The organism is Luminiphilus syltensis NOR5-1B (genome assembly GCF_000158175.1).
Classification (GTDB): domain Bacteria; phylum Pseudomonadota; class Gammaproteobacteria; order Pseudomonadales; family Halieaceae; genus Luminiphilus; species Luminiphilus syltensis.
This window is the reverse complement of the sequence record NZ_DS999411.1, coordinates 470,488-528,158: the sequence shown is the minus strand read 5'-3', so window position 1 is coordinate 528,158 and position 57,671 is coordinate 470,488. Positions and strand designations below refer to the sequence as shown.

Genomic DNA, 57,671 nt, shown 5'->3' with positions numbered 1-57,671 from the left:
TGCTGTGTTGTTTGCCCACCAGGAAATGCAGGCGGTCATTCACGCGATCAATGAGCTGGTTGCCGATGCCGGTAAGCCGCGTTGGGAGTGGCAAGCGCCTGCGGTGGACGAAGGCCTGCAATCAGCGGTAGAAGCTGAAGCCGGCGCCGCTCTGGGCGAGGCTTATCGCATCACCGAAAAAGCGGCGCGCTACGAGCGTGTCGGTGAAGTTCGCAATGCTGTGGTCGAGAAATTGGCGGCCGAAGACGGCCCGACCGCTGATGACATCAAAGACGTCTTCAAGGGGCTGGAAAAGCGGATTGTTCGTCAGCGAATTCTCGATGGTGAGCCGCGAATCGACGGCCGTGATGGCCGAACCGTACGTCCGATTGCCTGCGAACTCGACATCCTGTCCAAAGTTCACGGGTCGGCACTCTTCACTCGCGGAGAGACCCAGGCCATTGGTGCCATCACGCTGGGCTCTACTCGCGATGCGCAAATTATCGATGCGCTGGAAGGCGAGCGACGCGATCCATTCATGTTGCATTACAACTTCCCTCCCTATTCGGTGGGTGAAGCCGGCCGCATCGGCTTTACCAGTCGTCGTGAGATTGGCCATGGGCGGCTCGCCCGACGTGGTCTCGCTGCTGTGTTGCCGACGGAAGAAGAATTTCCCTACACCATCCGCGTTGTCTCTGAAATTACTGAATCCAACGGATCAAGCTCAATGGCGTCAGTCTGCGTGGGTTCCCTCGGTCTGATGGCCGCGGGCGTGCCTCTGAAGGCACCGGTCGCGGGTATTGCCATGGGTCTGGTCAAGGAAGGCAACAACTTTGCCGTCCTCACCGACATCTTGGGCGATGAGGATCATCTCGGCGATATGGATTTCAAGGTGGCGGGTACCGCGAGCGGCGTTACTGCATTGCAGATGGACATCAAGATTGAAGGCATCAACGAGCAAATTATGGAAATCGCGCTCGAGCAGGCACTTCAGGCTCGGTTACACATTCTCGGTCAGATGAACGCAGTCATCGATGCACCTCGCGAGATCACCTCTGAGAACGCACCGAGTATGGTTGCCCTCAAGGTCGACTCCGACAAGATTCGCGACATTATCGGTAAGGGCGGTGCCACTATCCGTCAAATCACCGAAGAGTCGGGTGCAACCGTTGACATCAATGACGACGGAACGGTGAAGGTGTTTGGTCAGACTCAGGCGGCGCGCGATGCCGCTGTCGATATGATCATGGAGATCACCGCAGAGGCAGAAGTAGGCGCTGTGTACACCGGTACGGTGGCGCGTATTGTTGACTTTGGTGCGTTCATCACCATTCTTCCCGGCAAAGATGGGTTGGTTCATATTTCCCAGATCGCCGAGGAGCGGGTTGAGAACGTATCCGACTACCTCACCGAGGGGGAAGAAGTGCGCGTCAAGGTACTCGACGTCGATCAGCGCGGCCGTATTAAGCTGTCGATCAAGGAGCTCAAGGCTGACGAAGCGGCGGATGCGCCGGCTGATGACGTTGACCAGGGCGACCCCGAACCCGAGTCGCTGACCGCTGAATAGCGTCTAAAACGTAAGACTGCGATAGCGGCCCACATTTCGTGGGCCGCTTTTTTTTGCCCTGAAAGCCTTGCTATCCCACCCTGGAAATTCTTGTCATTCTTTTATAGCGGTCGGTTAGACTCGCGATATGAAGACGGATACATTGATTATCGGCGGCAAGACCTTTCATTTTCTGGATGCCGCGCGAATGAATCTCGCCACCGATTCGGGGGCAGTGGTATCCGCGGCCAAAGGTACAGGGTGCCCACGCCCTGAGCAGTACCGACGTATCACTGCTACCGACCAAGATCAGTGGCGGCCGATAGTGATGAATACCGAGTGACTGTGAGGCGGTTTAAGCTGATGCTGCTGTTCAATACCTGCTTGGGCTTCGGGATTGGGGCGGTAGGACTATGACCCCCACAATCCTTCTGGTGCTCGCGCTGGCCTACATCGGCGCACTGTTCATTATTGCGAATTATTTCGAGTATCGAGGCGTTAGCCAGCGGCAGACGTCACCGTATGTTTATGCCCTGACGCTGGCGGTGTACTGCACGTCCTGGAGCTTTTATGGTGCTGTTGGGTCGATGGCCACAGAGCCCTGGTCACACGCCGCGATTTATATCGGACCGTTTCTGGTACTGACCCTCGGTCGCCCGATTATCGATCGTCTGGTGCAGACAGGGCATCGACAGCGGGTGACCTCTATCGCCGATTTTCTTGGCTCCCGATACGGCAAGCGCCAATCGGTTGCCGCGGGCGCTGCGTTGATTTGTCTTGCTGCAGTGTTGCCTTATCTCGCGCTGCAATTTCGCGCCCTGCAGCAGGTCTGGGCAGTGGTCAACACGGGTGACACCCTGTTGCCTGGCGCTGCCGCTGACAGTATTACCCTGCTGATTGCGCTGGGGCTGGCGACATTTGCGGTTTTGTTCGGGGTTCGGCGGCTGGATGGCAGCGAGCGTTACCGCGGTCTGATGCATGCCATGGCCGCAGAAGCGTTGGTCAAGCTGATTGCATTTATAGCCGTAGCGGGGTTGGCGGCTGTCTGGCTGTACCAGCACGGTTCGGTATCGTCGCCAACAGCACCGATAAGTACGATGCAATTTGATTCGACATTTTGGGCACAGTTGCTGATTTCTGCGGTGGCCATACTGTGCCTGCCGCGCCAGTTCCACGTGACCGTCGTGGAGGTGGACAGTATTGAGCAAACCCGCCGGGTGCGATGGTTGTTTCCTTCCTACTTGCTGCTCTTCATGCTCCTGGTGGTACCGATAGCATTGGCGGGTCAGCAGATTTTTTCCGGCGAGGGCCCCGGGGTCGCGGATACCTATGTTCAGCTTATACCCATCGCACTCGATTCCGGTGGGGTATCGGCGCTGGTATTTTTGGGCGGTATCAGCGCGGCGACCGGGATGGTGCTGGTGGCCACGGTTAGTGTATCGATTATGGTCACCAATGAGTTGGTGGTACCGCTCTTGTTCAGGGTGGCAGACCCGGCCTCACGGACCTTGCTTAATTTTGGCAGGGTACTGCGTCGCTCTCGCCAGATTACGGTTTTTGCGATTTCGATCGCCGCCTGGTTTGTGGCGTCGGGGCTCTCTGCACTGCCGGGGCTCACTCAAATTGGTTTCCTCTCGTTTCTGGGTACCGCGCAATTGGCACCCGCCTTACTCATTGGGCTGTACTGGCAGCGGGCCAACGGCACGGCAATTCTCGTGGGTATGCTGAGCGGTGCGCTGGTGTGGCTCGTCATGGGTGTACTGCCCGCGACGCTTCCTGTGGATAGCGCCTGGCATCAGTTACTACCCGACGGGCCACTCGAGGCGTTACTGACAGACTCGTCGTTTGCTTTCGTGACTTTTTTCAGTTTGGGATTGAATACGCTGATCTGTCTGGTCCTGTCTCTGGTTCTGCGAGCACGGTCGGCGGATTTGCGTCAGGCTCACCGTTTTATGAGTGGGTCCGATGAGACGGCAGCACTCGATTTCTCTCCCAGCGTTGTGCATGTCGTCCAGCTTGCCAGTCTGATTCGTCCGCTGTTATCCGATTTGGGTTTTCAGCGATTCTGGCGGGAGCTGGAGGCGTCGTATGAGCAGCGGTTGTTGCCCTCGGATCGAGCACCGCGGTTTGTGATTGCGGCCGTGGAGGCCGTTCTGGCCAATGCGGTTGGCGCGACGTCAGCGCAACAGATTGTCGCTCGTTTGGAGAAGGATTTGCAGCTCGATATTAATGACCTTACCGCGCTGGTTGGTGATGCGCAGCGTTCAGTCTCATTCAATCGAGAGGTGCTGGAAACCGCCGTCGAAAATATTGGCCATGGCGTTTCGGTGGTCGATGCCCAGTTGCGCCTGGTTGCCTGGAACGGCGAGTACGAGCGAATGTTCGATTATCCTGCGCGGTTCCTGTTTGTAGGTTGTCCTATTGATCGGGTCTATCGCTTTAATGCCGAGCGCGGCATTTTGTCAGCCTCTGAGGGAAGAACCCTGCAACAGGAGGTTGATCGTCGGCTGGAGTTTTTGCGCGACGGGTCTGAATACACCATCGAGCGCGAGATGGCTGATGGTCGGGTGCTCAAGGTCCACGGCGCACCCCTGCCCGGTGGCGGTTTTGTGACCACCTACGTGGACATCTCCGACTACAACGAGCTGGTAGTTCAGCTGGGGGAGGCAAAGATTGAGCTTGAGAGCCGACTGGTAACCGGCGAGAAGGCGCTGAGCGAGCGCAATGCGGATTTACGCCATGAAGTTCGTCTTCGATCCGAGGCCGAGGCACAATTGCGGGATGCCTACCGCAGTAAGACCCATTTTATGTCGGCGACCAGCCACGACTTACTCCAGCCTATCAATGCTGCACGATTGCTGGCGGGCGCCTTACCGCGCACTGAGGATTCAGGGGAAACAAACCTGCGCCGACAATTGTTGAATTCGCTGGATCGGGCCCAGACCATGATTCAGGAATTACGCGAGATGGCCCGCCTCGGCTCTGGAGGAATGGTAGCGACTGAAACCACTTTCCCATTGCAAAAACTGTTTGATGAACTCAGTTTTCAGTTCGCGCCTCAGGCAAAGAGCCAGGCACTGGAGCTGAGATTCGTTCCTACCACCAGCTGGGTGCGGACAGATGAGGCGATGTTGCTGCGGCTGTTGCAGAACCTCGTGGGCAATGCGGTTAAATATACCGAGAAGGGCAGGATATTGATCGGTGTGCGTCATAGCGGTGGAACGGTATGCATCGATGTTTACGATACCGGGCCTGGGATCGACCGGGCGGATCAGGGCCGAATCTTCAATGAGTTTGAGCGTCTCGAACGGGCGGACGGTCCCGGGGCAGATGGCCTTGGCCTGGGGCTGTCTCTGGTTGCTCGATACGCCGAATTGTTAAACGCCACACTGGATCTCGAATCGGAACGAGGAAAAGGGAGCCATTTTTCCCTGCGCTTACCCCGCGTTGAAGCACTGACCGAAACTACCGACACCGAGGGTGCTGCCACCCATAATCAAGGGTTCATCGCCGGCAGGGTTATCGTGATCGATAACGATCCCTCGTTGCGAGCGGGTATCGCGAGCGTGCTCGAGGGGTTTGGCCTCTCGGTGGAGGTTGCGGCCTCGGGCGGGGAAGCTCGCCGGGTATTTTCCCATACCGGCAGCGGGCTACTCGCCGTTATCGCCGACTATCATCTCGACCGGGGCGAGACCGGCCTGTCGGTTGTTGCCGCACTCCGGCAACTGGGTCTGCAATCGCCTGTTGTTATCGTGAGCGCGGATGACAGCGGCAGCGTTCGCGATCAGGCGAGGGCATCTCAATGTCGATTTCTGCCCAAGCCCCTGGATGAGCAGCGACTCAGAGCGTTGTTGACGGCACTTGCTCAGGAAGCTCCAGAGCTTGGTGGGGCCTCGTAGTTCTGGTTGGTTTCCGGCATCAAGCGGTTTAATACCAGCGCCGCCTGAGTACGGGAATGTACACCCAATTTGCGAAAGATCTCGGTCATGTGTGCTTTCACGGTGGCTTCTTTCACCCCCAGTTCGTAAGCAATCTGCTTATTGAGTTGTCCCTCCACCAGCATGGACACTACTCGAAACTGTTGCGCGGTCATTGTCGCGATGGCTTCCGCCGCATCGAGGCCGCTCAGGGATTCGCCGCGACTTGAGGTCTCAAGCCCTGGGTGGAGACCTCTCTCACCGGCGATAACCCGACCTATGGTGCTGACAATGACTTCGGGCTCTGCAGACTTGCTGAGAAATGCGGCCGCGCCGTGATCGAGTGCGCGGCGCACGGTTTCAGGATGGGTATTCGCGGAGATGATGATAATGGGCAAACGCTGGCGCTGCGCCAAAGACCAGCTAAGCACTGAGAAACCAACGGCGCCCGGCATGTGTAAATCCAGCATCAGTAAATCGACCGGTTTTTGGCTGAGCAGGTGTTTCTGCACGGTCTCCACATCGGCCACAGTCATGACTTCAGCATCGAGATCGCTGGCGGAAATCACTGTACTGAGTGCCTGACCAAACAGCGGATGATCGTCAGCAATACAAATAGTGGTACCCATAGGTAGCGCAACCCGTTTATGGACCGATGCCGTCTCGGCCTTAATTTTTATCAGAATGTGAGAGCAATGGTCTGGCAACAATCCCGTTTGGATCGGTATAGACCTTAGTCGAAATTAGCCCTTGTTTTGACCAAAGTCTAGTGGGTAGTGTCCGCGCTTGTCCGTATAACGAACGCTCCGATAGGCCAATAAACATAAAAGGAGCGCACTATGGCTTTGATCAGGGGGATGCATCGGTCAGTACTGGCTGCGGCGGTCGTCTCATGTACCGCCGCATCCACAATGGCATATGCCGACGATGCAACGGAGCAGCGAATCGCACAGCTGGAGAGGCAGGTGGCTTTATTGCTATCCAAGCTCGAGCAGCATGAAGCGAGTGTGGAGGTCTCCACTGAGTTTCTCGATGTCAATGAAGCCCGGACCATGCATGAAGAAATGCGGCCGATGAGTCCGAATACCAAGTTCACTTATGGTGGCTTTATCTCATTGAATGCGCTGGCGACCAATTACAGCGATGGAAAACCGGCGAGCCCATTGATCGATGATTTACTCGTGCCTTCGCTGATTCCAACCGGTGGTGATAGCTCGTATTCGACCACCAATATCCACGCCAAGCAGTCGCGATTTTTGTTCGGTACCGAAACCAAAACCGATGCGGGAGTGTTTTCCTCGCGGGTTGAACTTGATTTTATGATCGGCGGGCAGGGTGATGAGCGGATATCCAATAGCTACGCCGCGCGAATTCGTCAGGCTTATGTCGACTGGAACTATGGTTCGGGCTCGCTGCTGGCGGGACAGGCGTGGTCGACGTTCCATGACGTCAGCACGCTACCCTATTTTGTTGATTTCGTAGGACCCGCGGGCACGGTGTTTAACCGGCAGGCGATGGTTCGATGGTCCACGGGTAATTGGCAATTCGCCGCCGAGAACCCGCGGACTCGCCTGAACGGTGTTGCCCATGACGATTTCAATTCCAGCTACATGCCCGACCTCGTGGCCCGGTACAAAACCAAGACCGGCAATATGAATTGGTCGGTAGCGGGTATCCTGCGGACACTTTCTTACGATGACCGCAATACGGGAATGGATGATTCAGCCCAGGGTTATGGTATTTCGGGATCCGGAAAGTATACGCTGGAGGGCGGCCACGATATTCGGATGCAGCTTAGCTACGGCGATGCGCTGGGTCGTTACCTCGGGCTGAACATGTTCAATGACGGCTACGTTGATATCAACGGCGATGTTGAAACCTTCGATCAAATGGGCGGCTATCTCGCTTATCGGCACTTGTGGTCCCAGGCCTGGGAGTCCTCCATTGGTTACTCCTACTCCGCAGCCGACAATCCTTCGGATGTGGATTCGAGTAGTTGGGCGAAGGAATACCATTCGTTTCATGCCAACCTGAAGTACAAGCCAGCACCAGGACTCTGGATTGGTGGTGAATACATTTACGCGAGCAAAGAGCTGGAAAACGGTGACAAGGGTGACCTCGACCGTATCCAGATGGCTGTTCAGTACAGCTTTAAATAATTGGTCATTCGAGCCAAGGAGAACACTATGTCAAATCTGTCTGAAAAAAATGCCGAAGAGTACTGGCGCCGCAACAAGTCACTCATGGTCAAACTCGGAGTGATCTGGTTCGCAGTGAGCTACGGCTTCGGAATACTGCTTGTTGATCAATTGAATGCCATCCATCTGGGAGGCTACAAATTAGGATTCTGGTTCGCACAACAGGGGTCGATTTATACCTTTATTCTGCTGGTGTTTTACTACACCTGGGCGATGGGTCGACTCGACAAGGAATTTGATGTCGAGGAGGAAGAATAATGGAACTGCAAACGATCACCTACATTGTTGTAGGTTTCACCTTCGCCATCTATATCGGCATTGCCATTTGGGCACGCGCCGGTTCAACAAAAGAGTTTTATGTTGCAGGCGGGGGTATTCACCCGGTCGCCAATGGTATGGCAACCGCCGCCGACTGGATGTCGGCCGCATCGTTTATTGGTATGGCGGGTCTGATCGCGTTTATGGGTTACGGCGGCTCGGTGTTCCTGATGGGGTGGACCGGTGGCTACGTGATACTGGCCATGCTGCTGGCACCCTATCTGCGAAAGTACGGTAAGTTCACTGTGCCTGAGTTTATCGGTGACCGATTTTACTCGGATACCGCGCGAACCGTGGCGGTGATCTGCCTGATCATTTGCTCGGTGACTTATGTCATCGGTCAGATGAAAGGTATCGGTGTGGCTTTCTCACGTTTCCTCGAGACCGATTACGAGACCGGGCTGTACACCGGTATGGTCATTGTCTTCTTCTACGCTGTGCTCGGTGGAATGAAGGGGATTACCTATACCCAGATCGCCCAGTACTGCGTTTTGATTCTCGCCTACACGATTCCAGCGATCTTCATCAGCCTGCAGCTTACCGGTAATCCGTTCCCGCAATTGGGGCTCGGTAGCACTTTGGTGGGTACGGATACCTACCTGCTCGACAAGCTCGATATGATGGTGATGGATCTCGGCTTTTCCGAGTACACGACGACCGGACGACTGAGTACGCTCAATATGTTCGCCTACACCGCTTCACTCATGATCGGAACCGCGGGCTTGCCCCATGTCATTATCCGGTTCTTCACCGTACCCAAGGTGAAGGATGCGCGAAGCTCTGCCGGGTGGGCGTTGATCTTTATCGCCATTCTTTACACCACGGCACCAGCGGTCGCCGGTATGGCGCGTCTCAATATCATGCAGACCATTGAACCGAGTCCGGGTGAATACCTGAAAATTGATGAGCGTCCCGATTGGTTCAAGAACTGGGAGACCACGGGCCTTCTCGAGATTGAAGACAAGAACGGTGATGGTCGTATCCAGTACAGTGCCGACGAGTCGGTCAATGAGTTGGTCAAGCTGGATAGGGATATTCTGGTACTGGCTAACCCCGAGATCGCCAATCTGCCCAACTGGGTGATTGCCCTGGTCGCGGCAGGCGGCCTGGCCGCGGCGCTGTCTACCGCTGCGGGACTGTTGCTCGCAATTTCGTCAGCCATTTCCCACGACCTACTCAAGGGGATGCTGCTACCCAATATCAGCGAGAAGCAGGAACTTCGTGCCTCCCGGGTGGCGATGGCGCTCGCGATTGTCGGCGCCGGCTATCTCGGGCTGCACCCGCCAGGATTTGCCGCGGGGACGGTGGCCTTGGCGTTCGGCCTTGCCGCTTCCTCGATTTTCCCGGTGCTGATGATGGGTATCTTCTCGAGAAAGATTACTCGCGAAGGGGCAATTGCAGGCATGGTTGCCGGTATCGGTGTCACCCTCTTCTACGTGTTCCAGCACAAGGGGATCATGTTCATACCCGAGTGGCGTTACCTGGAAGGACTCGGTAGCAACTGGTTCATGGGTATTGAGCCCAACGCCTTTGGCTGCATCGGTGCGGTGATTAACTTTACCGTGGCGATCGTGGTCAGCAAGGTCACGGCTGCGCCGCCCGAGCGTATCCAGGCACTGGTCGAGGACATTCGTGTTCCGGTGGGCGCGAGTATTGCCCAGACGCACTGATCTTTCTGTTGCACTGTTGTAATCTTTGGGGGCTTTGCCCCCTTTTTTATGCGCTATTTTTGCCAGATAAGCCGGGTTACCCGCGTGTTTACCGCGCCCTGGCGATTGATGAGAGAAAACCTATGTCTGTAGTGTCGCTTATGAAGAACAAGCACGTGGTGATCGCTATGCTGGTCACCCCCGTGCTGGCCGTCCTGGCATGGTTCGCAGTGGGTTGGTTTATGGGGGGTGATTTATTGATGCCCCAAAAAGCAGAGCCCGGGCAGTCCTACCCTCTTGTTGAACAAAGCGGCTGCCGATACGGAGGTGGCATCTGTCGACTGCGTAATGAAGATTTTCAGCTCGAGATCTCCCGCCTTGACCAGGAATCGGCCGGGCTGCGTATATCGTCGGTGTTTCCCCTCGATTCGTTGCTACTGGGGCTCGTCAATCAGGGTCCTGAAGCGCCCACAGCGGCGAGGCAGGTGGGTGATAATCCGGGCGAATGGCAACTCGAGCTTGCGCAATTGCCTGGTAGTGATGATCGACTGCGCCTTATCGCGATGCGCGCTGGGGTGATGTATTTCGGTGAGGCGGGTTTTACCTGGCTCGAGCCCAACAATCGATGATCAGACACTGATGTTGTCGATCAAACGAGTGCTACCGAGCCTGGCGGCTGCAAAAATGGCCAGCTCGGTGTCTTCCGGGGTTGCCAGCTCGAGATTATCGCGGCGACGGATCTCGAAGTAATCGGTAGCAAAACCGACATTATCGAGATGCTCGATGGTGGTTTTCTGCAGGCGTTGAAAATCTCGATCTCCGCCACGAATAGCCTGCGCACAGTCGACAAGCGCCTGATAAATCGAGGGTGCCTTCGCCCGTTCCTCCGGGGTGAGACGCCCGTTTCTCGAGCTTAGTGCGAGACCATCTTCAGCTCTTGCTGTGGCCACGGTCTCGATGTTCAGTGGCAGGGCGAGATCGCTTACCATTTTGCGGATGACCATCACTTGCTGCAGGTCTTTTTCGCCGAAAATAGCCACGTCGGGCCGAACGAGGTTGAATAGCTTGCAGCAGACCGTAGTCACCCCATCGAAATGTCCCGGCCGGCTGGCACCACAGAGGACATTGGTTAACCCCGGTGCTTTCACTTGCGTATGGCGATCAATACCCTCGGGGTATATGTCGCTGGTGGTCGGGGTAAATACCAGGTCGGTATCCAGGCGTTCCAGCTGCTCGATGTCCTTTTGCAGGCTGCGGGGATAACTATCGAGGTCTTCGTTCTGGCCGAACTGCATCGGATTAACAAAGATGGATACGGCCACACAATCGGCAACGTGCCGCGCCCGGTCAACCAGCGCAAGATGGCCCGCATGAAGATTACCCATGGTCGGTACAAAGGCCACGGTTTTCGTGTTGTCAGCGCATTGGGCCAGACTTGAGCGCAGGGCGTTGGAATCTGAAACGATTTCCATTCAGCGGCTAGGTGTAGGTGTGCTGTTCGAGCGGATAATCACCGGACTTCACCGCTGCGACAAACGCCTTGAGCGCGTCTTGAACTGAATCCGCCTCGGCCATGAAGTTCTGCACGAACTTGGGTGTTACATCGCTGAGGCCCAGCAAGTCGTGGAGCACCAGTACCTGGGCATCGGTACCCGCCCCGGCACCGATACCAATAACCGGGATGTCGAGCTTGGAGCTGATGTCGGCCGCAAGGTGCGCAGGCACGCACTCAAGTACCAGCAGGCTGGCTCCTGCATCCTGAATCTCTACGGCGTCCGCAAGAATGGATTTCGCTTCTTTTGGCGTCTTACCCTGTACCCGATAGCCACCGAAAACATTGACCGATTGCGGTGTCAGGCCCAGGTGGGCGCAAACGGGAATGCCGCGCTCGACCAACTGGTTGATACTGTCGCTGAGCCAGGTACCGCCCTCCATCTTGATCATTTGTGCACCGGCCTGCATCAGCTGGGTACCCGCTGCCAACGCATCGTCAGTGCTTGAGTAGGACATGAACGGCATGTCAGCGACAATCAATGAGTGGGGTCTTGCCCGCGCAACACAGGCGGTGTGGTAGGCCATGGCTTCGAGGTCGACGGGAATCGTTGTGTCATGACCCTGCAACACCATGCCCAGAGAATCGCCGACGAGAATGGTTTCTGCACCCGCCTCGCTGACCAGGCGGGCAAAGGTCGCATCATAGGCAGTGATCATCACAAATTTATCGCCCGCGGCCTTCATGGCATCCAACGTACTGATGGTTACGCGTTTCATGGCTTCGATTCCTGCGTCGTTAATTCGGTCACTTGAGCCCTAACCGCAGCTTAACCGAAGAAGGTGGGGTTGAAGTAGTGACGTCCACTGCGAACATCAAGTAGATAGTCAACCAGTTGTCTGTAGTCGCGGTCGTTGTCGGATAAATCGAGCTCATTGGCATTGATGATCAAAAGCGGTGCAGCATCGTAATAGAGAAAAAACTCGCTGTAGACCTCATTGAGTGTTTCGAGGTACTCACGATCGATATGGCGCTCCGCCGGGAGTCCCCGCTGTTGGATCCGCTCCTGCAGGCGATCGACCGACGCCTGCAGGTAAATGACCAGATCGGGGGTTGGCGCATCAATGGTGAGCTGTCCATAAACCTTGTTATACAGCTGATACTCGTCGCTATCGAGATTGACTCGGGCGAACAGCGGGTCTTTATCGATCAGAAAATCGGCGACCCTGACCGGCTCGAAAATATCCTGCTGGCGCATATCCTGTATTTTCTGCGCGCGCTGGAACAGGAAGAATAACTGGGTGGCCAATGCCGTTTGCCGTGGGTTCTGATAGAAGCGCTCCAGAAACGGGTTTTCCTGGGGATCCTCCAGCAGCACATCATAATTGAAGGTGCCCGCGAGCCGGTTGGCCAGCGTGGTTTTACCCACGCCAATGGGCCCTTCAACCGCAATAAAACCGGGGGCGGATCGACCCCGAAGATCGATACCGTCACCGGCGGTGATTTCAATCATTGGGTGACGACCTGAATGAGGACGGACTCGAGGGACAAATCCGTGACTTGGAGGGGTGCATCTTCCAGCCTCGCACTGAGCGCGCCCAGTTCGCCGACTCCCGCGAGGTGGTGGTGGGGCGCCAGCAGGTCGCTCAGGGGCTGTAAAACAAAGCGTCGATGGCCGATTCCCGGATGGGGAAGGGTGAGTCGAGGAGTCTCCATAACCAGGTCGTTGAACACCAGGATATCCAGGTCAATACAACGCTCACCCCAGCGCCGTTCGCGCCTTCGTCCCTGTCTTGCCTCGATGGACTGCAGGTGATCCAGTAATTTGATGGGCGTTAACCCGGTACGTAAATGTACACAGGCGTTGAGGAAGTCCGGTTGATCCTGGGGTCCCATCGGCGGTGATTGATACACCTTCGAGCAGCCGGCAATCTCGCTGTCGGGGAGTCGTGAAAGCGCGGCTGCGGCATCGAGTAACTGCTGTGCGGGGGACTCGATATTGGCGCCAAGACCGATATAGGCGGTATTCACTGGGGCGTGCGCCTGCGCCGCCCGCGACGCCGGTTGGGGGGTGGATCCCTGCGTGGTGCTGAACCCACCAGATCGGGATAGATTTCCTGCTGCTCGGTCCAGAATTGACCACAGTCATTCAGTTTCTCACCCGAGGCCTCCCGGAGCAGGAGCAGGTCGTACGCGGCACGGAAGCGGCGGCTGGCGAGTAGACTTTTGATCTGTTTCGGCTGACGTCGCTCCAGCTTGGGCTGAAAATCCCACATTTCCCGCATGGGCAGGGAGAATCGTTTAGGTATGGCGGTATGCACACAGACCTCAGCCACAACCTGTTGGCCAGAGCTGTGGAAGGCGGGAATAGCGGTCTCGCCGGCATGGATCAACTCTGCAGCACGCTCCTGAACGACGGGCCACATAATGGCGGCGAGCAGAAAGGCGGGCGTCACCGGCCGATCTTCCCGTACACGGCGATCCGTACTTTCCATCGCGGCAACCACTAATTCGTAGTGCCTGGCTTCATGTGCAAGAACCCGGGTGGGTTCAGGAAAAAGATGGTGCAGTAGGCCATAGCGATACAGCAATTTGAAGGTGGGCGTGGCATAACCGGCCATGAACAGCTTTAAAAATTCATCGAAAAGCCGTGCCGATGGAATCTCAGCGAGCAGCGGTGCGCATTCGGCGATCGCGTGATCGGTCTCAGACTCGACGTCGAACTGCAATTTGGCGGCAAACCGCAGAACCCGCAGCATGCGTACGGGATCCTCGCGATAGCGCGTGTGGGGTTCCCCGATGACTCGCACCAACCGGGCCTCGACGTCGGCCATGCCGTTTAGCTGGTCGAGAACCGACTCGTCCTCGGGATCATAGTAAAGCGCATTGATAGTCAGGTCGCGGCGGGCGGCGTCCTCCTCGAGCGTCCCATAAACATTGTCACGCAACAGCAGGCCCTTATCGGATTGCCGGCTGTGGGCTTTGGTATTGCCGCTATCCTTGCCCGATGCCGGGGCAGAGCCCGAGGCGTGGTGACCACGATAGGTGGTGACTTCGATAATTTCGGGGCCGAAGCGCACATGGACGATCTGGAAGCGTCGACCGATGATCCGCGCGTTCTTGAACACCGCTTTTATTTGCTCGGGGGTGGCGTTGGTACCGACATCAAAGTCTTTGGGTTGCCCGCCAAGGAGGAGGTCGCGAACGGCGCCACCGACGATGTAAGCTTCGTAGCCTTTGGACTTAAGCCGGGATACCACTTTGACAGCGGCCTCGCTGACGAGGTTGGGGCTGATGCGGTGTACGTCGGGGGTGATGACCCTCAAAGGTCGTCCTTAGCAGTTGCGTGTGAGCGCAAGTTTACTACCCCGGGGAACTCTGGCAATGGAGAAGTGTCAAAGATTACAGGACCCCACAACGAAACATGGGGAAGTCTCCTTCCCCACCCAGGTCCGTTTGCACTGTTATTTTTATTTGGCCGCTTATTGTTGTTGTGGCTCTGACCCCTATTATGCACGTGTAGTGCCAAAAAAATAAAAATGTTAATAATCAAGGGTTTATTAAAATTAATTCTTTGCTGCTACTGGGCGAAGTAAGCATTTTGTTACCAAATACCACTTTCTGGTGTTACCAATAGACGGACTCGATCCCTGACCGGGAGGTTTCAGGCGGTTTTCTTGCGCCCGTTGCGTCGTGGCAATCCGAATCGCTGGCGACGCTCCCACAGGCATTTGCGGCTGATACCTAGTTTTTTCGCCAATTCGGTCTCGCTCATGGAATCCTGGTACTCAAGAACGAACCGCTGAAAATAATCTTCAAGCGACAGCTCTTCAGAAACACCCACATCCTGCGCCGTCTCATTCGGGGCCTCGTGGGTTGCTGTGGTCACAGGACTGCTGCGCTCGCTATCGCGTGGCCGCTGGGGTATGGGACGGATGGCGTTGGTCTCCAGGCCGAGATCATCGACACAGATCTCGCTGCCTTCAGCCATGACTACGCCGCGCTCGATGGCGTGTTCGAGCTCGCGGATATTACCGGGCCAGTGATAGCGTGATATCGCATGAAGCGCGTTGTCAGTGAGGCTTTTTCCGGGCATGCCCATCTCGGATGAGAGGCGGCTGACAAACCAATGAGCCATGTCATTAACGTCGTCGCCACGTTCGCGCAGTGGGGGCATCTCGAGCCGCAGTACATTGATGCGGTAGTAAAGGTCCTGACGAAATTCATTGCGCGAGGCCAGGGCGGCCAGATCGCGATGGGTTGCGCACAGCAGTCTGACATTGACACGTTTGCTCGATGTGGATCCGATTCGCCGTATTTCTCCTTCCTGAATAAATCGTAGCAATCGTGCTTGAGCAGCCAGAGGCAGTTCGCCGATTTCATCAAGGAACAGGGTTCCGCCATCGGCGGCTTCGATGAGTCCGACTCGACTGGTATTGGCGCCAGTAAAGGCCCCTTTTTCGTAGCCGAAAAGTTCCGACTCGATCAGTGTATCCGGGATGGCCGCACAGTTAACCGCGACCATGCGTCGATCGGCCCGCGCGCTGTTGAGGTGAACCTGACGCGCGGTGAGCTCTTTGCCGGTGCCGGTCTCGCCGAGTATGAGGCAGGTCGAATCCGTTCGGGCGACCTTTTCGATATTGCGCAACAGGGAGCGGATGGCATCACATTTGCCGGTAAAGAACCCCTCATCGCTGCGCCCGGTGTAATTCGATCCCGCGCCGGTGCTCTCGTCGATGCCGACCATCGCCTGATCGACAACGGCGACAAGATCGGCGGGGGTGCAGGGCTTGGCAATGTAGTCGGCGGCACCGAGCTTCATTGCTTCCACTGCCGACCGCAGACTGGCGTAATTGGTCATGACAATAACGGGGGTCGGTGCGCACAACCGAATCAGTTCCTTACCGGAGGTGCCGGGCAGGTTCATCTCCGTGATCACCAGATCGAATTTCCCGCCGCTGATTTGATCCTGGGCTTCGGCTACCGAACCCGCTTCGGCAGTTTTGAAATCTCTGGCGCGTAGCACCTTGCGCAGGGACTGGCGCTGTGAAGGTTCGTCATCGACCAGCAGGATTTGGGGCATCGAATCACCTTGGTGTTGCTTGTCTGTGGTGCGTCAGGGAAGTACCGCGACCCCGGCAAGCCACGATGTTACTGCAGAATGCATCGGGAAGTAACAGTTTTGCGTTTTGCGTTACCGAATCAGTCTCTCGGGATCCCAATGAGTAACACTCCAGTCCACCATTTCAGCCATCGACTGGCCAATTTCGGGGGGCTGTTCCTGGGCCAGAAACGCCAGTGCGGCAAGTAGGTTGTGCCGGGCATTGGCGGCCTCCAAAGGCTGCGCTCCGGTTTGCTTGCTCAGCTTTTCACCGTCACTGCCACAAACCACGGGTACGTGGGCATAGCGCGGTGTTGCCAGGCCCAGCAGTCGCTGCAAATAAATTTGTCGGGGCGTTGACGGCAGTAGATCAGCGCCGCGCACAACATCGGTAATCAAGCCATCGCCGTCATCTACCGCCGCTGCCAGCTGGTACGCATACAGTCCATCCCGGCGGCGGATAATAAAGTTGGGTAGATGCTCGCCAAGGGGATAACGCTGCAGCCCCATAAATCGATCATGGAACTCGATAAGGGTATCCGGTGGAACCCGGACCCGGAGACTGGAGTCGTCAGTGCTGTGGTTCTGGTTGGCGCAGTCGGCCATACAGCAACCACTGGGGCCCAGTCTGCGTCGCGTACAGGTACAGTAGAACGCCAAATCAGCGTTGATAAGCTGGGTAAGGGCGCGGTCGTAAAGGTCGCTGGATTCACTCTGCCGGAGGATATGTCCATCCCAGTCCAGCCCATGGGCGCGGAGCGCCTGGGGGATCAGTTCATCGGCACCGGGGCTGCTTCGAGGGGGATCAATGTCGTCGATTCTCAACAGCCACCGACCCGCGTAATGCCGTGCATCGAGGTAACTGGCCAGCGCCGCGACCAGTGAACCTGCATGGAGGGGACCGGTCGGAGACGGTGCAAACCGCCCGACGTACTGCGCTGTGGTTCCGCTTTTGCAGGTGCTCAACCGAGCTCCTGCTTCTCCTTGATTTCTGCGAGTGTTTTGCAGTCAATGCAGAGTGTGGCTGTGGGTCGCGCCTCAAGTCGCTGGATCCCGATCTCGATACCACAGGCATCGCAGTAGCCATAGTCATCGATCTTGATGCGTTCGAGGGTCGAATTTATTTTTTTAATCAGCTTGCGTTCACGATCGCGAGTGCGTAGCTCCAGGCTGAACTCTTCTTCCTGAGTCGCTCGGTCTGCCGGATCCGGGAAATTCGCAGCCTCGTCTTTCATGTGCGAGATGGTTTGCGTCACCTCATCGACCAACTCGCCGCGCCAGTTCAGCAGAATCTGCCGAAAATGCTCAAGCTGTTCATCGTTCATGTAGCTTTCGCCGCGACCGGGCTTGTAAGGCTTGAAGTCGTCAAACTTCTGGACCTCACCGACGGCCCGGGCCACGTTGCGTGCAGAAGCGGCTTTTTTGGCGGCTGGTTTCTTCTTGGCCGCAGGTGCCTTTTTCGCGGGCGCTTTGCTGGTTGCCGCTTTCTTGGCGGGTGCTTTTTTCGCCGGGCTCTTTTTCGCCGCTGCTTTCTTGGCGGGTGCTTTTTTCGCCGGGCTCTTTTTCGCCGCTGCTTTCTTGGCGGGTGCTTTTTTCACTGGGCTCTTTTTAGCCGCCGCTTTCTTGGCAGGCGATTTGGCTTTGCTCGCCGTCTTGGCTTTCGCGGGCGCCTTCTTTTCAGTCGTTTTCTTTGCAGCCATCTTTGCTACCCCTGACTCGTATTCTAGCAGGGAGTAAATCCCCCCGTATTTGCGGCACGGGAAACTATCAGATAAGGGGGGCAGAGGCCAGCATTTGTTGCTGCTGTTTTTCTTGTCGGAGTCAAGCGAGGGCGCGATGTTAAACTGGTTGTTCAATCACAGCGATGCGGGCATCGATGGACTTCCCAAAGCTTCAGGCGGGCGTACTCGAGCGTCGGTATAAACGGTTTCTCGCGGATGTCCTGCTGCCGTCGGGTGAGCGGGTAGTGGCTCACTGCCCCAATACAGGCGCGATGACGGGATGTGCTGAGCCCGGCAGCCGAGTTTGGCTATCACACAGCGATAACCCCAGGCGAAAGCTGTCCTGGACATGGGAGCTGGTGGAGACAGAAAGCGGTATGGCCTGTATCCATTCGGCACGGGCCAACGCGGTAGTGCGAGAGGCGATCGAGTCCCAACTGATTGATTTTGCTGAGGATTGCGCCACATTGCGAAGCGAGGTCAAGTTTGGTGCCGGTTCGCGGGTGGATCTGATGGCGGAATGGGATGATGGTCGTCGTCAACTGATTGAGGTCAAAGCCGTTACGCTGTGCCGTGACCGCGGTGTCGGTGTATTCCCTGACGCCGTGAGCGTCCGGGCGAAAAAGCATATCAAGGAATTGATGGCCGTCCGGGATGCCAATACCCGGGTAGCCCTGGTCTTCTGCGTTTTTCATGAGGGTATCGAGCGCGTGGCTGCGGCCGGGGATATCGATCCGGATTACGCCCACGATCTCGCGGCAGCGGCAGCCGGGGGGCTTGAGCTGTTGGCACTTAAGGTGTCGCTGGATCCCCGCCATCTCGTGCCCGACGGGCTGTTACCGGTGCTGGTGGATTAGCATGGCCTCGCTGAATCTCGTAGCGCAGCGGGCACTTGGACTACGTGCTGACCATTTGGTCCCTTTCAGGGGGCGCCACCGGTTGGGCCCCGACACCGTAGTGGCCTGGCAGCGCCTGAGGCGGCGCGGCCAGGCGCTAGGTTTCGATCTCACCATTGCTTCCGGTTTCCGCAGCTATGCCCGCCAACGAATGATTTGGGATGCCAAGGCGGCTGGCAACCGGATTGTTGTCGACGGTAAGGGGCGTCCGTTGCAGCGGGCGTCGATGAGCGATGGCGAATGGATAGACGCGATTATGCGGTTTTCGGCCTTGCCGGGAACATCGCGGCACCACTGGGGATCGGATTTGGATGTTTATGATGCCGCGGCGATCGACGACGGTTATCGGCTACGTCTTGAACCCGACGAGTACACCGGCGATGGGCCGTTTGCCGCCCTGTCTGACTGGTTGGGTGATTGTATTTCTCGAGACGATGCCGAAGGGTTTTTTCGCCCCTATGCTGAGGATCAAGGTGGCGTTGCCCCCGAGCCCTGGCATGTCAGTCACCGCGATACCGCACAGGGCTTTTCTCCCGCGGTATCGGCGGAGCTTCTTGTGCCGTTGTGGCGCGGGGATCCGCAGTGGCCGGAGACCAGCCCTCTGGCCCTGGGGGAGTCGGTAATCGATCGTGTTGCCGAATTGTGGGGGCGCTTCGTCAACCTGGGTTGCTGAAGCCGATCGATAAGCGGTGCGGCCCGTTACCCGGGGCGCACCGGGTGCACTAGGACTTCCGATCGAACAGATGCCCATAGTGGTTGTTGTAATCGGTTCGGGACGCTTCGATCACCTTCAGGGCTTCATCACGCCCATAGACCGTATCGACTCGAATTTCGATGTCCTTTCCCGGAATCATTTTGTAGGTCGAAAAATAATGCTGCAGACGCTCGGTTTTGATCGGTGGCAGGTCGGCGATATCGTGTACACCGCCCCAGATATTGTCGCCATCGAGAACCGCAATAATTTTATCGTCGGCCTCGCCGTCATCGATCATTTGGATACCGCCAACGACTCGCGCCTGAAGGATAATATCGGCTCGGGTAATCAGGCGTTCAGAGAAAACACAGATGTCCAGGGGGTCGCCATCGGCGACATCCGCGTGTTCACAGCGCTTGGCCACTTCCTCGGCACAATAGGTTCTAGGGATAAAACCGTACAGCGCAGGGGGCGTCGCGGTGGTGCGCTGGGGTCGGTCGACCATCAGGAACCCCGTGTTCTTGTCCAGCTCGTACTTTACGGTGTCGCTGGGCAGCATCTCGATATAGGCGGTAACCACGCCCTCGTCAGCGTCGTCAGCCATGGGCGCGAGCCCATGCCAGGGGTGACGTCGCCAGCGTGCAAATTCACCATCGTTGTACATTTATTTCTCCTTCTTGGGTTATAGAAACGGATTTCAAGCGGTGCGCATCATACCCCGATTGCCAGTCCAGCCCGCAATAAGTCGCGGGGACCGACGCCATCGGGCTGTCGATTCCGGCTCACGGGTCGAAACGTGTCTTCAATTTTTTCGGTACCGGGACGCACTTGAGCGTGACATACCGGGGCATCCCTCCTGAATATGTCGGGTAGGCCTCGCCCTGGATCAGTGGCGCGAAATAACGCCGGGCGGCCGCTGTGATGTTAAAGCCATCGCTGCTGATAAACCGTTTTGGCATGGCTTTTTCCCGGTTGGCGATTCGCTCCAATGGCGCTTCACCCACGGACCATCGATAGGTTTTCCCAGACTTGCGTTGGATAACGGGCATCACTGCGTTTTTACCGGCAATGGCCATTTCAACCGCTGCCTTACCGACGGCATAGGCCTGTTCGACGTCGGTTTTGCTGGCTATATGGCGGGCAGCGCGCTGCAAATAATCGGCGACCGCCCAGTGGTTCTTGTAGCCCAACTCGCTCTGCACCAGGTTGGCGAGCATGGGTGCAACCCCTCCGAGCTGGGCGTGGCCAAAGGCGTCCGTGATGCCGGAGTCACTGAGAAATGCACCATCGGCGTACTGTGCGCCTTCCGAGGCGACGATGACGCAGTGCCCGCGTTTTTCCACGGTCTTTCGGACTTTGTCGATAAATCGGGCCTGTTCGAAGGGGACTTCCGGGAACAGGATAATATGCGGCGCATCGCCGCTTTTTTCGGCGGCGAGCCCCGAAGCCCCGGCAATCCAGCCCGCGTGACGACCCATCACTTCGAGAATAAATACCTTGGTGGACGTCGAGCACATGGAAGCGACGTCGAGCGCGGCCTCGCGGGTCGAGATCGCAACGTATTTGGCCACGGAGCCGAACCCGGGCGAGTTGTCCGTAACGGGCAGGTCGTTGTCGATCGTCTTGGGTACATGGATGGCCTGTAGTGGGTAGCCCAATTTCTTGCTCAGCTGGGACACTTTGAGGCAGGTATCCGCCGAGTCGCCGCCGCCGTTATAGAAGAAGTAGCGGATATTGTGGGCCTTGAATACCTCAATCAGCCGCTCGTACTCCGCCCGGTTCTCCTCGATGCTTCGAAGTTTGTAGCGACAGGAACCGAAAGCACCGGAGGGGGTGTTGATTAACTCGCGGATGTTGCGGCGGGGCTCCTTCGAAGTATCGATCAGGTCCTCGGTAAGCGCCCCGAGAATACCATTGCGACCAGCGTACACTTTACCGATCTGCTGTTTGTGCAGCGCGGCGGTTTCGATGACGCCCGCTGCTGACGCATTGATGACCGGCGTGACGCCGCCTGATTGTGCATAAAACGCATTGGCTTTTGGCATGGAACCTTCCGAACCGAGAACAGACAAAGCAGGGAGTGTCGCATTTGGGCGGCCCTGAGCACTCGTCCAACATGATAAACTGAAACGCCCGTCTTGGAGCCGCTTCTTGTCCCAGCATATTCACATACTCGGTATTTGCGGCACGTTTATGGGCGGTTTGGCGCTGCTGGCACGAGAGATGGGTTACCGGGTCTCTGGGTCCGATGCCCAGGTCTATCCGCCAATGAGCACACAGTTGCGCGAGTCGGGAATTACCGTCGAGGAAGGCTACCATCCCGAGCACCTGCAACCGGCACCGGACCTGGTCGTTGTTGGCAATGCGATGAGCCGGGGCAATCCGGCCATCGAATATATGCTCAATGCGAATCTGCCCTACACCTCAGGTCCCCAGTGGCTGGGCGAACATCTCCTGGCCGATCGCTGGGTGCTGGCCGTTTCGGGAACCCACGGTAAAACGACGACCACCAGCCTGCTGGCGTGGATACTCGAGTATGCCGGTATGGATCCCGGATTTCTGGTCGGCGGGGTTCCGGCCAATTTCGGCGTGTCCGCGCGGCTCGGCGGCAGCGACTTCTTTGTGGTGGAGGCCGACGAGTACGACACGGCCTTTTTCGACAAGCGCTCAAAGTTTATTCACTACAAACCGCGCACCCTGATCATCGGTAACCTTGAATACGATCACGCGGACATTTTCCCCGATTTGGCGGCCATCGAGCAGCAGTTCCATCATCTGATTCGCTGCGTTCCCGAGCAGGGCCACATCATTCATGACGGTTCGGCCGCTGTGCAACGGGTTCTCGAGCGCGGCTGTTGGACACCTGCGGCTACTGTAGGACAACAGCCAGACTGTAACTGGTCGTGGCAGGTAATCGCAGGCGGCGGCGGGGAGTTTGTCCTGAAGGCACCCGATGGGCAGTCCCATTCTGTGACATGGCCCCTGTTTGGTGCCCATAACGTCGCCAATGCGAGCGCCGCCATGGCGGCGGCACGACATGTGGGAATTGCCCCTCGGATCGCCGCCAAAGCGCTGGCTGACTTCAACGGAGTGAAACGTCGTCTCGAGTGGCGGGGTTCGCCGGGTGGCGTGTCGGTTTATGATGACTTCGCCCATCATCCTACGGCGATTGCGACCACGCTTGCGGGTATGAAGGCGAGAATGGAGGGGGGGCGCCTGATTGCGGTGATCGAACCCCGCTCAAATACGATGCGCGCCGGTGTTCATGCGGAGGCCCTCGGCCCTGCAACGGAGGCGGCTGATCGGGTATTCTGGTTCGAACCACCCGGTCTGAACTGGGCTTTGGAACGTATAGTCTCAGAAGATCCTGATCGGTCCTCTCGAATCGCTGATATTGATGCCCTGGTAGGCGTTGTTGTTGATACCGTCAGGCCCGGCGACACTGTGGTCGTAATGAGCAATGGCGGCTTTTCAGGTTTTCATGATCGCTTGCTCGAGGCGTTGCAAAACCGCGCCCTCTGAATCTTCGGAATTGTATTATGGAAAAGGTGTACCGCCGGCTGGTGCTGGATCGGCCGTTTTTGACGCTACTCTTATTGCTGGCTCTGGGGCTGGTCGCAGTTACCCAGGTGGGCAAAACTCGCCTGGATGCCTCTTCCGACGCGTTATTGCTGCAGGGCGATCCCGATCTGGCCTTTTTTCGAGAGACCGCAAGCCACTACGACAGCAATGAGTTCCTGGTTTTAACCTGGCGTCCGGGTGTGCCGCTCCTATCCGAAAAGTCCCTGGGTCCGCTCAGGGCCCTCGCGGAAGAGCTTGGTGATATCGAGGGTGTGCGCGGCGTTACCACCCTGCTTGATGTGCCCTTGCTCGAAAGTCCGCCCCTTGATTTACTCGACATAGCCCGGGCCGACTCGCTACCCACATTGCGGGATCCGGGCGTGGATCGCTTTCTCGCGCTGCGCGAACTCACCACCAGCCCCATCTACCGCAATCTGCTCGCGAGCGAAGACGGTGACCTGACCGCTGTTCAGGTCAACCTCGAGCCCGACACTGAAGCCGAACAACTACTCGATGAACGTAGCGAGCTTCGGCAGCAGGCCGCGCAGGATGCCCTCGATGCCGCTGGCCTGGCGCGGCTCGACGCGGTTGAGGCCGAGTATGATGCGGCGTCCGCGCGCTACTCGAGTAATCGCTCCCGACTGGTCGCTGATGTGCGGGAAGTCGCCTCCCGCTATCGTGATCACGCCGAGATCTTCGTCGGTGGCGTACCGATGATCGCGGCGGATATGCTGGCCTTTGTGCAGTCCGATCTGGTCACCTTTGGCACGGCGATCATCTTTATCATGGCAATCGTGCTGTTGGTTATCTTCCGTGACTGGCGCTGGGTGGTGGCCCCAATACTCAACTGCGCGCTGACAGCAACGCTAATGCTGGGTCTGCTCGCCGCCCTCGACTGGCGCATGAGCGTTATCTCGTCAAATTTTGTGGCGGTGCTGCTGATCATCACCCTCTCACTCTCTATTCACCTGGTGGTGCGCTATCGCGAGCTCGAATGGCGAGAGCCGAGCATGTCGCGGAGTGAGCGCGCGGCAGCCACAGCGCGGTTGATGGTTACGCCCTGCTTCTACACGGCCCTGACCACCATAGTGGCCTTCTCCTCATTGGTGGTGGCTAAAATTCAACCGGTGATTGATTTCGGTTGGATGATGACCGTGGGTATTGTTGTCGGCTTTGCCATGACGTTTCTGATGGTGCCAGCGTTGATGGCGGTGTTACCCGAGCAGACCCGGGGTGAATCCAGGGCAAGTGAGCAGGCGATGACGACCCGCTTTGCCGTCTGGGTGGCGCATCACGGCAGCGCGGTTTTTGGCACTACGTTGTTACTGACGGCGCTGACCATCTATGGCATCACCCAGCTGAAGGTGGAGAATCGGTTCATCGATTATTTCAAGGAGAGCACTGAAATCTATCAGGGCATGGTGCTCCTCGACGAAAAGCTGGGTGGGACGATACCCCTCGATATTGTTTTGTTCGCGCCCGGGGAGACCGCGCCATCGGATAGTGAATCGGCACTGCAAGCGCCGGCTGAAAGCACCGGCGATATCGGATTCGATGATGACTTTTTCGGAGATGATCCTTTCGCCGAAAGTAATGATCCTTTTGCATCGAACGACTCGGACAGCGGCCCCAGCTACTGGTTCACGCTTCAGGGCCGACGTATTCTCGATCAGGCCCACGACATTGTTGAGGCGCGGGAGGAGTCGGGTAAGGTGATGTCGCTATCGACGGCGTTTGAGGTTCTGGATGGTCTTTTCGGTTCAAAGCTGGGCTCAATCGAGTTGGCGCTTATCGAGAACAGCATGCCCGACAATGTGGCGGAAACACTGGTTAATCCCTATTTTGCGCCCGGTGTCGATGAGGCGCGAATCAGTGTCCGCGTTATGGAGACCAGCGAAAGTCTGCGCCGGGACAGTTTCCTGAAAACCCTGCGCCAGACCCTGGTTGATGAGCTCGATATTGAACCCGACCAGATCCGTTTTACCGGCTTGCTGGTGCTTTACAACAACGTGCTTCAAAGCCTGTTTTCATCCCAGATTCTGACCCTGGGCGCTGTTTTCGCGGCGATTGGTGTGATGTTCTGGGTGTTGTTCAGGTCGTTGTCACTCGCCTTGCTGGCACTGGCGCCCAATCTGCTTGCCGCGGGAATGGTATTGGGAGCCATGGGTATTCTGGGTATACCGCTGGATATCATGACCATCACGATCGCCGCGATAGTGGTGGGTATTGGGGTTGATGATTGTATTCACTACATTCATCGATTCCGCACCGAGTTTGCCAAAGACGGTGATTACCACGCGGCGATGTATCGCAGTCATGGCAGTATCGGCAGGGCGATGTATTACACCACGCTGACCATCTGCGTCGGTTTCTCCCTGCTAACCCTGTCAAACTTTACCCCCAGCCTGTATTTCGGCTTGCTGACCATGGCGGCGATGATTGCGGCGGTCGCAGGCGCGTTGCTGCTCTTGCCAAAACTCATTCTGGCGTTCCGGCCTCTGGGTCCGGAAGGGCTCTGAGCCATGGACTGTCGAACGGGATGCGGTGCCTGCTGTATAGCGCCTGCCATCGTGACACCCTTCTTCGGTATGCCGGGGGGTAAACCGGCGGGTGTTCGCTGCGTACACCTTAGCGACGCACTGCGCTGCCTCCTGTTTGACGATCCCCGCCGACCGCAGGCCTGCGCCGACTTTCAGGCGGAGGCATTGTTTTGTGGGGGCAGCCGAGAGCAGGCGTTGGAGATGCTGTCAGCCCTTGAATGTTCAACCCAACCGGAGGCGCATCGATGACCGAAATACCGCTTTTTCCGCTGTCGACCGTGTTACTACCCCACGGCCACATGCCCCTGCAGATCTTTGAACAGCGCTACATAGACCTGATCGCCCGAACCATGCGTGAGCAGTCGGGATTTGGTGTGGTTTGGATGCGGCGCGGTGCTGAGATTGCGGGGGAGGGTATCAGCACCCCGGATCTCGGTGATTACGGCACCTTTGCCCGAATTGTAGATTGGGATCAGCTGGATAATGGTCTTTTGGGCATCACCATTCGCGGCAATGAGCGTTTTGATGTGGGTGAGGTCTGGCGCGAGCCCGATGGTCTGGTCATGGCCTCGGTCGAACTCGCAGAACCCCTGACGCCGACCCCGCTACTGGAACGCTGGGAATCATTGACGGCCGTACTCAAGGGGCTGGAAATGCATCCGCATGTTCAGCGCATGAATCTCAGCATCGACTATGATGATGCATGGGAAGTCGCGTATACCCTGCTTCAGCTGCTCCCTTTCGATGAGTCGATCAAGTACGAGCTTCTGGGTATGACATCGATTGAAACGCTGGTGGCTGAACTCGATCTGCTGCTCAATCAGGTGAGTGGCGAAGACGCTGAATAAGGGTTCAGGGTGCGGGCAATAAATCCGGCTGCCAGCCCCCCAGCGCCTGCCAGCGATTGACAATGTTGCAGAACAGCTCGGCCGTTTTTGCAGCGTCGTACGCTGCGGAATGGGCCTCGTTGTTGTCAAAGTCGATCCCAGCCGTTCTACAGGCTTTGGCGAGCACCGTCTGGCCATACGCGAGTCCCGCCAGGGTCGCGGTATCGAAGTGGGAGAACGGATGGAAGGGATTGCGCTTGATGTCCGCCCGCATGGACGCGGCATTGATAAAACCGGCGTCGAAGTGGGCGTTGTGACCGACGAGAATGGCTCGGTTGCAACCCTGCTCGCGAATCTCCTTGCGAATCGCTGAGAAAATCTCGCCGAAGGCGATGGCTTCGGGGACGGCGTCGCGCAGCGGACTCTCGGGGTCAATCCCGGTGAATTCGAGTGCACTGGGCTCCAGATTGGCACCCTCAAAGGGCTCTACGTTGTGGCACAGCGTTTGTTTGGGTGTGAGGATGCCGTCGTCGTTCATACCGACCAATGTCGCTGCTATCTCGAGCACAGCATCGGTATCGGCATTGAAGCCGCCGGTCTCAACATCGATGACGACGGGAAGAAAACCTCTGAAACGATCTCTGATCTGTGGTGCATCGCTATCGATCACGAGCGGATCTGCCACTGCACCCGGCCCCCCGCACGAAGGGGAACCACGACGTCCCCACCCAGGCTGAGTGACTCGGGTATTGATTGCTCGATACGCTCGAGAGTAATTGTTCGGTCGTTTCTTGGCAGTCCGTAAAAGTCCGCGCCGAAGTGACTGGCAAAGCCCTCGAGTCGGTCGAGCGCATTGCAGGCATCAAAAACTTCGGCATAGAGTTCGAGTGCCGCATGGGCGCTGTAGCAACCGGCGCAGCCGCAGGCGCTCTCTTTGCTGGCCTGGGTATGGGGTGCGGAGTCGGTTCCGAGAAAAAATCGTGGGTTACCCGATGTTGCTGCCTCACACAGCGCGGCCTGATGACTGCTGCGCTTCAAAATAGGCAGGCAGAAATAGTGGGGGCGAATGCCGCCGACCAGGAGGTCGTTGCGGTTATACAACAGGTGATGCGCGGTAATTGTCGCTGCCACCCCGGATCTGGCTTCGCGCACAAACGCGACGGCGTCGGCGGTTGTGATGTGCTCGAACACCACACGCAGGCCGGGAAAGGTGTCAACAATAGGCTGTAGATGGCGATCGATGAACACCTTTTCGCGGTCGAAGATGTCGATATCAGAAGAGGTCACCTCGCCGTGCACCAAGAGGGGCATATCGTGCTTTGCCATGGACTCAAGTACCGGGTAGAGCGATTCCAGGTCGTTCACACCCGCCGATGAGTTGGTCGTCGCTCCCGCCGGATAGAGTTTAACGCCGTGGACGTGGGCGCTGGCAGCGGCCTCCTCGATATCCACAGTCGAGGTGGCGTCGGTGAGATAAAGCGTCATCAAAGGCTGAAAGCCCGATGACTCCTCCACCAGTGCATCGAGGATGCGATCGCGATAGGCGAGTGCGTCGGCAACGGTTCTTACCGGAGGTATGAGGTTGGGCATGATGATGGCCCGTCCCGCCCAGCGTGCGACATCATTGACGGTGCGCTGCAGCACCTCCTCGTCTCGAAGATGAATATGCCAGTCATCGGGTTGAGTAATGGTGATTGGGTTCATTAGGGGCCTCTATGCTCAGTCGCTAGTCTAGCAGGCCTTAACTGGGCTTCGTGCCGCTAGCCTAGTAAACTGCGCAACTTTCTGACTTTGCTATGGAATTGGGTTATGTCGTCGATCAATAAAGTGGTGCTCGCCTACTCGGGTGGGCTCGACACCTCGGTCATTGTCCGTTGGTTACAGGATACTTATGGGTGTGAGGTGGTGACCTTTACCGCCGATATCGGCCAGGGAGAAGAGGTGGAACCGGCGCGCGAGAAGGCGCGGGCGCTGGGTGTGAAGGAAATCTATATCGATGACCTCCGGGAGGAGTTCGTCCGCGATTACGTTTATCCCATGTTTCGCGCCAACACGGTCTATGAGGGCGAATACCTGCTCGGTACCTCCATCGCCCGCCCCTTGATTGCCAGGCGGTTGATAGAGATCGCCAACGAAACCGGTGCCGATGCCATCTCTCATGGGGCCACCGGGAAGGGTAACGATCAGGTTCGCTTCGAGCTGGGCGCTTATGCGCTGAAGCCGGGTGTGCAGGTTATTGCACCATGGCGTGAGTGGGATCTTACCTCCCGGGAGTCACTGATGGCTTATTGTGAGACCCATAGTATCCCGGTTGATTTTTCGTCCGCGAAAAAGAAATCGCCTTACTCCATGGACGCCAATCTTCTGCATATTTCCTACGAGGGCGGGATTCTCGAGGATCCGTGGGCAGAGGCGGAGGAGGATATGTGGCGCTGGTCGGTGAGCCCCGAGGCGGCACCCGATCAGGCCGAGGAAATTACCCTGACTTATGTCAACGGCGATATCACGGCGATCAATGGGGAGCCCATGACCCCGGCGCAGGTCCTCGAGCGCTTGAATAGTCTCGGTGGTGCCCATGGGATCGGACGGGCGGACCTCGTAGAGAATCGCTATGTGGGTATGAAATCCCGCGGCTGTTACGAGACGCCGGGTGGGACCATTATGTTGAAGGCGCATCGGGCGATTGAGTCGCTCACCCTCGATCGTGAAGCGGCGCACATGAAAGACGAGCTCATGCCCCGGTATGCCAATCTGATCTATAACGGCTACTGGTGGTCTCCCGAGCGCAAAATGCTGCAGGCCGCGATCGATGATACGCAGACCTACGTTAACGGCGAGGTCAGGATCAAACTTTACAAGGGCAATGTGATTGTCGCTGGTCGTCGATCGGAGGATTCGCTGTTTGACGAGAGCGTCGCGACGTTTGAGGACGACGCGGGCGCTTATGACCAGAAAGATGCTGAGGGCTTCATCAAACTCAATGCGCTGAGGCTGCGCATCGCCGCCGGTAAGGGGCGTGATAATCGCTGAAAACACCGGTGGGCCTGGAGAATCCGTAGCGTCGGCGGAGGACGGTGCATCAACGCTACAGTGCTTTGATGTCGTCATTGTCGGGGCTGGTCTCTCCGGTATCGGCGCTGCGGTGCACCTGCAGCGGGATTGTCCGGGTCATCGCTTTGCCTTGCTTGAGCAGCGAGAATCACTGGGAGGCACCTGGGATCTGTTCCGTTATCCCGGGGTCCGGTCGGACAGTGACATGCAAACCCTTGGCTTTGGCTTCAAACCCTGGGAGGCTGAGAAGTCCATCGCTGACGGCCCCTCTATTCTGCGTTATCTCCAGGAAGCCGCCGATCAATTTGATGTCCGCCGTCACATTCAATTTGGTCGGCGCCTGGCCTCTGCCAATTGGTGCAGCGAGCGCGCCCGGTGGCAACTCAAGGTCGAACTCACCGAGACCGGTGAATGCTTGTACTACGAAGCGCAATTTCTGCTGATGTGCTCGGGTTATTACCGCTATGACAGCGCCCATCAGCCTGACTTTCCCGGGCGTGATTCCTTTTCCGGCACCTGGGTACATCCGCAATTCTGGCCCGACAGTCTGGACTATTCGGGTAAACGTGTTGCTGTGATTGGCTCGGGGGCTACCGCGATGACAGTGGTGCCTACGATGGCGGAAACGGCGAACAAGGTGATATTGGTGCAGCGCTCACCGACGTACGTAATCAGTATGCCTTCGGTCGATGGTTTTGCCCGGCTGCTCGCGCGCTGGTTACCTGCGACATGGGCCTATGGATTGACCCGCTGGCGCAACACCGCTCGACAGCAATTCAGCTACTGGTGCACGCGGGTTATGCCGGGTTTGATGAAGAGGTTCCTGATCGCTTCGGTGCGTCGTGAGATCGGTGATGTCGTTGATGTCGATAAGCACTTTGTGCCGGCTTACGGTCCCTGGGATCAGCGGCTGTGTCTTATTCCGGATGATGACTTGTTCAAGGTTATTCGTGCCGGGAAGGTCGACGTCGTCACCGACGACATCGACCGTATCAGGCCCGAAGGCATCGCGATGAAATCCGGTGAACGGATTGACGCCGATATTATTGTGTCCGCGACGGGGCTGGAATTGGTCAATCTTGGCGGTGCGGTATTTACGGTCGACGGCAGCCCGATCGACTTCGCCAACGAATGGACTTACAAGGGGGTGATGTGCAGCAACGTCCCCAATATGGTGCAGATTTTTGGCTACATAAACGCCTCATGGACCCTGCGCTCTGATCTGATCGCCACCTGGACCTGCCGTTTGCTCAATCACATGGAGTCTACGGGAGCCGATACCGCGATACCCCGGTGCCCGGATAGGGTTGCGAAAAGCATGCCGCGACGGTGGTGGATCGATGATTTTTCGGCGGGCTATATGCAGCGCGCCCTGCCGGCATTCCCCAAGCAGGGTGATCGGGCGCCGTGGATCAACCCGCAAACGTACCGGGCGGATCGCCAATTGCTGTTGCGGGGTGAGCTCGCTGACGGCGCCTTGCACTTTGAGCGCCGCGGTCCGTCGACGTCACAATCGGCGCCGGGTGCCTTTGGGGCGTTCGGTTGATGGACGCACACCTACAGCCTGCGGAGGTGTTCTGCCCGTACTGTGGCGAACTCCTTGATGTGCTGCTGAATCCCGAGGATCTGGGGCAGGACTATATTGAGGATTGTCAGGTCTGTTGCCGCCCGATTGAATTCACGGTGTACGAGATGCCGGATGGCAGCCTGGGCGCTAATGCCCGGAGCGATAATGAATAGCGTTCGTCAATACCTGCCATCAATCGTTAAAATCGATTAGTTTTGTCGATTTAATTCACTTTATAATTTAAAGATGGGGTGTCATGCTCCATGTATGAATCCAATAAATCCTAGGAGGTAAATCAATGCACCCCATAAGCGTACCCAATGTGACATTCAAGACACGTGTTCGTGACGAGTCTGTAGAAGGCGATAACCCGTTCCGCTGGGAAGACCAGACCAGCCAGGACATTTTTGGTGGCAAGAAAGTGGTGCTGTTCTCTCTGCCCGGTGCTTTCACGCCAACCTGTTCATCCAACCACCTGCCGCGATACGATGAGCTCTATGAAGAGTTCAAGAAAGAAGGCGTTGACGAAGTCATTTGCATCTCCGTAAACGACGCTTTCGTTATGTACAAGTGGGGCAAGGAAATCGGTAACAAGAACATCTTCCTGCTGCCCGACGGCAACGCCGAATTTACCCGCAAGATGGGTATGTTGGTTGACAAATCCAACCTCGGATTTGGCATGCGTTCATGGCGCTACTCGGCACTGATCAACGACGGCAAGATCGAGAAGGTCTTCGCTGAAGCGGGTTACGACGATAACTGCCCGACCGATCCGTTCGAAGTGTCTGACGCCGACACCATGCTCGCCCACCTGCGTGGTACTGAGTCTGCTTCGGTATCAGAGCCACGTCTGGCATTCGAAGGCTGATTCCCCTGACGGTCAGCAAAGAGCCCGGGTAGCCCCCGGGCTTTTTTTTGCCTCGCCGACTCCAAGACATAGGGTGTGTCGGTTTGATAGCACTAGTGGAAATCTCTTGATTTTACGTCCAGTGACGCCAGTGCATCGCTGTAATCGTAGAGCCCGCCGGCGATAACATGGCTGACACCGTCCCGCTGCTCAAGCGTACCTTTCACGAGCAGCAGAGTTCCGGTCATCAATGCCTGCCGAAAGCGCTCCTGCACCCGGGGCCAGACCACCACGTTATGGTTGCCCGTTTCATCTTCCAGAGTGAGAAAGATGACACCTGAAGCGGTCCCCGGACGTTGTCGACAAGTGACGATACCGGCAATGCGGACAAAACGATGGTTGCCCAGGCTTGCGAGTTCGCTCTGTCGTCGACAGCGATCAAACGGCGACTGCGGCCGTAATAGTGCCAGCGGGTGACTACGCAGTGTCAGGCCGGTGGCGTTGTAATCAGCAAGCACGTTTTCCACCGTCGACGGTGCGGGTAGGTGGATGTCGTCATCCCAGGTCTCTGTTGTGGACGTGGTCTGATGCAGCAGCTGCGAGTCTGGTTCGAGGGCCATGATCTGCCACTGGGACTGGTGACGATTGCCACTCAGGTTCTGGAGCGCATCGGCGTTAGCGAGCGCCTCCATGTCCCGCTTGTCGAGCCGGGCGCGTCGACGTAAGTCACCCACGTGGGCAAAGAGGCGTTGCTCCCGCTGCGCGACAATACGCTCAGCCCCGGCCTGGCTAAGGCCTTTCACCAGGCGCAATCCCAGTCGCAGCGGGGGTGCTTGACCATTGCCGGGGGGTAATAACTGGTGGTCCCACTGGCTGTGATTGATGGCAATGGGCAGTACAACAACACCCTGACGTCGCGCCGACTGAATCAGCTGGGAAGGCGTGTAAAAGCCCATCGGTTGGCTGTTCAGCAGCCCGAGATAAAACGCGGCGGGATGATGGCGCCGCAGCCAGGCGGAGACATACGCCAGTAGCGCAAAGCTTGCGGAGTGTGACTCGGGAAACCCATAGCCGCCAAAGCCCTTGATCTGATCGAATAACTGGCGGGCGAACTGGGGGCTGTAACCCCGGCTAATCATGCCCTCGGTCAGTTTTTGCTCGAACGTCAGCAGCTTGCTGTCGCGCCCCCAGTTGGTGATAGCCCGACGCAACGCATCGGCTTCACCACCGGTGAAACCGGCGGCGACCATGGCCAGCCGAATCACCTGCTCCTGAAAAATCGGCACGCCGAGTGTGCTTTCGAGTACCGAGCGAATGTCTTCACTGGGATAGGAAATCGGCTCGAGTCCATTCCGGCGCCGCAGATACGGGTGGACCATGTCTCCCTGTATGGGACCCGGCCGGACAATGGCGATTTCGATCACCAGGTCGTAAAAGCAGGCGGGCTTGAGTCGTGGCAGCATCGACATCTGGGCGCGGGATTCGATTTGGAATACCCCCAGGGAGTCGCCCCGTTGCAGCATTTGGTAGGTCGCCTGGTCCTCCTTGGGAATATCCTGAATCGAGCGGATCGAGGGGTGGTATTGATGCAGCCAGTCGAGGCTTTTACGGATGGCTGACAGCATACCCAGGGCCAGAATATCGACCTTGAGCAAGCCCAGCGATTCGATGTCTTCCTTATCCCACTGGATGACCGTACGTGAGTCCATGGCGGCATTCTCTATCGGTACGAGATGGGATAGCGGGCCCCGGCTGATGACAAAACCGCCGACATGCTGGGAAAGATGACGGGGGAAACCCAGTATCTCCTGCACCAGATTCAAAAAAAGATGGGCTTGTCGACCGGCAGCGGTAATACCGTGTTTTGCAAAGCGTGAACTGAGCTCACGCTCGCGGTTCCACCAGGCCAGGGATTTGGCCAGGTCATCGACAAAAATGGGGTCGAGTCCCAGCGCTTTGCCGATATCGCGCACCGCACTGCGCGATCGGTAGGTAATATAGGTCGCCGCCAATGCGGCGCGGCGACGCGAGTACTTCTGGTAGATGTACTGGATGACTTCCTCGCGTCGCTCGTGTTCAAAGTCGACGTCGATATCGGGGGGTTCGTCGCGTTCGCGGGAGATAAAGCGCTCAAATAACAGGGAGATCTGCTCGGGTGATACTTCGGTGATGGCGAGGCAGTAGCAGACGACAGAGTTGGCGGCGGAACCGCGACCCTGGCATAGAATGTCGCGCTCCCGGGCGAAGCGAACAATGTCGTAAACCGTGAGGAAATAATACTCGTAGTTCAGTTCCGTAATCAGGTCGAGCTCTCGATGGATTCGGTCTTCGATATCACCGGGCACGCCATCCGGCCACCGGGCGTGGGCGCCCAGCGCCACTTGCCGGCGTAAATAGCTGTTGGCGGTTTCGCCCGCGGGGATGACTTCCTCGGGGTATTCGTAACGCAGCTCATCGAGGCTGAAGTGGCATCGCGCTGCAATGGCCAGGGTCTCATCAGTCAGCGAGGGGGGGTATAGCGGCAGTAGCCTGTCGAGGCTGCGCAGGTGCTGTTGGCTGTTGACCAGTCGTCGCTGCCCGAGTTGTTGTACCGACGTGTTGTAACGCAGTGCCGTCAGGACATCGTGCAAGGGTTTTCGTGCCGCGCAGTGCATCTGTACATCACCACAGGCCACCATCGGCAATGCGAGTTCCCGCGCGAACTGATAACGAGCCCGAAAACGGCGTATTTCGTCGTTCCCCAGCAAACGGCTGACACCGATCCAGAGTCGGCCGGAAAACCGGCTGGACAGCTGTTTGCCGTAGGCGCTCTGCTCCTCGTCATCGGTGGGTAACCATATAATCAGGCAGCGCTTGAGATGGAATATGACGTCCCGCAGAGAGGTGGAGTATTCGCCCTTGGCGCTGCGTCGTCGGGAGCGACTGATCAGTCCCGAAAGCTCGGCGTAAGCGGCCCGGTCTGGCGCCAGAGCGACCAGCCGTATACCCTCGTTCAGGTTAAACTCGCTGCCTACAATCAACTGAATGCCACAGGCTTTGGCGGCAACGTGAGCCTTTACGGCGCCACCCAGCGAGCACTCATCGGTGATTGCCAGTGCGCTATAGCCACAGTGTGCAGCGCGCTCCACCAGTTCTGCCGGGTGCGATGCCCCGCGCAAAAAGCTGAAGTTGCTCAGGCAATGAAGTTCGGCGTAGGACACAATTAAGAATACTGTAAATTTATACAGTATATAGGAGTTATCGTGATAGGGAAGAGAATGAGGCCGCTATGGGCTGTGCTGTTGGGGCTGGTTCTGATTGGCTGTACCGGGATGCCAGAGGGTATCCAGCCGGTTACCGGCTTCGAGCAATCGCGCTATCTCGGTACCTGGCATGAGATAGCGCGACTCGACCACAGTTTTGAGCGCGGACTATCTGCGGTAACGGCCAGTTACAGCCTCAAGGACAATGGCGAGATCCGTGTTATCAATCGTGGTTTCGATGCGGAATCCGAAAGCTGGAAGGAGGCCGAAGGACGCGCTCAATTTGTCGATAATCCGACGGTGGCACATCTCAAGGTCTCTTTCTTTGGCCCTTTTTTTGGCAGTTACGTCGTCTTTGAATTGGGGGAGGAGTACGACTACGCGTTTATTTCGGGCTATAACACCAGCTACGCCTGGCTTCTCGCGCGAACGCCGCAGGTGAGTGATGAGATTAAGCAGCGCTTTGAGCGACGCCTCGGCGAGCTGGGCTTTTCCACCGATGAACTGATCTGGCCCGAAACGCAGCTTCCAGACGAAACGCCGCCGGGCATAGAAGCCTCAGCAGCGCGTTGAATCAGTTGTGAAGAACGTAGCTTCGATCAGTGGCAATCAGGTCTGGGTATTGAGCCGCTGCCATTGCCCCTGGCCGTTGTTTCTTTCGATATAACGGTACTCAACCGCGGCACCGTCGGGTAATTCCTGAAGCTTGTCTTCCGGGCGTGCCTTGAACTGGACGCGGTTTTTGGTGTTGCCCTTGTTGATGCGGCAGCGTGCCTGATCACCGTGCTCAGCGCGGTGGAACGTCACACGAACTTCCTGGCCTGCATCGGTACTGCGGCTCTGATCAACGCGACCCTTGAGGATACATTCCTGCGAAATATCCGCTGAGGCGACGTGGCTTGCGAGTGCGAGACTGCCGGCGATCAGAGTGCTGGTAATGGTTTTAATACGATTCATTGCTATTCTCCCTGCGCCTCACGGCGCATCAATCGCTTCGCAGCGGTGAAGGCGGACAGTCACTGAGGAGTGCCTTCTCATGGGTCGGGTAAAAATCCCGCTCAGGTGTGTAACCAACCTGAAACAATACTGTAACAAAACTGTCATTTTCTGTCGAGTCGGTGCGCCGTGAATTTTGTACAGAAAACAGACAGTTACCCGATGTACTGCCAAGCCGCTCTCAAGATCAGTGGAAAAAGCCATGCAAAAACCAGCGCTGGTGGTGTCGATCCTGGTAAATCCACAGTCGCTGGCCATCATGGCCCCGGGCAATAAAGTAGTCGCGGCTGGCCGGATTTGCCCACCAGTTATCCTCGATGCGTTCGGGCCCGTGAACCAACTCGAGCGGGCCATTCCAGTGGACTCTTCCCTGCTCCAGCCGCAACGGCTGGGGTTCAGGCAGCAGCCAAAAGGGGCGCTGGGCCTGGCCGTTAATGGCAGGCATTGGCGCCGGTGCCGGGGTGCCCTGATAAAGACAGTGCTCGGGTAAATGGGCGTCGCGCATGGCAATCCGCGTGACGGCACGCAATCCCAGGCGGCCGCGTAAGCGGTCAGTCAGGTTATTGAGCGGTTCTTCATTGCGGGCATTGTTGAACAGGTCGCTGGCGAGTGGCTGATTCGGTTGCAGGTGATCGACGGCGAGGGCCACGCCCTCGATATCGCGGGCGATCGTCAATTGGTCCAGGCGCAGGCAGGACAGTTCAAACCAGGTTTCCCACCGGGCGTGGGCTTCGCTGCTACGTACGGTCAGCGTCTGTGCATCACCGCTCATACGCAGTAGCTGCCAGTCGACAGTCTGAGTGTCCAGCTGGGTATGGGTCAGAAAGCGGCAAAACCCCTGCAGCAGCGTCTTGAGCGCCGGGTGCAGCTCCTGCTGTTGCCGGACTTCAAAACCAAACCAGAGGGCATCGCGGAACGTGCTGGGTGGCTGGTGGTCAACCGGTGGTATTTCACGCCTGCCCGTGAGCTGATCGAGCCAGCGCAGCAGCTCCTCGCCACCACGGCGCCCCAGCGCCGCCGCAGGTAGGGCCAGTAATTCGCTGAAGTAGCGAATGCCCGCCCGTTCAAAGCCGGTTATCTGATGGGTAAAATCAGGTATGAGGGCGATTGGAAGCACGCCAATGCGTTCATTCAGTGGCCGCCGACAATCGAGGGCGAGTGTTGGCTCGGCGTGAGTCAACAGCCAGGCACCCGGTTGGGTTTCCGCAATTGCCATGGCACAGCTGACCTGCCGCTGGAGAAGCGCCTGCCGAATAAGATCGAGTAGCGTGTCGAGCCCGTGGAACAGGGTTAATGAGCCGCCGATTTCGAGCAGCAGGCAATCATCGCGATAGATCATCAGGGTCGGGGTTATGCCGTAACCCCAGGCCAGGAGCTGCTTCAGCATTGTGGCTTCGGCGGTGGTGTCACGCTCCAGCAGGTGCCCCTGCTCTTCGTTCAGAAGGGATCGTACTGTGGCTGTATTTTGTTGCGGACGTACCCCCCGTTCGAGTGCCGGATCATTGGCGCAAATGACGCGCTCCCGATCGAATACCACGACGGGTTGTTCCTGATCCTGCGACAGGCATTCCAGGGGGAGGTGGGTGAATCGAAGACAGAGCCAAAGCGCCATGACATATCAAATACTGTTTATTTGTACAGTATTTGATATGAGGCACGGCAGCAAGTGCCAAGCTGACGTGGGCGATTGGCGACAATAACAAAGGTTGCGTTGCGTGTTAGCAGGGTCAAGGCCTTTGCGGTATCTCAATCATTGCTCTGGAAGACAGCTGCTGACAACCAGACTGTTGTCTTGATGTCGGTGAGGCAGCCGGTCATCCTTTGAGCTGCTCGCGTAATCCGGGGCTGAGCCGCCCGGGCCAGGAATGAAGTCATACGCGAGGCCTCTACGAAGAGGTGGACGATCCCTGAATCCGCGATTACCCATAAAAAAGCCCGCCATAAGGCGGGCTTTTACGAGTCTTGGCTTGGCTCAGCGATTAACGCTTGGCCATATAAGCGGACTCGGCCTCTTCGATATCGAATCGATCGGCGGTCATTACCTTTGCCCACGCGTCGACGAAGTCGCCGATGAAGCGGCTTTCAGCACCTTCAAAGGCGTAGGCTTCGGCCACCGCACGCAGCTCCGAATTGGAGCCAAAGACCAGGTCAACCTCGGTCGCTGTCCAGCGCATCTCGCCAGAGGCGCGATCCTTGCCGACGAACGAGTAAGGGTACTCATTTGACGGAGACCAGGCGGTACTCATATCCAGCAGGTTGACGAAAAAGTCATTGCTCAATGTACCTGGTTCATCTGTAAGCACACCCAACTGGCTGCCGTCGGCATTGGCACCGATGACGCGCATACCACCGATCAGCGCCGTCATTTCCGGGACCGTCAGATCGAGCAAATCGGCCTTGTCGACCAGCGCGTCTGCAGGGGTGCGTATGGCGTCTTCGGTGTAGTAGTTGCGGAAGCCATCAGCCATGGGCTCCAATACCGCAAAGGAGTCGACATCGGTCATCTCCTGAGTGGCATCGGTACGACCCGGGACAAACGGTACTTCGACGTCATATCCGGCCGCCTTTGCCGCGGCTTCAACTGCTGCCGCACCGCCGAGCACGATAATGTCCGCCATGGAGACCCGGGTTTTACCCCATTGGTCACCGTTGAAATCATCGCGGATCTCGCTCAGGGTCTCGAGTACCGAGGCCAGTTCCTCCGGGTTGTTCACGGCCCAGTCTTTCTGCGGGGCCAGACGGATACGGGCACCGTTGGCACCGCCGCGCATGTCGGAGTCACGATAGCTTGCAGCCGATGCCCAGGCGGTTCGCACCAGCGCGGGAATGGATACATCGCTGTCCAGGATCGCTTCCTTCAGCTCGGCGACATCTTTCTTGTCGATCAGCTTGTAGTCCACTTCGGGCAACGGATCCTGCCACATCATTTCGCCTTCGGGGACGTCATCGCCGAGGTAGCGGGCTTTCGGACCCATGTCCCGGTGAGTCAGTTTGAACCACGCCTTGGCGAAAGCCTGCTCAAACTGCTTCGGATCTTCCAGGAAACGCTTGGAAATTTCACGGTACGCCGGATCAAATTTGAGCGACAGATCGGTGGTGAACATGATCGGGGTGTGGCGCTCGCCTTCAACGTGGGCATCGGGAACGGTGTTGGCCGCCTGTCCATCCTTGGGTATCCACTGGATCGCGCCTGCCGGACTGCGGGTCTTTTCCCACTCGTAGGCATACAGATTGGACAGATACATGGTGGTCCACCGGGTGGGAGCCGCTGTCCACGCGCCTTCAAGGCCACTGGTGATCGTGTCTTCGGCATTGCCTTTGCCGCAGCTGTTCTTCCAGCCCATGCCCTGCTCGGCGATACCCTCTGCAGCGGGCTCAGGACCGACACAGTCTTCCACTTTGTGGGCACCGTGGGCTTTACCAAAGGTATGACCACCGGCGATCAGTGCAACGGTCTCTTCATCGTTCATGGCCATTCGACCAAAGGTTTCACGGATATCGTGAGCGGCCGCAACCGGGTCCGGATTGCCGTTGGGGCCTTCCGGATTCACATAGATGAGGCCCATCTGCACTGCTGCCAACGGCTTCTGGAGCTCGCGACCTTCGCGGTAGCGTTTGTCGGCGAGCATCTCGGCTTCAGGACCCCAGTAGACCAGCTCGGGTTCCCAATCGTCTTCACGACCGCCGGCGAAGCCATAGGTTTCAAAGCCCATGTTTTCCATGGCGACGGTACCGGCGAGAATCATCAGGTCCGCCCAGGAGATCTTATTGCCGTAGTGTTGCTTGATCGGCCACAGCAGGCGACGTGCCTTATCGAGGTTGCCGTTATCCGGCCAACTGTTCAGCGGCTCAAAGCGCTGCTGGCCACCGCCGGCACCACCGCGGCCGTCGGCAATGCGGTAGGTCCCCGCGCTGTGCCAGGCCATACGGATAAAGAAGGGTCCGTAATTACCATAGTCCGCCGGCCACCAGTCCTGGGACGTGGTCAGCAGTGTATTGATTTCGGATTTCACGGCGTCGAGGTCGAGGCTGGCGAACTCCTCGGCGTAATCAAAGTCGGGACCCATCGGGTTGGATTGGGTGGCGTTCTGCCGCAGCGGCTGCAGATTCAGGGACTGGGGCCACCAGGCCTGATTGGATTTGGGCTCTGCGGCGCCGTGGCCCATGGGGCTTTCTGCCGAGAGCGGCGGGGTGATCAAGGCGGAAACGAGAACCGCGGGGATGGCTGTGGCCAAAATTTTCTTTTTCATTGGATAAAACTCCTGTGTCGATTGGCTTTTATTTGCCGATACCCAGACGATAGGGCTGTTTATTATTCGATCCAAGCAGATTTAAATGCAAAATTCGATCGATAAATCCGATTAATGGCGGGTTAAGACATGCCCCGTTCCAGCAGGTATTTGATGGCTACCTTGATCAGCAGACCGAACACACCGAGGGCGAGAGCGACGTAGAGAATGAAGGTGCCGAACTTGCCGGCATTACTTTTGTGCGCAAGATCCCAGACGATAAAGGCCATAAAAGCCATTAGCGCACCGACGCCCAGCGTCACTCCCCATTCGCTGAGCCAGAGGTCGAGATCCACGACGCCGGGTTCAGACGAAGTTGATGTCGCAGCTGAGCTCGATGGTCGCCGTCATTGAGTTGGTGATCAGACAGTTTTCCTCGGCTTTGTGTAACAGCCGAACGACTTTATCTTCATCGGGGCCGGCGGGTAATTGCAGGGTGACGTTGAGGGCGACCTCGGTAAAACGAGAAACACGATCGACCTTGTCGAGGGTGCCGGTGGCTTCGCAGGACAAGGTTTGCCACTCGAGCTTGGAAGCCCCGGCGATGGCGCGAAAGGTCAGGCTGAAGCAGTCGGCGATGGCGGCGATCAACAGCCCTTCCGGAGACCAGCAATCACCCGGTCCGCCAAACTCAGCAGGCGCATCGGTCGTAATGTCGACGACACCAGCGCTGCTGATGGCGATGTTGCTGTTGGCACTGTCGGCGTTGGCGGTGACAGTGTAGTGATGGGGTAATGCTTGCACGGGCGGCTCCTGCTATTGATTCGATATCCTGTTCTCCTAGCATAGCGCCGTCACAGACCCCGCGCTATGTTAATAGCGCTAATACGTGTGTACGTGTGATTGAGAGCCCCTAGGCGCTGGTGGTGGCCCTGGGGTCTGAGGTCATTGGCAGTTCCCATAACTGGGGCTGTCCGGGGACATCATCGGTTGCCGGGATGTCCACCGTAACGCCCTTCCTGCCGCCGCGCTGCTTGAGGATTTCAACACTGCGATAGGCCTTCATGACCAGGCGCAGACTGGCGGGGGTGTGGCTATCCATAAAAGAAGTCGCCCGAAACAGTACCGACAGGGTGTCGTTCTCCGCTGCCGCGAGTTGTAGTTTACGCAATTCGCTATAGCGGAAAGCGGTGGCGCCGAGCCAACTGAAGACAGCGCTGCAGGTAGTGCTGCGCAGTGCCTGTTCGGTGGCCCATAACAGCTCTTCGCGATTGCGGGGGTGTACCATCAGTATCTGGCGGGTATCGATACCGCGGGCTGCCAGTAATGGCGCATAAGGGGTATAAGGTGGAGCGATAAAGGCCTGCCAGCGACCCTGTTCGCTGAGTTTTTCCATGGTGGGCATGAACAGGCCCATCGAGCCCATGCCGCAGCTATCGCTTAAGACTTCGATGCTGCCGCGCTGCGGCCAGCCTCCCAGCTGGATGGCGTTATCGAGGGACGTATAACCCGTAGGCACGCTATCGGTGCCGTGCCAGTCACTGTTGGCGGGTGTGGGAATGCGGTGCAGTGTTGCACCCTGATTGGCACTGAATCCACGCCAGGTATCGGAACGGCTTATGATGTGTTCGAGGGGATCGTTCATGATGGTCTCCGGTAACTGTTGGCGGTGGTTTTTTATCCACACGGTGGTTTGATTAATTACTGTATAAAAACACAGTATCAACTGTTCGCTGAAAATCAAGTGGGGCCTTTTGGGTGTGTCGCGAAAGTAGACATGTGCATCATTCGGCACTGGCAGAGGTGCGCTTCCGGCGCTACTTCCCGGCCAGCATTTTTTCCAGCCTTGGCAGCTGGATGTTGCGCTTTCTGTTTGGCTGGAGCGCCTGGGAGCTCACCCATTCCGCCGCCTGGGTTGGCGTAGTTGCCGGTCTCATGCTGGCGCCTGCCCTGGTGCTGTCGCCGGTGTTCGGGATTCTCGCTGACCGGGTAAACCCGCGGTTTGGCTTGATTATTTCGATGGTTTTTCACGCCACCATTGCGCTGATCGGCGGACTTGCCATGATTTACGGGCTGTATTCGCTGACAACCCTGCTGATACTGGCGCTGGCAATGGGGGTGGGGCTGTCGGGCCACACGCCCATGCGACTGGCGCTGATACCGCTGCTGGTGGGCCGCGATGCCTTACCCAGCGCCGTCGGGCTTTCGGCGATGACCTTCAACAGCGCGCGTATTGTCGGTCCGGCCATCGGTGCCTGGGTGCTCAGTATCTCGGGTAGTGCCGAGGCCTACCTGCTTGCCGCACTCATGTTCACCGTCTCGCTTCTCATTTTATCGACATTAAGCGGTATCGGCGGCCGCGAACCCAAGCCGAGAGAGCCCTTTTTGCAGCAGTTCCGTGCGGGGCTTGCCTACGTTTACACCCACCCGGGCCTGCGGCTGATTTTCGCCTTTACCGTTGTTAACGGTCTGCTGGGCCGAACGGTTATCGAATTGCTGCCGGCGGTGTCGGGCCAGCTCATCGCCGGTGACTCCGGTGATCTTGCGGTACTGACCGCCTTTGCCGGTGCCGGGTCCATTGTCGGCGGGCTTATTGTCAGCCGACAGCGGGCGCAGTTGAAGCGACTGCTATTGCTTATCGCGGTGGCATTGATTATCGGCGCATTGGTGCTGGTCGGTTTGCGACTCGCCGCCTCCCTGTGGGGCTTATGTGTCGCCGTATCGATACTGGCGCTGACGACCACCATGTGTGGCACCGGCGCGCAAACCCTGACGCATTTATCGGTGGAAGAGGACTACCGGGGGCGCGTGTTGAGCCTGTGGGCCGTGGTGGCGATGGTGGCACCGGCCGCGGGAACGTTTGTCATCGGCGCCCTTGCCGACTGGTTGGGGTTTATTGGTGTGCTGACCATTACCGGAGGGCTGGGCGTGCTGCTGGTGTCGTTGCTTTACGCCCGACGACGCGAGTTACTCGATGAATCACCCAGCGCCAGTTGAACGATGACGGTTTCGAGGTGATCCCACGGATCGCCCGGTCCGAAGCCCTTGGTGCTGGCATCAACGGCAAAGCACCCTGACTGGAGCTCGGCGATGCTGGATGGGGTATGCCGGTCGAGCCCCTGTTGCACCAGCGCGGTGCGGTTTCGCCAAACCCCGCGTTGATTCATTGCTGAATGGGCCGCTGTACCCCGGGCGATATCATCGGTAATCTCCGCGAGCAGCTTGACCTCTCGATTAATCGCCCACAGCAGTACCGGCGGCGCCGTGGCTTCGGCGCGCAGGCCGCGCAGCGTGCGCAGTGCGCCCCGTGCATCCCCGGCCAGCGCTTTGTCGATAAGACCAAAAACGCTGTACCTCGCATTATCGAACACGCATTCGATCACCGTTTGCGCGGTAATGTCGTTACTGTCCGCGAGCAGCTTCAGCTTTTCGACCTCCTGCATCGCCGCGAGGAGATTGCCCTCTACCCGTTCACTGAGCAGCTGCAACGCCTCGCGATCCGCACGCAATCCCGCCTGTTGCAGGCGACCCTGCAGCCAGCGCGGCATTTCCTGCGGGCTGACGGGCCAGACAGTAACCACCACGCCGGCCTGGTCGAGAGCGTTAAACCACTTGCCGCGCCGCGACGACTTGTCGATTTTACCGGCGATAATCAGCAGGACATCATCGCCCTCCCTATCGAGGTAGGCCTGCAGCGCCTTGCTGCCCTCGGTGCCCGGTTTGCCGCTGGGCACATGAACTTCAACCAACTTTCGTTGGGCAAACAGTGACAAGGCGCCACCCGATTGCAGCAGATCCTGCCAGCCCGCAGGTGTTGTGGTGTCGATACGTTCGCGCTCGTCGCAACCTGCAGCACGAGCAGCGGCGCGAATGGCGTCGGCACTCTCCTGAACCAGTAGGGGTTCATCGCCGGTAACGAGGTAGCAGCGGGCAAGACCAGCATCCAGTTGTCGGCTGAGTTGCTCGGGCTTGACTTGCATCAGTTGGCGAGGCTGTAGGCGGTGCGACGCACAATCTGTCCGGCGAGATCCTGGCGCATTTCTGCGCGCAGCAGACGCAGTTCTTCCACCTTGCCGACCACGTTTTCGGGATCATTGAGCATCTGGCGAACCACGGTAGCGTCGGCGGCGGTGACCAGCGGCTCATCGGCTCGCAGCAGGTCGAATCGGGTCGCTATCGTTAACTCCACTTCGGCGGCACGGGCCTGGGCTGTGAGGGAGATATTGCGCCGCTGGAAGACCTCGGGAGCCAGTTTCAGCCGGAGCTCAGCTTCGCCGAGGTCGACCACCTCGGCACCGGCCAGGCGCAGCTGTCGCAGCACAGCAGCGGTTAATTCGCTACTGGGCTCTGCACTGACCACGGATAAGGTAAGTCCCGACAGGCTGTCGCTGTTACCGCCACCTGATCCGCGCAAATAAAAGCCACATCCCGCCAGGGTGAAGACTGCGAGCAGGACCACGACCTGACTTAATCGCCGGCGCATCATCAGTTGGCCACCACATTAACCAGCTTGCCCGGCACGACGATTACCTTGCGCACCGTGGCGCCATCGATGAATCGCTGAACGTTGTCCTGCGCGAGTGCCGCCGCTTCAAGCTCGGATTTTTCGGCGTCGGCAGCGACGTCAATCTTTGCCCGAACCTTGCCATTCACCTGCACGACAATCTCGATGGTATCCCGTGCCAGCGCCGACTCGTCGACATCGGGCCAGCCTGCAGTGGCGATATCCTCGCCCGTGAATTCACGCCACAGGTGCTCGCTGATGTGCGGCACCACCGGTGACAGCATTTGCAGCGCCGCGCGCAGCGCTTCGTCGATCACGGCGTGGTCGGCATCAGACTCCTGGGGATGGCGGCCAATTTCGTTGCACAATTCCATTACCGCGGCGATGGCGGTATTGAAAGTCTGCCGCCGGCCATAGTCGTCACTGACCTTGGCAATGGTCTCATGGGTTTTGCGGCGCAAATCTTTCTGCCCGTTATTCAGGTCAGCGGTATCCAGTGTATCGGTAGACCGCGACGTCGCTTCGCTGACCAGCCGCCACAGGCGTTTGAGAAAGCGATGCCCCCCTTCGACCCCTGAGTCAGACCATTCCAACGACTGGTCGGGCGGCGCCGCAAACATGCTGAAAAGACGCACGGTATCCGCGCCATATTGGTCGATCAGCGCCTGTGGGTCGACGGTATTGCCCTTCGACTTGGACATTTTGGCCCCGTCTTTCAGCACCATGCCCTGGGTTAACAGGCGCTTGAACGGCTCATCCGAGCTGACCAGGCCTTCATCGCGCATCAGTTTATGGAAGAAGCGCGCATACAGCAGGTGCAGGATGGCGTGTTCGATACCCCCGACGTATTGATCAACCGGCAGCCAGCGGTCGGCCTCGGCGTCGAGCATGGCATTGTCACTGCCCGCCGATGCAAAGCGTGCGTAGTACCAGGACGACTCCATAAAGGTGTCAAAGGTATCGGTCTCGCGGGTGGCGGGCTCCCCGCACGTCGGGCACGGCGCGTTCCGGAATTCCGGCATGCGCTTGAGCGGCGATCCGACCCCTTCGAAGGCGACGTCGGTTGGCAGTACCACGGGAAGATCGGCCTCAGGCACCGGCACTGCACCGCAACGCTCACAATTGATGACCGGAATAGGCGCGCCCCAGTAACGTTGTCGGGAAACTCCCCAGTCGCGCAGGCGGAAGTTCACGGTGCGCTCGCCGAGGCCTTTTTCTGCCAGTGCAGCCACAATGCCCTCAAAGGCCGCCTCGAAATCGAGGCCGTCAAAGGCGCCCGAATTGATCAGTGTGCCGCGACTGGTGTAGGCCGCGACACTGAGGTCCGCCGGATCGGCATCGCTGCCAGCGACCACCTGGGTGATGGGTAAATCGTATTTGCGGGCGAATTCCCAATCGCGCTGGTCGTGGCCGGGTACCGACATCACGGCGCCGGAGCCGTAGCCCATCAAGACAAAGTTGGCTACCCAGATTGGCAGTTCATCACCGGTCAGCGGATGGATCGCTTTCATCCCGGTATCCATGCCCTCTTTCTCCATGGTGGCCATATCTGCCTCCGCCACTTTGGTGGCGGCGAGACCGTCGATGAAGGACTGCAGTTCAGGGTTATTTTGGGCGGCCTGTTGCGCCACCGGATGTTGCGCGGCTACCGCAAGATAGCTCGCACCGAAGAGGGTATCGGGCCGGGTGGTGTACACCTCGAGCGGCTTACCTGCCGGCTGTTCGAAGCGGATATTGGCCCCCTCGGAGCGGCCAATCCAGTTGCGCTGCATGGCTTTGACCTGTTCCGGCCAGCCATCCAGCCCGTCCAGCTGATCGAGCAGCTCCTGGGCGTAGGCGGTAATGCGGATAAACCACTGGCTGATCGAGCGACGCTCTACCGGATTGTCACAGCGCCAGCAACGGCCGTTGACCACTTGTTCGTTGGCGAGAACGGTTTGATCGGTCTCGCACCAATTGACGTCGGCTTCTTTTTTGTAGGCCAGGCCCTTGTCAATCAGCCGGGTAAAAAACCACTGCTCCCAGCGATAATACTCGGGGGTGCAGGTGGCGAATTCCCGACTCCAATCGTAGGCGAAGCCCAGCCGCGACAGCTGCGTACGCATGTCGTCGATATTGCCCAGGGTCCAGTCGGCGGGTGGGACATTGTTCTTGATCGCCGCATTTTCCGCCGGAAGGCCGAAGGCATCCCACCCCATTGGCTGCAGTACGTTTTTGCCCTGCATGCGCTGGAAGCGGGCAATAACGTCAGCAATCGTGTAGTTGCGCACATGCCCCATGTGCAACTTGCCGCTGGGATAGGGAAACATGGCGAGGCAATAAAAGGTTTCGCGCGAATCGCTGACGGCGGCAAAGCTATTGTTGCGCTGCCAGGCGAGCTGAACCGCGGTTTCAATAGACTCGGGTTGGTATTCCTGATTCATGGAGGCTCGTAGTTACCGGGTGCGTCGCAGTGCTGTCCCGGAGTTTTAAGGATTGGCTAAGTTACTGGAAGTTTACCAGTATCGACGGGTATCGCGGCGTTTTCGTTGGCTGCACAGTGCAACAAAAATGCCACTCACCATCAAAACGGGTAGGCTGCCAAAGCGCATGAACGGTGTACTCCCCGTTCGCGGCTGCACGGTGCCACTCACCACGGCTTCGATGAACTGGCCGCTTTGGGTACGACTTTGTCCGCGTGAGTCGACAATAGCCGATACACCGTTATTGGTGCCGCGCAGCAGGGGACGCTGGGTTTCCAACGCACGGAATCGCGCCATTTGCAAATGCTGCCAGGGGCCGATAGACGCCCCGAACCAGCTGTCATTGGATACCGTGATCAGCAGATGTGAACCGATTGCACTTTTCGCCACAAAATCGGGGTAGACCACCTCGTAGCAGATAAAAGGTGCGATGGTCAGAGCGGCGACCTGCAGCGGTTTTTGCTGCGCGTCACCGGATGTGAAGTTGGACATGGGAAGATCGAAAAATTCGATAAGCCCCCTTAACCAATGCTCCAGTGGCACGTACTCGCCAAAGGGCACCAGCTTTTGTTTGTGATAGATACCGCTTCCCGTTCCCAGCGCCACAATACTGTTGTGGAATCCACGCTCCCCGCGACTCGCAATACCGGCGACGAGGGCGCTATTCGCCCGTGCGGCTTCTTCAGCGGAGTGGTCGAGAAACAGCTGTCCGCGACGGTTAATGGCGGGCACCGCGGCCTCCGGCCAAAGCACCAGGTCTGAATCCGCGTAGAGCGAAGCCGTGGTGTTTTCAAACCGCTCAAGCATGGACGGCAGAAAGCGTGGATCCCATTTTTTCTCCTGGGGGATATTGGGCTGCACAATCGATACCTGAAGTGGCTCCCCGGTGGCTTTTGTCCAGCTGACGTTGCCCAGCGCGGCGCCTCCAATAAAGCCAATGGCAGCCAGCAATAACCACAGCGAGACCAGTGGCCGCCAACCGCGCGCGCGCGCCAGAATCACTCCCATGCTGCCGAGCATCACCAACACCAGCGACAGGCCAAAGACACCGGATATCGGAGCCCAGTGGGCGAGGGGGGAGTCGATGCCACCATAACCGGCATAGAGCCAGGGGAAGCCCGTGAGCAGCCAGCTTCTGGACCATTCGAACAGTACCCAGAGGCCGGGGAATGCCAATAACGGTGCCAGAAAATGGTGCTGGAAAAAGCGTCGGTAAAGCCATGCCTGCAGGGCAAACAGCAGCGCGAGGCCGACACAGAAAATGAGGGTGAGCGCGATGGCGAGGGGGACGGCAGCGTGTCCGTGTACGTGGATACTGACGTAGACCCAGGAGGCACCGGCGCCGAAGAAGCCAAAGCCGTAGAGCCAGCCGATCAAACCGGCGCTGTCCGTACGTTGGCGGTGGAGCAGCAGGCATAAAAGCCCTGCGCTGACCGGGATTAACGGCCACAGATTCCAGGGTTCCAGACCCAAAGTGAACACTGCGCCGGCCAGCGGGGGCATCGACCAGCGAAGCGGGTTTACCTTTGCCGGGCGCTTAGCCAATCAGTCGTCTTCGACGGCGAGTGGTGTCACTCGCAGGCTAATCAGTTTGCGCTGGTCCGCATTGACCACACGAAATTCAAAGCCGTGGAATACCGCCGTTTCATTGCGTCCAGGCACATGGCCGAGGGCGTTCATCACCAGGCCGCCGATGGTGTCGAATTCATCATCGCTGAGATCGGTTTCAAAGAAGTCGTTGAAATCGTCGATCGGCGTTTGCGCGCGCACAAAAAAGTCATCGTCGGTGACACGGCGGATATTGCGGTCTTCCTCGGCGTCGGTCTCGTCTTCAATCTCACCAACAATCTCCTCGAGGACATCCTCGATGGTGATGAGTCCGGCTACGCCACCGTATTCGTCGATCACAATCGCCATATGGTTGCGGTTCTGCCGGAATTCCCTGAGCAGCACGTTGAGTCGCTTACTCTCTGGCACGATGACGGCGGGCCGCATCACCGCGCTGATGGAGAAGGGCTGGTCCCGGTCGAGTAGCAGGGAGAGTAGATCTTTGGCCAGCAGAATGCCGAGCACGTCGTCATTATTCTCACCGACGACGGGGAAGCGCGAGTGGCCGGCGTGGATAATCTGGGGCAGCGCTTCCTGAACCTCCGCATCGGTCTTGATCGACACCATCTGTGCCCGGGGCACCATGATGTCCCGGACCTGCATGTCGCTCACCGACAGGGCCCCTTCCATGATGCTGCGAGCATCCTGATCGATGACCTCGTTCTCGGTGGCGAGTATGAGTACGCCCTCGAGATCCGACTTCGACTGCGGCGTGCCGGAAATAAAATGGGTCAGCTTATCGAGCCAGGATCTGTCGTCAGTATCGGTATTCTGTGCGTCGTTCACGATGTCAGGATCTCTGATTCCGTTGGCGAATGGTAGGGGTTGCCGAAGCCAAGCTCGGCGAGGGCGCTGACTTCGAGCGCTTCCATGATTTCGGCCTCGTCATCCCTGATGTGGTCAAAACCCAGTAGATGCAAGGTGCCATGGACAGTCAGGTGCGCCCAATGGGATTCGAGCGAGCACTCCTGCTCGCGGGCCTCAGCGATGACAACCGGTGCGCAGATGACAATATCACCGAGCAGGCCGCTTTCGACTTCGGGGGGCACCGAGGCTGGGAATGACAGCACGTTGGTGGGTCGATTGCGGTCCCGGTACTGCTGATTGAATGCAGTGATCTCGCGCTCTCCGGCAATACGGACGCTGACCTCGGGAGTGAAACATCCCGCGTGCTGACCGCTGACCAGTGCCGCATTGACCCAGCGACTGAAGCTGTCGTCATCGGGGGCTTCGAGGCCCTCGTCTCGATCGATGTGCACAACGGCGATCACTGGGCTTTCTTGTCCAGATGCGTGGTTCGCGCTTCGTGGCTGTCGTAGGCGGAGACCACACGCTGTACCAGCGGATGCCGGACGACGTCCTTGTTGGCGAACCAGGTAAAGGCGATGCCCTCCACGTCTTCGAGCACCTGCGACGCGTGAATCAGGCCGCTGGCCTGACCCCGAGGCAGGTCGATCTGGGTCGCATCACCGGTAATGACGGCGGTGGAGCCAAACCCGATTCGTGTGAGAAACATCTTCATTTGTTCCCGGGTCGTGTTTTGCGCCTCATCGAGAATAATGTAGGCATTGTTCAGGGTTCGACCCCGCATAAAGGCCAGCGGCGCGACTTCAATGATATTGCGCTCGATGTATTTGCTCACCGTATCAAACCCCAGCATTTCGTACAGGGCGTCATAAAGGGGTCTGAGATAGGGGTCGACCTTCTGGCTGAGATCGCCCGGGAGAAACCCCAGTCGTTCCCCGGCTTCCACGGCCGGCCGGACCAGCAGGATGCGTTTGACCTGTTCTTCCATGAGCGACTGCACCGCGCAGGCCACGGCGAGATAGGTCTTGCCGGTACCGGCGGGGCCGATACCAAAATTGATGTCGTGACGCATGATGGCGCGGACATAGTCCTGCTGGTTGCGACCCCGGGGTTTGATCACGGCTTTCTTGGTACGAATAACCGAAAGCCCAGTGCTTTCGCCACCGGCGCCGTGGGTCTCATCGACACGACGCTCGAGATCCGCCTGTTGGCACTGGAGATGAATCGACTCGGGGCTGAGTCTGGCGCCGCCGCGAACGTCCTCGTAAAGGCCTTCAATCAGTGCTCGGGCGGCGCGCTGTTCGGCATCGCTTCCGGCAATTGAAAACTGATTGCTGCGATTGTGTATGCGCACACCGAGGCGCGACTCGATCTGTTTCAGGTGCGCGTTAAGCTGTCCACACAACAGGGCGAGGTGCTGCGGATCGTTTGGCTCCAGTGTGAAGCTGACGGGTTCGTGGCGAGTCGCATCGGACGTATCCGGCGACGGCTGCTGATGGGGTTCCAACGCTTGTTTGGTCACTCTTATTGCCAGTGGAAGATCGAAGATACCGGGGAAATACGGCCAGTCAACCGTGACTTTTCGTCGAGGTGTCGGCGGGCAGCACGCCGCGCAGGGAGTTGGTGTAGGCATCGACGATATCCACGTCGACAAATTCACCAATCAAAGCGGTATCCGTGCAGCAGAAATTGACGACGCGATTGTTCTCGGTTCGCCCGGAAAGCTGGCCCGGATCGCGCTTTGCGATGCCGGTTACGAGCACGCGCTGACGCGATCCCACCATGGCATCGCTGATGGCGCGCGCCTGTTGTGCAATGCGCCCCTGCAGTATTTGTAGTCGCTGCTTCTTGGTCGCTTCCGGCGTGTTATCGGGAAGGTCTGAAGCGGGGGTGCCAGGACGGGCACTGTAAATAAAGCTGAACGAGTTATCGAAGCCGATGTCATCGATCAGTTTCATTGTTTCCGCAAATTCGGCATCGGTTTCCCCCGGAAAGCCGATAATGAAATCCGAGGACATCGAAATATTGGGACGTATACGGCGCAGTGCGCGGATCTTCGACTTGTATTCCAGTGCGGTATGGCCGCGCTTCATGGCCATAAGAATACGATCGGAACCGCTCTGCACGGGCAGGTGAAGATGGTCTACCAGTGCCGGAATATCGGCATAGCAATCGATAATGGCATCGCTGAACTCCACCGGGTGCGAGGTGGTATATCGGATCCGTTCAATGCCATCGACCAGGTCGACGAGGCGCAACAGATCGGCAAAGTCGACCACTTCTCCCAGGTGATTCAGGCCGCGGTAGGCATTCACGTTCTGCCCCAGGAGGTTCACTTCCTTGACGCCGCGCTCGGCGAGGTGGGCAATCTCCGCAATCACGTCATCCACCGGTCGGGAGACTTCTTCCCCCCGGGTGTAGGGCACCACGCAGAATGTGCAGTACTTGCTGCAACCTTCCATGATTGAGACAAAAGCGGTAGGGCCGTCCACCTTGGGCTCCGGAAGGCGATCGAATTTTTCGATTTCCGGGAACGACACGTCGACCACCATCGGTTCCCCATCGCGGCGTGATTCGATCATCTCTGGGAGACGATGTAGCGTCTGCGGACCAAAGATAAGATCGACATAGGGCGCGCGCTTGCCAATTTCCGCACCTTCCTGGCTCGCAACGCAGCCACCGACACCGATAATCAGGTCGGGGTTCTTCTGCTTCAGATGCTTCCAGCGGCCGAGTTGATGGAACACCTTCTCCTGGGCTTTTTCCCGGATCGAGCAGGTGTTGAGCAGCAACACGTCGGCCTGCTCGGCGTCGAGGGTGACTTCCAGCCCGTGGCTCTCGCCCAACAGGTCCTGCATACGCGCGGAGTCGTACTCGTTCATCTGACAGCCATGGGTCTGGACAAAGAGTTTTTTGGGCGTTGTATTACTCACGACGGACGCGGTTGCCTGCCTCTGTGAAATGGGGGCGCGAAGTATAGACCCTGTGCCCGCATTTCACGACCCTTTTGCTGGCAATTTTGCCGGGTAGTGATACCATTCCGGCCCTTTTTCAAACGTTCCGTCAATTTTTACTGTGAACGCATACCCTTCGAGGCAGTCATGGCCATCCAGCCGGTTTACAAGGTGATCTTTCAGAACGGCAATCAGGTGTTTGAAGTTTTCGCGCGCCAGATTTACCAAAGTGACATGTGGGGCTTCATCGAGATCGAGGAACTGGTGTTCGGTGAGCGCTCCCAGATCCTGGTCGATCCCGGCGAAGAAAAGCTCAAAACCGAATTTTCGGGCGTTACCCGCAGCTATATTCCCCTGCAGTCGGTCATCCGCATCGATGAAGTCGAAAAGGAAGGCGCGGCCAAAATAAGCGATGCCAGCCAGAACAATAAAGTGGCGAAATTCCCCATGGGGCCCGTGGGTACCCAGTCGCCCTCCGAAGACTGACTTCGCCGCGCTTCCCGGTGCCGCTGGCTTGAATCGCCGGCGAAGCGTCCCCATCTTCTCCTTAACGCGCCGAAAAGCGCGGTCTGCCCCGAGGAGATTTTGGTTTGAGCACCGACGACAACGCTGATCACAGCCTCATTACACTGGATTCCCCCGACGGAAATCAGGGCCCGCCGGCTGTCGCCGACGATGTACTGCCCGACACGCTGGTGATTCTGCCGCTGCCCGGAAGGCCATTTTTCCCGGGACAGGTGCAGCCCATCGGCCTCGACCCGGAGCAGTGGCGAACCACCCTTGAGGCGATCAACAAGCAGGGATCGGCGCTGTTGGGCCTCGCTTTTGTGGGGGACCGGGATCCGGCCGAGGTGGCAGCGGGCGAAATCCCCGAGATGGGGTGCGTGGTACGGCTGCATCGACCACCCATCAAAGGCGAATCACCCGGTCAGTTCCTGGCTCAGGGCCTGCGCCGCTTTTCACGGGTGCGCTGGCTCCAGCGCGACAAACCGATGATCGCGCAGGTGGAGTATCCGCGCGCGAAGGACGACCCCGATAGCGACGAGGTCAAAGCCTACTCGATGGCGATCATCGCCTCGATCAAGGAGTTGCTGCCCTTAAACCCGCTCTACAGCGAAGAGCTGAAGCAGTACCTGGGTAATTTCAACCCGAACCAGCCCAGCTTGCTGGCGGATTTCGCGGCGGCGATGACCAGTGCCAAGGGCGACAAGCTGCAGGACATTCTTGAAACCCTGCCCCTGGCGGCGCGAATGGCCAAGGTGCTTGAGCTTCTCAAGCGCGAAAAAGAGGTGGCCGAGCTGCAGGGGCAAATTACCCATCAGGTTAATGAAAAGGTATCGGACAACCAGCGCGAGTTTTTCCTGCGCGAACAAATGAAGGTCATCCAGAAGGAGCTGGGCATCTCCAAGGACGATCGCACCTCCGACGCCGAGCGTTTTGAGGATCGCCTGCAGAAACTGGATCCACCCAAGCGGGTGCTGGCCCGGGTTGACGATGAGTTGGCCAAGCTCAAGGTGTTGGAATCGGGCTCGCCGGAGTACGCGGTCACCCGCAATTATCTCGACTGGGTGACATCGGTACCCTGGGGAGTGTACTCCGAGGATAACCTCGAGCTCGCCCACGCGCGACAGACCCTCGATGCCCATCACGACGGGCTTGAGGACGTCAAAAAACGGATTGTCGAGTTTCTCGCTGTGGGTAATTTCAAAGGGCAGATCGACGGATCGATTCTGCTGCTGGTCGGTCCCCCGGGTGTGGGTAAAACCAGCATCGGCCGCTCGATCGCCGATGCGCTCGGTCGCAAGTTCTACCGCTTCAGCCTGGGTGGAATGCGCGATGAGGCCGAAATCAAAGGCCACCGACGGACCTATATAGGCGCAATGCCCGGTAAGCTGGTGCAGGCCCTGAAGGAGGTCGAGGTAGCCAATCCGGTGATCATGCTCGATGAAATCGACAAGATTGGCGCGTCCTATCAGGGTGATCCCGCATCCGCGCTGTTGGAAGTCCTCGATCCCGAGCAGAACTCGGACTTCCTCGATCACTACCTGGATCTGCGGCTGGATCTGTCGAAAGTGCTTTTTGTCTGCACGGCGAATCAGCTGGACACCATTCCCGGGCCACTGCTGGATCGCATGGAGACCATTCGCCTGGCCGGATATATCGCCGAGGAGAAGCTGGCGATTGCCAAGCACCACCTCTGGCCCAAGCTGCTTGAGCGCCACGGTGTTGAGGACGATCAGGTCAAACTTAACGATGCGGCGCTCAAGCTGGTGATCGAGTCCTATTGTCGCGAGGCGGGCGTGCGCAGTCTGGAGAAGCAGCTGGCCAAGCTGATCCGTAAATCGATTGTCCGCATCGTCGATGGGGAGAGCGAAAAAGTGCGCCTGGGCAAAAAAGAGGTGGGTGAAATGCTGGGACAGCCCCGGTTCCGCACCGAGAAGCCCAGCCGGGGTCGCGGTGTCGTGACCGGGCTCGCCTGGACGGCGGCCGGCGGTGCGACGCTGGCCATCGAGTCGTCAAAGATCCACACGCTGAACCGCGGTTTCAAACTCACCGGGCAGTTGGGTGACGTGATGAAAGAAAGTGCCGAAATCGCCTATAGCTATGTGGTGGCCAATCTTCGCGAATTCGGCGGCGATGCCGATTTCTTTGACATGTCGATGGTGCATCTGCACGTTCCCGAGGGCGCGACACCCAAAGACGGCCCGAGTGCGGGCATTACCATGGCGACCGCGCTGGTCTCCTTGGCGCGACGCGCGCGTATCCGGCGGTCACTGGCGATGACGGGTGAGCTGACCCTGACGGGGCGGGTGCTCACGGTGGGCGGTATCCGGGAAAAAGTGATTGCCGCCCGACGCAGCAAGATTCCTGAATTGCTGCTGCCCCACGACAACAAGGGCGATTACGAGGAGTTACCCGATTACCTCAAGGAGGGGCTGACGGTGCATTTTGTACGTACGTTCCGCGAGGTGGTCGACATCGTCTTTGATACCGGGCGCGATTCGACACAGCTGCATTAAGCACTGCGAATTAGGGAGCCATAGCGCTGAGCGTGGCGCGCAGGGGCGCCGGGTAGCCCTCGATAGTACGGGTAGGGTCGTTCGGATCGAGAAAATCCGCCAGTGACTGAAAGGTCATCCACGAGGTGCTGCGCTGCTCGTCGGTGCGGGTGGGCGTGACATCAATCGTCTCGATAGCGGTAAACCCAAGCTTCTCCAGCCAGACCGCGAGCAGCGCCACGCTGGGTAAAAACCAGACATTACCCATGCGCGCGTAACGACCGGTGGGTGTCAGCACGGTATTGGCATCCCCCGCTACTACCAGTGTTTCGAGGATGAGCTGGCCGCCGCCGCGCAGGGCATCCCTGAGTTCCATGAGATGCTCCAGTGGCGAGCGGCGATGGTAGAGAATACCCATCGAGAACACGGTATCAAAAGCGCGCAGCGGTCGGGGCAATTGCTCCATTCGGCAGGGCAACACATAAATGGCCGGTTGCTGTAGGTAACGCTGAATAGCCTTGAACTGCAGGATAAACAGCGGGGTAGGGTCGATGCCGATCACCTCGCTGGCGCCTTCGCCGAGCATACGCCAGCAGTGATAACCGCTGCCACAGCCCACATCCAGCACCCGACGACCTGCCAGCGGTGCGACACCGGGTAATACCCGATCCCATTTCCAGTCCGAGCGCCATTCGGTGTCGATGGTGATACCGAATACATCGAAAGGACCCTTGCGCCAGGGGTGAAGACCACGGAGTGCTGTTTCGAGTTGAAGCGCCTGTTCGGGGTCGACGGGCCCCGATACCCCAACCGCACTGCGATTCAGGTGCGTTGCGGCTACGTCGAGATCCGGCAGCTGACTGAGCGCTTCGCGCCAGCGGGGCAGGTCACCAAAGCGCTCCTCAGAGAGCCCCTGCGCCAGCTGCTCGGGCAATACAGCAAGCCAATCGGACAGGGGTGAGTCGACCCAACGCTGGGTAAGGGCTTGCAGGTCGGTATCGAGCTCGGGGGGGAGGGTCATGCGATGGCGATCAGAGAGGCAAAATTGAAACACTGGAACCAGACATCGCTGTGACTGAAACCGGCGTGCGCCAGTCGCTCCCGGTGGATTTCGCGACTCTCGGGTATGAGCACGTTCTCCAGCGCCTGCCGTTTTTGCGCGACCTCCAGATCGCTGTAACCCTGGGCCCGCTTGAAGTCATGGTAGTGGTCTATCATCAGATCGTTCATGGCGGGTTCGGTAAGCTCGATCTTCTCGGACAGTATCAATGCATCCCCCGGGTTCATGGCCTCGCGGATACGTCTTAACAGTGCGGTCCGAGCGTCGAGGGGTACAAACTGGAGGGTGTAGTTCATGATTACCACGCTCGCGTTGTCGATCGGTACGTCACAAATGTCACCTTCGATCAGCGTGGTGGGAAGCGCGAGACCGGCCGCATCGAGCGCGGCTCGGCAGCGGGTGATCATGGCACTGGAATTATCGACACCCACCAGTTCGCAGGGCAGGGGTGCCACGTGTTTGCCGGCAGCCATCAGCGAGGCGCCCAGCGAGCAGCCGAGGTCGTAAATCCGTGTGTGGGGCCGCGCGTGGCGGGCGGCGAGAATGCCGGTCATGGCTATGACGGTGCTATAGCCCGGAACCGAGCGGCGAATCATATCGGGGAACACCCCGGCGACATCGTCATTGAAGGTGAACAGCCCCGGGTCACCGAGGGTATCAAACAACGTGTCGCGGCTGTCGGTCATGACCTTTCCTTTAGTGCCGGCGTTGTTGCACTGGCATTGTTGCACTGGCTTTAGAGACGGCTAGCATAGCAATTCCCGCGTGCAGCGGTCCGTGACTCACGTATACTTATCGCTGAATTTCCCATTACGAGAGACCGCACCATGTTTGAAGAGCTGCCCGTCCTGCCACCGGACTCGATTCTCGGACTCGCCGCCGAATGCCGGGCGGACCCCAACCCGG

At 58.0% G+C, this 57,671-nt stretch carries 52 protein-coding genes (2 of these 52 only partly in view); 22 read left to right on the top strand and 30 right to left on the bottom strand.

What is annotated here, in order from left to right; genetic code table 11:
* From pnp to NOR51B_RS02330, 3 genes are all read left to right on the top strand, one after another.
* Positions 1-1,546, top strand: partial view of a polyribonucleotide nucleotidyltransferase gene (gene pnp, locus NOR51B_RS02340; RefSeq protein WP_009019775.1) — the 3' portion only. The gene continues 608 nt to the left of window position 1, outside the view; the window shows 1,546 of its 2,154 coding nt (coding positions 609-2,154); its start codon lies off the left edge, out of view; its stop codon occupies positions 1,544-1,546.
* A gap of 127 nt (positions 1,547-1,673) precedes the next feature.
* Positions 1,674-1,868: a hypothetical protein gene (locus tag NOR51B_RS02335; protein WP_009021292.1), complete on the top strand. Its 195-nt coding sequence runs from the start codon at positions 1,674-1,676 to the stop codon at positions 1,866-1,868.
* Positions 1,869-1,938: 70 nt separating this feature from the next.
* Positions 1,939-5,424, top strand: a complete 3,486-nt coding sequence (locus NOR51B_RS02330) for a PAS domain-containing hybrid sensor histidine kinase/response regulator (protein WP_009019089.1) — start codon at positions 1,939-1,941, stop codon at positions 5,422-5,424.
* On the opposite strand, the gene NOR51B_RS02325 is transcribed toward NOR51B_RS02330, so the two are convergent.
* Positions 5,391-6,071: a response regulator transcription factor gene (locus NOR51B_RS02325; RefSeq protein WP_009021286.1), complete on the bottom strand. Its 681-nt coding sequence runs from the start codon at positions 6,069-6,071 to the stop codon at positions 5,391-5,393. The genes NOR51B_RS02330 and NOR51B_RS02325 overlap by 34 nt on opposite strands.
* Positions 6,072-6,281: 210 nt before the next feature.
* Here NOR51B_RS02325 and NOR51B_RS02320 point away from each other — a divergent pair, with 210 nt between their 5' ends.
* The 4 genes from NOR51B_RS02320 (at position 6,282) to NOR51B_RS02305 (ending at position 10,236) form a co-directional block, all read left to right on the top strand.
* Positions 6,282-7,601: a DcaP family trimeric outer membrane transporter gene (locus tag NOR51B_RS02320; RefSeq protein ID WP_230198385.1), complete on the top strand. Its 1,320-nt coding sequence runs from the start codon at positions 6,282-6,284 to the stop codon at positions 7,599-7,601.
* 27 nt (positions 7,602-7,628) lie between these two features.
* The gene (locus NOR51B_RS02315; protein WP_009021109.1) at positions 7,629-7,898 is read left to right on the top strand and encodes a DUF4212 domain-containing protein; all 270 of its coding nucleotides are present in this window, start codon (positions 7,629-7,631) and stop codon (positions 7,896-7,898) included.
* Positions 7,898-9,628 (top strand): sodium:solute symporter family protein, encoded by a 1,731-nt coding sequence (locus NOR51B_RS02310; RefSeq protein WP_009021164.1) that lies wholly within the window; start codon positions 7,898-7,900, stop codon positions 9,626-9,628. Before NOR51B_RS02315 ends, NOR51B_RS02310 begins: the two co-directional genes overlap by 1 nt.
* A 122-nt stretch (positions 9,629-9,750) precedes the next feature.
* Entirely contained in the window at positions 9,751-10,236 is a 486-nt protein-coding gene (locus tag NOR51B_RS02305; protein WP_040482267.1) for a hypothetical protein, read from the top strand.
* Here NOR51B_RS02305 and panC read toward each other — a convergent pair whose 3' ends face one another.
* From panC to dksA, 8 genes are all read right to left on the bottom strand, one after another.
* Positions 10,237-11,079 (bottom strand): pantoate--beta-alanine ligase, encoded by an 843-nt coding sequence (gene panC / locus NOR51B_RS02300; RefSeq protein WP_009018852.1) that lies wholly within the window; start codon positions 11,077-11,079, stop codon positions 10,237-10,239.
* Between the two features lie 7 nt (positions 11,080-11,086).
* A complete protein-coding gene (gene panB, locus NOR51B_RS02295; RefSeq protein WP_009021618.1) occupies positions 11,087-11,878 on the bottom strand; it encodes a 3-methyl-2-oxobutanoate hydroxymethyltransferase in 792 nt (263 codons plus the stop codon).
* A 50-nt stretch (positions 11,879-11,928) separates the two neighbouring features.
* Entirely contained in the window at positions 11,929-12,612 is a 684-nt protein-coding gene (locus NOR51B_RS02290; protein ID WP_009020354.1) for a deoxynucleoside kinase, read from the bottom strand.
* Entirely contained in the window at positions 12,609-13,130 is a 522-nt protein-coding gene (folK, locus tag NOR51B_RS02285) for a 2-amino-4-hydroxy-6-hydroxymethyldihydropteridine diphosphokinase (RefSeq protein ID WP_009020136.1), read from the bottom strand. Before folK ends, NOR51B_RS02290 begins: the two co-directional genes overlap by 4 nt.
* Positions 13,127-14,425 carry a polynucleotide adenylyltransferase PcnB gene (pcnB, locus tag NOR51B_RS02280; protein ID WP_009019631.1) on the bottom strand — a complete coding sequence of 433 codons (1,299 nt, stop codon included), beginning with the start codon at positions 14,423-14,425 and terminating at the stop codon, positions 13,127-13,129. The genes folK and pcnB overlap by 4 nt, the downstream gene beginning before the upstream one ends.
* 338 nt (positions 14,426-14,763) lie before the next feature.
* Positions 14,764-16,182: a sigma-54-dependent transcriptional regulator gene (locus NOR51B_RS02275; RefSeq protein WP_009020976.1), complete on the bottom strand. Its 1,419-nt coding sequence runs from the start codon at positions 16,180-16,182 to the stop codon at positions 14,764-14,766.
* A gap of 111 nt (positions 16,183-16,293) precedes the next feature.
* Positions 16,294-17,166 (bottom strand): tRNA glutamyl-Q(34) synthetase GluQRS, encoded by an 873-nt coding sequence (gene gluQRS, locus NOR51B_RS02270; protein WP_009020284.1) that lies wholly within the window; start codon positions 17,164-17,166, stop codon positions 16,294-16,296.
* Positions 17,163-17,900 carry an RNA polymerase-binding protein DksA gene (gene dksA / locus NOR51B_RS02265; RefSeq protein WP_009020960.1) on the bottom strand — a complete coding sequence of 246 codons (738 nt, stop codon included), beginning with the start codon at positions 17,898-17,900 and terminating at the stop codon, positions 17,163-17,165. The genes gluQRS and dksA overlap by 4 nt, the downstream gene beginning before the upstream one ends.
* Before the next feature lie 176 nt (positions 17,901-18,076).
* Between dksA and sfsA the strand changes: the two genes are divergently transcribed.
* Together sfsA and NOR51B_RS02255 are read left to right on the top strand one after the other, a co-directional pair.
* On the top strand, positions 18,077-18,778 hold the full coding sequence (gene sfsA, locus NOR51B_RS02260; protein ID WP_040481606.1) for a DNA/RNA nuclease SfsA: 702 nt from the start codon (positions 18,077-18,079) through the stop codon (positions 18,776-18,778).
* Position 18,779: 1 nt separating this feature from the next.
* On the top strand, positions 18,780-19,490 hold the full coding sequence (locus NOR51B_RS02255; RefSeq protein WP_154647582.1) for a M15 family metallopeptidase: 711 nt from the start codon (positions 18,780-18,782) through the stop codon (positions 19,488-19,490).
* Between the two features lie 49 nt (positions 19,491-19,539).
* On the opposite strand, the gene NOR51B_RS02250 is transcribed toward NOR51B_RS02255, so the two are convergent.
* Both NOR51B_RS02250 and NOR51B_RS02245 read right to left on the bottom strand, forming a co-directional pair.
* A complete protein-coding gene (locus tag NOR51B_RS02250; RefSeq protein WP_009021567.1) occupies positions 19,540-20,175 on the bottom strand; it encodes an inorganic pyrophosphatase in 636 nt (211 codons plus the stop codon).
* Between the two features lie 118 nt (positions 20,176-20,293).
* Complete coding sequence (locus NOR51B_RS02245; protein ID WP_009020133.1) at positions 20,294-21,556, bottom strand: 6-phosphofructokinase; 1,263 nt, start codon at positions 21,554-21,556, stop codon at positions 20,294-20,296.
* 106 nt (positions 21,557-21,662) lie between these two features.
* Here NOR51B_RS02245 and mpl point away from each other — a divergent pair, with 106 nt between their 5' ends.
* From mpl to NOR51B_RS02225, 4 genes are read left to right on the top strand one after another with little or no spacing between them, the layout of a single operon-like run.
* Positions 21,663-23,033 carry a UDP-N-acetylmuramate:L-alanyl-gamma-D-glutamyl-meso-diaminopimelate ligase gene (gene mpl, locus NOR51B_RS02240; protein ID WP_040481603.1) on the top strand — a complete coding sequence of 457 codons (1,371 nt, stop codon included), beginning with the start codon at positions 21,663-21,665 and terminating at the stop codon, positions 23,031-23,033.
* Between the two features lie 17 nt (positions 23,034-23,050).
* On the top strand, positions 23,051-25,591 hold the full coding sequence (locus NOR51B_RS02235) for an efflux RND transporter permease subunit (RefSeq protein WP_009020187.1): 2,541 nt from the start codon (positions 23,051-23,053) through the stop codon (positions 25,589-25,591).
* Between the two features lie 3 nt (positions 25,592-25,594).
* Complete coding sequence (locus NOR51B_RS02230; RefSeq protein ID WP_040481600.1) at positions 25,595-25,861, top strand: YkgJ family cysteine cluster protein; 267 nt, start codon at positions 25,595-25,597, stop codon at positions 25,859-25,861.
* Positions 25,858-26,460: an LON peptidase substrate-binding domain-containing protein gene (locus tag NOR51B_RS02225; protein WP_040481597.1), complete on the top strand. Its 603-nt coding sequence runs from the start codon at positions 25,858-25,860 to the stop codon at positions 26,458-26,460. The genes NOR51B_RS02230 and NOR51B_RS02225 overlap by 4 nt, the downstream gene beginning before the upstream one ends.
* 4 nt (positions 26,461-26,464) lie before the next feature.
* Here the strand turns inward: NOR51B_RS02225 and rnt are convergent, their stop codons facing one another.
* Together rnt and pyrC are read right to left on the bottom strand one after the other, a co-directional pair.
* Entirely contained in the window at positions 26,465-27,124 is a 660-nt protein-coding gene (gene rnt, locus NOR51B_RS02220; protein WP_040481595.1) for a ribonuclease T, read from the bottom strand.
* Positions 27,106-28,143: a dihydroorotase gene (gene pyrC / locus NOR51B_RS02215; RefSeq protein ID WP_009021570.1), complete on the bottom strand. Its 1,038-nt coding sequence runs from the start codon at positions 28,141-28,143 to the stop codon at positions 27,106-27,108. Before pyrC ends, rnt begins: the two co-directional genes overlap by 19 nt.
* 105 nt (positions 28,144-28,248) lie before the next feature.
* On the opposite strand from pyrC, the gene NOR51B_RS02210 reads away from it, so the two are divergent.
* The 4 genes from NOR51B_RS02210 (at position 28,249) to NOR51B_RS02195 (ending at position 31,925) form a co-directional block, all read left to right on the top strand.
* Positions 28,249-29,469 (top strand): argininosuccinate synthase, encoded by a 1,221-nt coding sequence (locus NOR51B_RS02210; protein ID WP_009021686.1) that lies wholly within the window; start codon positions 28,249-28,251, stop codon positions 29,467-29,469.
* Entirely contained in the window at positions 29,456-31,036 is a 1,581-nt protein-coding gene (locus tag NOR51B_RS02205; protein ID WP_009021666.1) for a flavin-containing monooxygenase, read from the top strand. The genes NOR51B_RS02210 and NOR51B_RS02205 overlap by 14 nt, the downstream gene beginning before the upstream one ends.
* Positions 31,036-31,230 (top strand): CPXCG motif-containing cysteine-rich protein, encoded by a 195-nt coding sequence (locus NOR51B_RS02200; RefSeq protein ID WP_009020406.1) that lies wholly within the window; start codon positions 31,036-31,038, stop codon positions 31,228-31,230. Before NOR51B_RS02205 ends, NOR51B_RS02200 begins: the two co-directional genes overlap by 1 nt.
* Positions 31,231-31,355: 125 nt before the next feature.
* Positions 31,356-31,925 (top strand): peroxiredoxin, encoded by a 570-nt coding sequence (locus NOR51B_RS02195; RefSeq protein ID WP_009019580.1) that lies wholly within the window; start codon positions 31,356-31,358, stop codon positions 31,923-31,925.
* Positions 31,926-32,017: 92 nt separating this feature from the next.
* Here NOR51B_RS02195 and NOR51B_RS02190 read toward each other — a convergent pair whose 3' ends face one another.
* Positions 32,018-35,104: an error-prone DNA polymerase gene (locus NOR51B_RS02190; RefSeq protein ID WP_009020069.1), complete on the bottom strand. Its 3,087-nt coding sequence runs from the start codon at positions 35,102-35,104 to the stop codon at positions 32,018-32,020.
* A 57-nt stretch (positions 35,105-35,161) separates the two neighbouring features.
* On the opposite strand from NOR51B_RS02190, the gene NOR51B_RS02185 reads away from it, so the two are divergent.
* On the top strand, positions 35,162-35,719 hold the full coding sequence (locus NOR51B_RS02185; RefSeq protein WP_040481593.1) for a lipocalin family protein: 558 nt from the start codon (positions 35,162-35,164) through the stop codon (positions 35,717-35,719).
* A 36-nt stretch (positions 35,720-35,755) separates the two neighbouring features.
* Here NOR51B_RS02185 and NOR51B_RS02180 read toward each other — a convergent pair whose 3' ends face one another.
* From NOR51B_RS02180 to imuA, 6 genes are all read right to left on the bottom strand, one after another.
* Complete coding sequence (locus tag NOR51B_RS02180) at positions 35,756-36,103, bottom strand: hypothetical protein (protein ID WP_009021371.1); 348 nt, start codon at positions 36,101-36,103, stop codon at positions 35,756-35,758.
* A 226-nt stretch (positions 36,104-36,329) separates the two neighbouring features.
* Positions 36,330-37,754 carry a Y-family DNA polymerase gene (locus NOR51B_RS02175; protein WP_009020797.1) on the bottom strand — a complete coding sequence of 475 codons (1,425 nt, stop codon included), beginning with the start codon at positions 37,752-37,754 and terminating at the stop codon, positions 36,330-36,332.
* Positions 37,755-38,121: 367 nt separating this feature from the next.
* Positions 38,122-40,392, bottom strand: a complete 2,271-nt coding sequence (gene katG, locus NOR51B_RS02170; RefSeq protein ID WP_040481589.1) for a catalase/peroxidase HPI — start codon at positions 40,390-40,392, stop codon at positions 38,122-38,124.
* 122 nt (positions 40,393-40,514) lie between these two features.
* On the bottom strand, positions 40,515-40,727 hold the full coding sequence (locus tag NOR51B_RS02165) for a DUF2788 domain-containing protein (RefSeq protein WP_009020205.1): 213 nt from the start codon (positions 40,725-40,727) through the stop codon (positions 40,515-40,517).
* 10 nt (positions 40,728-40,737) lie between these two features.
* Positions 40,738-41,175 (bottom strand): OsmC family protein, encoded by a 438-nt coding sequence (locus NOR51B_RS02160; protein WP_009019581.1) that lies wholly within the window; start codon positions 41,173-41,175, stop codon positions 40,738-40,740.
* Between the two features lie 109 nt (positions 41,176-41,284).
* Positions 41,285-42,016 (bottom strand): translesion DNA synthesis-associated protein ImuA, encoded by a 732-nt coding sequence (imuA, locus tag NOR51B_RS02155; protein WP_040481587.1) that lies wholly within the window; start codon positions 42,014-42,016, stop codon positions 41,285-41,287.
* 134 nt (positions 42,017-42,150) lie between these two features.
* Between imuA and NOR51B_RS02150 the strand changes: the two genes are divergently transcribed.
* On the top strand, positions 42,151-43,368 hold the full coding sequence (locus NOR51B_RS02150; RefSeq protein WP_009019672.1) for an MFS transporter: 1,218 nt from the start codon (positions 42,151-42,153) through the stop codon (positions 43,366-43,368).
* Here NOR51B_RS02150 and holA read toward each other — a convergent pair.
* From holA to miaB, 8 genes are all read right to left on the bottom strand, one after another.
* The gene (gene holA / locus NOR51B_RS02145) at positions 43,320-44,351 is read right to left on the bottom strand and encodes a DNA polymerase III subunit delta (protein ID WP_009021373.1); all 1,032 of its coding nucleotides are present in this window, start codon (positions 44,349-44,351) and stop codon (positions 43,320-43,322) included. The two genes, NOR51B_RS02150 and holA, sit on opposite strands and share 49 nt — an antisense overlap.
* Positions 44,351-44,857 (bottom strand): LPS-assembly lipoprotein LptE, encoded by a 507-nt coding sequence (locus NOR51B_RS02140; protein ID WP_009019268.1) that lies wholly within the window; start codon positions 44,855-44,857, stop codon positions 44,351-44,353. The genes holA and NOR51B_RS02140 overlap by 1 nt, the downstream gene beginning before the upstream one ends.
* Positions 44,857-47,298, bottom strand: coding sequence for a leucine--tRNA ligase (gene leuS, locus NOR51B_RS02135; RefSeq protein WP_009021086.1), 2,442 nt, complete (start codon positions 47,296-47,298; stop codon positions 44,857-44,859). The genes NOR51B_RS02140 and leuS overlap by 1 nt, the downstream gene beginning before the upstream one ends.
* A 72-nt stretch (positions 47,299-47,370) precedes the next feature.
* On the bottom strand, positions 47,371-48,882 hold the full coding sequence (gene lnt, locus NOR51B_RS02130) for an apolipoprotein N-acyltransferase (RefSeq protein WP_230198384.1): 1,512 nt from the start codon (positions 48,880-48,882) through the stop codon (positions 47,371-47,373).
* Positions 48,883-49,731: an HlyC/CorC family transporter gene (locus tag NOR51B_RS02125; RefSeq protein WP_009021302.1), complete on the bottom strand. Its 849-nt coding sequence runs from the start codon at positions 49,729-49,731 to the stop codon at positions 48,883-48,885.
* A complete protein-coding gene (gene ybeY, locus NOR51B_RS02120) occupies positions 49,728-50,216 on the bottom strand; it encodes an rRNA maturation RNase YbeY (RefSeq protein ID WP_009021604.1) in 489 nt (162 codons plus the stop codon). The genes NOR51B_RS02125 and ybeY overlap by 4 nt, the downstream gene beginning before the upstream one ends.
* A complete protein-coding gene (locus NOR51B_RS02115) occupies positions 50,213-51,274 on the bottom strand; it encodes a PhoH family protein (RefSeq protein ID WP_009021408.1) in 1,062 nt (353 codons plus the stop codon). The genes ybeY and NOR51B_RS02115 overlap by 4 nt, the downstream gene beginning before the upstream one ends.
* A 46-nt stretch (positions 51,275-51,320) precedes the next feature.
* Positions 51,321-52,685 carry a tRNA (N6-isopentenyl adenosine(37)-C2)-methylthiotransferase MiaB gene (gene miaB / locus NOR51B_RS02110; RefSeq protein ID WP_009019704.1) on the bottom strand — a complete coding sequence of 455 codons (1,365 nt, stop codon included), beginning with the start codon at positions 52,683-52,685 and terminating at the stop codon, positions 51,321-51,323.
* A gap of 168 nt (positions 52,686-52,853) precedes the next feature.
* Here miaB and NOR51B_RS02105 point away from each other — a divergent pair, with 168 nt between their 5' ends.
* Both NOR51B_RS02105 and lon read left to right on the top strand, forming a co-directional pair.
* On the top strand, positions 52,854-53,192 hold the full coding sequence (locus tag NOR51B_RS02105; protein ID WP_009018935.1) for a DUF1820 family protein: 339 nt from the start codon (positions 52,854-52,856) through the stop codon (positions 53,190-53,192).
* A 104-nt stretch (positions 53,193-53,296) separates the two neighbouring features.
* The gene (gene lon / locus NOR51B_RS02100) at positions 53,297-55,726 is read left to right on the top strand and encodes an endopeptidase La (protein ID WP_009021362.1); all 2,430 of its coding nucleotides are present in this window, start codon (positions 53,297-53,299) and stop codon (positions 55,724-55,726) included.
* Between the two features lie 10 nt (positions 55,727-55,736).
* Here lon and cmoB read toward each other — a convergent pair whose 3' ends face one another.
* Both cmoB and cmoA read right to left on the bottom strand, forming a co-directional pair.
* A complete protein-coding gene (cmoB, locus tag NOR51B_RS02095; protein ID WP_009019167.1) occupies positions 55,737-56,726 on the bottom strand; it encodes a tRNA 5-methoxyuridine(34)/uridine 5-oxyacetic acid(34) synthase CmoB in 990 nt (329 codons plus the stop codon).
* The gene (cmoA, locus tag NOR51B_RS02090; protein WP_009021342.1) at positions 56,723-57,451 is read right to left on the bottom strand and encodes a carboxy-S-adenosyl-L-methionine synthase CmoA; all 729 of its coding nucleotides are present in this window, start codon (positions 57,449-57,451) and stop codon (positions 56,723-56,725) included. Before cmoA ends, cmoB begins: the two co-directional genes overlap by 4 nt.
* A 141-nt stretch (positions 57,452-57,592) precedes the next feature.
* Here cmoA and NOR51B_RS02085 point away from each other — a divergent pair, with 141 nt between their 5' ends.
* Positions 57,593-57,671: the start of an amino acid aminotransferase gene (locus NOR51B_RS02085; protein WP_009020266.1), read on the top strand. The gene runs 1,109 nt beyond the window's last position; only the first 79 of its 1,188 coding nucleotides appear in the window; its start codon is at positions 57,593-57,595; the stop codon falls past the right edge of the window.

What these genes read in the sequence shown, in the direction of transcription:
- cmoA (WP_009021342.1), bottom strand. Translation starts at nt 57,451, where the DNA reads ATGACCGACAGCCGCGACACGTTGTTTGATACCCTCGGTGACCCGGGG.
- sfsA (WP_040481606.1), top strand. Translation starts at nt 18,077, where the DNA reads ATGGACTTCCCAAAGCTTCAGGCGGGCGTACTCGAGCGTCGGTATAAA.
- NOR51B_RS02305 (WP_040482267.1), top strand. Translation starts at nt 9,751, where the DNA reads ATGTCTGTAGTGTCGCTTATGAAGAACAAGCACGTGGTGATCGCTATG.
- imuA (WP_040481587.1), bottom strand. Translation starts at nt 42,016, where the DNA reads ATGAACGATCCCCTCGAACACATCATAAGCCGTTCCGATACCTGGCGT.
- dksA (WP_009020960.1), bottom strand. Translation starts at nt 17,900, where the DNA reads ATGGCTGCAAAGAAAACGACTGAAAAGAAGGCGCCCGCGAAAGCCAAG.
- NOR51B_RS02245 (WP_009020133.1), bottom strand. Translation starts at nt 21,556, where the DNA reads ATGCCAAAAGCCAATGCGTTTTATGCACAATCAGGCGGCGTCACGCCG.
- NOR51B_RS02315 (WP_009021109.1), top strand. Translation starts at nt 7,629, where the DNA reads ATGTCAAATCTGTCTGAAAAAAATGCCGAAGAGTACTGGCGCCGCAAC.
- NOR51B_RS02330 (WP_009019089.1), top strand. Translation starts at nt 1,939, where the DNA reads ATGACCCCCACAATCCTTCTGGTGCTCGCGCTGGCCTACATCGGCGCA.
- panB (WP_009021618.1), bottom strand. Translation starts at nt 11,878, where the DNA reads ATGAAACGCGTAACCATCAGTACGTTGGATGCCATGAAGGCCGCGGGC.
- NOR51B_RS02275 (WP_009020976.1), bottom strand. Translation starts at nt 16,182, where the DNA reads ATGCCCCAAATCCTGCTGGTCGATGACGAACCTTCACAGCGCCAGTCC.
- leuS (WP_009021086.1), bottom strand. Translation starts at nt 47,298, where the DNA reads ATGAATCAGGAATACCAACCCGAGTCTATTGAAACCGCGGTTCAGCTC.
- NOR51B_RS02175 (WP_009020797.1), bottom strand. Translation starts at nt 37,754, where the DNA reads ATGGCGCTTTGGCTCTGTCTTCGATTCACCCACCTCCCCCTGGAATGC.
- pyrC (WP_009021570.1), bottom strand. Translation starts at nt 28,143, where the DNA reads ATGAACCCAATCACCATTACTCAACCCGATGACTGGCATATTCATCTT.
- NOR51B_RS02235 (WP_009020187.1), top strand. Translation starts at nt 23,051, where the DNA reads ATGGAAAAGGTGTACCGCCGGCTGGTGCTGGATCGGCCGTTTTTGACG.
- NOR51B_RS02230 (WP_040481600.1), top strand. Translation starts at nt 25,595, where the DNA reads ATGGACTGTCGAACGGGATGCGGTGCCTGCTGTATAGCGCCTGCCATC.
- NOR51B_RS02255 (WP_154647582.1), top strand. Translation starts at nt 18,780, where the DNA reads ATGGCCTCGCTGAATCTCGTAGCGCAGCGGGCACTTGGACTACGTGCT.
- NOR51B_RS02320 (WP_230198385.1), top strand. Translation starts at nt 6,282, where the DNA reads ATGGCTTTGATCAGGGGGATGCATCGGTCAGTACTGGCTGCGGCGGTC.
- NOR51B_RS02250 (WP_009021567.1), bottom strand. Translation starts at nt 20,175, where the DNA reads ATGTACAACGATGGTGAATTTGCACGCTGGCGACGTCACCCCTGGCAT.
- panC (WP_009018852.1), bottom strand. Translation starts at nt 11,079, where the DNA reads ATGGAAATCGTTTCAGATTCCAACGCCCTGCGCTCAAGTCTGGCCCAA.
- NOR51B_RS02325 (WP_009021286.1), bottom strand. Translation starts at nt 6,071, where the DNA reads ATGGGTACCACTATTTGTATTGCTGACGATCATCCGCTGTTTGGTCAG.
- NOR51B_RS02335 (WP_009021292.1), top strand. Translation starts at nt 1,674, where the DNA reads ATGAAGACGGATACATTGATTATCGGCGGCAAGACCTTTCATTTTCTG.
- NOR51B_RS02140 (WP_009019268.1), bottom strand. Translation starts at nt 44,857, where the DNA reads ATGATGCGCCGGCGATTAAGTCAGGTCGTGGTCCTGCTCGCAGTCTTC.
- NOR51B_RS02200 (WP_009020406.1), top strand. Translation starts at nt 31,036, where the DNA reads ATGGACGCACACCTACAGCCTGCGGAGGTGTTCTGCCCGTACTGTGGC.
- NOR51B_RS02310 (WP_009021164.1), top strand. Translation starts at nt 7,898, where the DNA reads ATGGAACTGCAAACGATCACCTACATTGTTGTAGGTTTCACCTTCGCC.
- NOR51B_RS02180 (WP_009021371.1), bottom strand. Translation starts at nt 36,103, where the DNA reads ATGAATCGTATTAAAACCATTACCAGCACTCTGATCGCCGGCAGTCTC.
- NOR51B_RS02290 (WP_009020354.1), bottom strand. Translation starts at nt 12,612, where the DNA reads ATGATTGAAATCACCGCCGGTGACGGTATCGATCTTCGGGGTCGATCC.
- NOR51B_RS02105 (WP_009018935.1), top strand. Translation starts at nt 52,854, where the DNA reads ATGGCCATCCAGCCGGTTTACAAGGTGATCTTTCAGAACGGCAATCAG.
- katG (WP_040481589.1), bottom strand. Translation starts at nt 40,392, where the DNA reads ATGAAAAAGAAAATTTTGGCCACAGCCATCCCCGCGGTTCTCGTTTCC.
- NOR51B_RS02225 (WP_040481597.1), top strand. Translation starts at nt 25,858, where the DNA reads ATGACCGAAATACCGCTTTTTCCGCTGTCGACCGTGTTACTACCCCAC.
- NOR51B_RS02210 (WP_009021686.1), top strand. Translation starts at nt 28,249, where the DNA reads ATGTCGTCGATCAATAAAGTGGTGCTCGCCTACTCGGGTGGGCTCGAC.
- NOR51B_RS02185 (WP_040481593.1), top strand. Translation starts at nt 35,162, where the DNA reads ATGAGGCCGCTATGGGCTGTGCTGTTGGGGCTGGTTCTGATTGGCTGT.
- holA (WP_009021373.1), bottom strand. Translation starts at nt 44,351, where the DNA reads ATGCAAGTCAAGCCCGAGCAACTCAGCCGACAACTGGATGCTGGTCTT.
- cmoB (WP_009019167.1), bottom strand. Translation starts at nt 56,726, where the DNA reads ATGACCCTCCCCCCCGAGCTCGATACCGACCTGCAAGCCCTTACCCAG.
- NOR51B_RS02195 (WP_009019580.1), top strand. Translation starts at nt 31,356, where the DNA reads ATGCACCCCATAAGCGTACCCAATGTGACATTCAAGACACGTGTTCGT.